At 63.2% G+C, this 56,219-nt stretch carries 54 protein-coding genes, 3 tRNA genes and 1 riboswitch (1 of these 58 running past the window's edge); of the genes, 43 read left to right on the top strand and 14 right to left on the bottom strand.

Annotated features, from left to right (window positions below):
• The 13 genes from rsmG to glmU all read left to right on the top strand — a co-directional run.
• Positions 1-104, top strand: the 3' portion of a protein-coding gene (gene rsmG, locus NOM55_RS16130; protein WP_047968214.1) for a 16S rRNA (guanine(527)-N(7))-methyltransferase RsmG. Its footprint begins 523 nt before the window's first position; the window shows 104 of its 627 coding nt (coding positions 524-627); the start codon falls outside the window, past its left edge; its stop codon occupies positions 102-104.
• A complete protein-coding gene (locus NOM55_RS16125) occupies positions 101-892 on the top strand; it encodes a ParA family protein (RefSeq protein ID WP_255909656.1) in 792 nt (263 codons plus the stop codon). Before rsmG ends, NOM55_RS16125 begins: the two co-directional genes overlap by 4 nt.
• 2 nt (positions 893-894) lie before the next feature.
• The gene (locus NOM55_RS16120) at positions 895-1,752 is read left to right on the top strand and encodes a ParB/RepB/Spo0J family partition protein (protein ID WP_255909655.1); all 858 of its coding nucleotides are present in this window, start codon (positions 895-897) and stop codon (positions 1,750-1,752) included.
• Positions 1,703-2,206, top strand: a complete 504-nt coding sequence (locus tag NOM55_RS16115) for an ATP synthase subunit I (RefSeq protein WP_245961180.1) — start codon at positions 1,703-1,705, stop codon at positions 2,204-2,206. Before NOM55_RS16120 ends, NOM55_RS16115 begins: the two co-directional genes overlap by 50 nt.
• Positions 2,207-2,216: 10 nt before the next feature.
• On the top strand, positions 2,217-3,029 hold the full coding sequence (atpB, locus tag NOM55_RS16110) for a F0F1 ATP synthase subunit A (protein ID WP_047968195.1): 813 nt from the start codon (positions 2,217-2,219) through the stop codon (positions 3,027-3,029).
• A 63-nt stretch (positions 3,030-3,092) separates the two neighbouring features.
• Positions 3,093-3,380, top strand: a complete 288-nt coding sequence (gene atpE / locus NOM55_RS16105) for a F0F1 ATP synthase subunit C (protein WP_047968194.1) — start codon at positions 3,093-3,095, stop codon at positions 3,378-3,380.
• A 49-nt stretch (positions 3,381-3,429) separates the two neighbouring features.
• Entirely contained in the window at positions 3,430-3,900 is a 471-nt protein-coding gene (locus NOM55_RS16100) for a F0F1 ATP synthase subunit B (protein WP_047968193.1), read from the top strand.
• 7 nt (positions 3,901-3,907) lie between these two features.
• Entirely contained in the window at positions 3,908-4,444 is a 537-nt protein-coding gene (locus NOM55_RS16095) for a F0F1 ATP synthase subunit delta (protein WP_047968192.1), read from the top strand.
• An 8-nt stretch (positions 4,445-4,452) separates the two neighbouring features.
• On the top strand, positions 4,453-5,994 hold the full coding sequence (atpA, locus tag NOM55_RS16090) for a F0F1 ATP synthase subunit alpha (RefSeq protein WP_255909654.1): 1,542 nt from the start codon (positions 4,453-4,455) through the stop codon (positions 5,992-5,994).
• A gap of 44 nt (positions 5,995-6,038) precedes the next feature.
• Positions 6,039-6,905, top strand: a complete 867-nt coding sequence (atpG, locus tag NOM55_RS16085) for a F0F1 ATP synthase subunit gamma (RefSeq protein ID WP_047968190.1) — start codon at positions 6,039-6,041, stop codon at positions 6,903-6,905.
• Between the two features lie 42 nt (positions 6,906-6,947).
• Positions 6,948-8,342 (top strand): F0F1 ATP synthase subunit beta, encoded by a 1,395-nt coding sequence (gene atpD, locus NOM55_RS16080; RefSeq protein WP_047968189.1) that lies wholly within the window; start codon positions 6,948-6,950, stop codon positions 8,340-8,342.
• 15 nt (positions 8,343-8,357) lie between these two features.
• Positions 8,358-8,780: a F0F1 ATP synthase subunit epsilon gene (locus tag NOM55_RS16075; RefSeq protein ID WP_047968188.1), complete on the top strand. Its 423-nt coding sequence runs from the start codon at positions 8,358-8,360 to the stop codon at positions 8,778-8,780.
• Positions 8,781-8,893: 113 nt separating this feature from the next.
• On the top strand, positions 8,894-10,258 hold the full coding sequence (gene glmU / locus NOM55_RS16070) for a bifunctional UDP-N-acetylglucosamine diphosphorylase/glucosamine-1-phosphate N-acetyltransferase GlmU (RefSeq protein ID WP_255909653.1): 1,365 nt from the start codon (positions 8,894-8,896) through the stop codon (positions 10,256-10,258).
• A 113-nt stretch (positions 10,259-10,371) separates the two neighbouring features.
• Here the strand turns inward: glmU and NOM55_RS16065 are convergent, their stop codons facing one another.
• Positions 10,372-10,713: a hypothetical protein gene (locus NOM55_RS16065; RefSeq protein WP_255909652.1), complete on the bottom strand. Its 342-nt coding sequence runs from the start codon at positions 10,711-10,713 to the stop codon at positions 10,372-10,374.
• 222 nt (positions 10,714-10,935) lie between these two features.
• Between NOM55_RS16065 and NOM55_RS16060 the strand changes: the two genes are divergently transcribed.
• The 9 genes from NOM55_RS16060 to NOM55_RS16020 all read left to right on the top strand — a co-directional run bounded on the left by NOM55_RS16060 (position 10,936) and on the right by NOM55_RS16020 (position 21,391).
• A complete protein-coding gene (locus tag NOM55_RS16060; protein ID WP_255909651.1) occupies positions 10,936-11,718 on the top strand; it encodes a DeoR family transcriptional regulator in 783 nt (260 codons plus the stop codon).
• On the top strand, positions 11,719-13,548 hold the full coding sequence (gene glmS / locus NOM55_RS16055; RefSeq protein WP_255909650.1) for a glutamine--fructose-6-phosphate transaminase (isomerizing): 1,830 nt from the start codon (positions 11,719-11,721) through the stop codon (positions 13,546-13,548).
• A 412-nt stretch (positions 13,549-13,960) separates the two neighbouring features.
• On the top strand, positions 13,961-15,076 hold the full coding sequence (locus NOM55_RS16050) for a type IV toxin-antitoxin system AbiEi family antitoxin (RefSeq protein WP_255909648.1): 1,116 nt from the start codon (positions 13,961-13,963) through the stop codon (positions 15,074-15,076).
• Positions 15,073-15,990 carry a hypothetical protein gene (locus tag NOM55_RS16045; protein ID WP_255909645.1) on the top strand — a complete coding sequence of 306 codons (918 nt, stop codon included), beginning with the start codon at positions 15,073-15,075 and terminating at the stop codon, positions 15,988-15,990. The genes NOM55_RS16050 and NOM55_RS16045 overlap by 4 nt, the downstream gene beginning before the upstream one ends.
• A 763-nt stretch (positions 15,991-16,753) precedes the next feature.
• Positions 16,754-16,978 carry a helix-turn-helix domain-containing protein gene (locus NOM55_RS16040; protein ID WP_255909642.1) on the top strand — a complete coding sequence of 75 codons (225 nt, stop codon included), beginning with the start codon at positions 16,754-16,756 and terminating at the stop codon, positions 16,976-16,978.
• 9 nt (positions 16,979-16,987) lie between these two features.
• Complete coding sequence (locus tag NOM55_RS17470) at positions 16,988-17,509, top strand: Clp protease N-terminal domain-containing protein (RefSeq protein WP_255909639.1); 522 nt, start codon at positions 16,988-16,990, stop codon at positions 17,507-17,509.
• A gap of 329 nt (positions 17,510-17,838) precedes the next feature.
• Positions 17,839-19,584, top strand: coding sequence for a sensor domain-containing diguanylate cyclase (locus NOM55_RS16030; protein WP_255909638.1), 1,746 nt, complete (start codon positions 17,839-17,841; stop codon positions 19,582-19,584).
• Between the two features lie 54 nt (positions 19,585-19,638).
• Positions 19,639-21,024, top strand: a complete 1,386-nt coding sequence (locus tag NOM55_RS16025; RefSeq protein ID WP_255909637.1) for a nicotinate phosphoribosyltransferase — start codon at positions 19,639-19,641, stop codon at positions 21,022-21,024.
• A gap of 1 nt (position 21,025) precedes the next feature.
• Entirely contained in the window at positions 21,026-21,391 is a 366-nt protein-coding gene (locus tag NOM55_RS16020; protein WP_255909636.1) for a nuclear transport factor 2 family protein, read from the top strand.
• 68 nt (positions 21,392-21,459) lie between these two features.
• On the opposite strand, the gene NOM55_RS16015 is transcribed toward NOM55_RS16020, so the two are convergent.
• Entirely contained in the window at positions 21,460-21,996 is a 537-nt protein-coding gene (locus tag NOM55_RS16015) for a cysteine hydrolase family protein (protein ID WP_255909635.1), read from the bottom strand.
• 162 nt (positions 21,997-22,158) lie between these two features.
• Between NOM55_RS16015 and NOM55_RS16010 the strand changes: the two genes are divergently transcribed.
• Complete coding sequence (locus NOM55_RS16010) at positions 22,159-22,944, top strand: EAL domain-containing protein (RefSeq protein WP_255909634.1); 786 nt, start codon at positions 22,159-22,161, stop codon at positions 22,942-22,944.
• A gap of 71 nt (positions 22,945-23,015) precedes the next feature.
• Here the strand turns inward: NOM55_RS16010 and NOM55_RS16005 are convergent, their stop codons facing one another.
• From NOM55_RS16005 to NOM55_RS15990, 4 genes are all read right to left on the bottom strand, one after another.
• Positions 23,016-26,861 carry a DUF3683 domain-containing protein gene (locus tag NOM55_RS16005; RefSeq protein ID WP_255909633.1) on the bottom strand — a complete coding sequence of 1,282 codons (3,846 nt, stop codon included), beginning with the start codon at positions 26,859-26,861 and terminating at the stop codon, positions 23,016-23,018.
• A 212-nt stretch (positions 26,862-27,073) separates the two neighbouring features.
• Complete coding sequence (gene pdxA, locus NOM55_RS16000; RefSeq protein ID WP_255909632.1) at positions 27,074-28,048, bottom strand: 4-hydroxythreonine-4-phosphate dehydrogenase PdxA; 975 nt, start codon at positions 28,046-28,048, stop codon at positions 27,074-27,076.
• 78 nt (positions 28,049-28,126) lie between these two features.
• Positions 28,127-29,407 carry a peptidylprolyl isomerase gene (locus NOM55_RS15995; protein ID WP_255909631.1) on the bottom strand — a complete coding sequence of 427 codons (1,281 nt, stop codon included), beginning with the start codon at positions 29,405-29,407 and terminating at the stop codon, positions 28,127-28,129.
• A complete protein-coding gene (locus NOM55_RS15990) occupies positions 29,407-31,569 on the bottom strand; it encodes an LPS-assembly protein LptD (RefSeq protein ID WP_370687881.1) in 2,163 nt (720 codons plus the stop codon). The genes NOM55_RS15995 and NOM55_RS15990 overlap by 1 nt, the downstream gene beginning before the upstream one ends.
• A gap of 116 nt (positions 31,570-31,685) precedes the next feature.
• On the opposite strand from NOM55_RS15990, the gene amgK reads away from it, so the two are divergent.
• The 3 genes from amgK (at position 31,686) to ruvC (ending at position 34,027) form a co-directional block, all read left to right on the top strand.
• On the top strand, positions 31,686-32,732 hold the full coding sequence (gene amgK / locus NOM55_RS15985) for an N-acetylmuramate/N-acetylglucosamine kinase AmgK (RefSeq protein WP_120812527.1): 1,047 nt from the start codon (positions 31,686-31,688) through the stop codon (positions 32,730-32,732).
• 66 nt (positions 32,733-32,798) lie between these two features.
• Entirely contained in the window at positions 32,799-33,500 is a 702-nt protein-coding gene (gene murU / locus NOM55_RS15980; protein WP_255909627.1) for an N-acetylmuramate alpha-1-phosphate uridylyltransferase MurU, read from the top strand.
• Complete coding sequence (ruvC, locus tag NOM55_RS15975) at positions 33,497-34,027, top strand: crossover junction endodeoxyribonuclease RuvC (RefSeq protein WP_047968036.1); 531 nt, start codon at positions 33,497-33,499, stop codon at positions 34,025-34,027. The genes murU and ruvC overlap by 4 nt, the downstream gene beginning before the upstream one ends.
• Before the next feature lie 145 nt (positions 34,028-34,172).
• Here the strand turns inward: ruvC and NOM55_RS15970 are convergent, their stop codons facing one another.
• Entirely contained in the window at positions 34,173-35,216 is a 1,044-nt protein-coding gene (locus NOM55_RS15970) for a sensor domain-containing diguanylate cyclase (protein WP_255909625.1), read from the bottom strand.
• A gap of 217 nt (positions 35,217-35,433) precedes the next feature.
• On the opposite strand from NOM55_RS15970, the gene NOM55_RS15965 reads away from it, so the two are divergent.
• The 5 genes from NOM55_RS15965 to NOM55_RS15945 all read left to right on the top strand — a co-directional run bounded on the left by NOM55_RS15965 (position 35,434) and on the right by NOM55_RS15945 (position 39,125).
• The gene (locus NOM55_RS15965; protein ID WP_255909623.1) at positions 35,434-35,907 is read left to right on the top strand and encodes a hypothetical protein; all 474 of its coding nucleotides are present in this window, start codon (positions 35,434-35,436) and stop codon (positions 35,905-35,907) included.
• Between the two features lie 78 nt (positions 35,908-35,985).
• On the top strand, positions 35,986-36,930 hold the full coding sequence (locus tag NOM55_RS15960; RefSeq protein ID WP_255909621.1) for a prenyltransferase: 945 nt from the start codon (positions 35,986-35,988) through the stop codon (positions 36,928-36,930).
• Positions 36,931-36,966: 36 nt separating this feature from the next.
• Positions 36,967-37,560 (top strand): Holliday junction branch migration protein RuvA, encoded by a 594-nt coding sequence (ruvA, locus tag NOM55_RS15955; protein ID WP_189353869.1) that lies wholly within the window; start codon positions 36,967-36,969, stop codon positions 37,558-37,560.
• Between the two features lie 2 nt (positions 37,561-37,562).
• Entirely contained in the window at positions 37,563-38,309 is a 747-nt protein-coding gene (locus NOM55_RS15950) for an SDR family oxidoreductase (protein ID WP_255909618.1), read from the top strand.
• 33 nt (positions 38,310-38,342) lie between these two features.
• Complete coding sequence (locus tag NOM55_RS15945; RefSeq protein ID WP_047968031.1) at positions 38,343-39,125, top strand: NYN domain-containing protein; 783 nt, start codon at positions 38,343-38,345, stop codon at positions 39,123-39,125.
• A 297-nt stretch (positions 39,126-39,422) separates the two neighbouring features.
• Here NOM55_RS15945 and ribB read toward each other — a convergent pair whose 3' ends face one another.
• On the bottom strand, positions 39,423-40,055 hold the full coding sequence (gene ribB / locus NOM55_RS15940; protein WP_255909616.1) for a 3,4-dihydroxy-2-butanone-4-phosphate synthase: 633 nt from the start codon (positions 40,053-40,055) through the stop codon (positions 39,423-39,425).
• A gap of 131 nt (positions 40,056-40,186) precedes the next feature.
• Positions 40,187-40,337, bottom strand: a riboswitch (FMN riboswitch).
• Between the two features lie 79 nt (positions 40,338-40,416).
• Between ribB and ruvB the strand changes: the two genes are divergently transcribed.
• The 3 genes from ruvB to NOM55_RS15925 all read left to right on the top strand — a co-directional run bounded on the left by ruvB (position 40,417) and on the right by NOM55_RS15925 (position 42,673).
• Entirely contained in the window at positions 40,417-41,451 is a 1,035-nt protein-coding gene (gene ruvB, locus NOM55_RS15935; RefSeq protein WP_047968029.1) for a Holliday junction branch migration DNA helicase RuvB, read from the top strand.
• A gap of 29 nt (positions 41,452-41,480) precedes the next feature.
• Positions 41,481-42,203 (top strand): glutamine amidotransferase, encoded by a 723-nt coding sequence (locus tag NOM55_RS15930; RefSeq protein WP_255909614.1) that lies wholly within the window; start codon positions 41,481-41,483, stop codon positions 42,201-42,203.
• Between the two features lie 65 nt (positions 42,204-42,268).
• Positions 42,269-42,673: a hypothetical protein gene (locus tag NOM55_RS15925; RefSeq protein WP_047968027.1), complete on the top strand. Its 405-nt coding sequence runs from the start codon at positions 42,269-42,271 to the stop codon at positions 42,671-42,673.
• 206 nt (positions 42,674-42,879) lie between these two features.
• On the opposite strand, the gene proB is transcribed toward NOM55_RS15925, so the two are convergent.
• Both proB and NOM55_RS15915 read right to left on the bottom strand, forming a co-directional pair.
• Positions 42,880-43,998 carry a glutamate 5-kinase gene (proB, locus tag NOM55_RS15920; RefSeq protein ID WP_120812552.1) on the bottom strand — a complete coding sequence of 373 codons (1,119 nt, stop codon included), beginning with the start codon at positions 43,996-43,998 and terminating at the stop codon, positions 42,880-42,882.
• A 218-nt stretch (positions 43,999-44,216) separates the two neighbouring features.
• Positions 44,217-45,575 (bottom strand): adenosylmethionine--8-amino-7-oxononanoate transaminase, encoded by a 1,359-nt coding sequence (locus NOM55_RS15915; RefSeq protein WP_255909612.1) that lies wholly within the window; start codon positions 45,573-45,575, stop codon positions 44,217-44,219.
• Positions 45,576-46,007: 432 nt separating this feature from the next.
• Here NOM55_RS15915 and NOM55_RS15905 point away from each other — a divergent pair, with 432 nt between their 5' ends.
• From NOM55_RS15905 to NOM55_RS15895, 3 genes are all read left to right on the top strand, one after another.
• Positions 46,008-46,439 (top strand): pilin, encoded by a 432-nt coding sequence (locus NOM55_RS15905; RefSeq protein WP_305118952.1) that lies wholly within the window; start codon positions 46,008-46,010, stop codon positions 46,437-46,439.
• 65 nt (positions 46,440-46,504) lie between these two features.
• Positions 46,505-48,328 (top strand): PglL family O-oligosaccharyltransferase, encoded by a 1,824-nt coding sequence (locus NOM55_RS15900; RefSeq protein ID WP_255909611.1) that lies wholly within the window; start codon positions 46,505-46,507, stop codon positions 48,326-48,328.
• 58 nt (positions 48,329-48,386) lie between these two features.
• Entirely contained in the window at positions 48,387-50,123 is a 1,737-nt protein-coding gene (locus NOM55_RS15895; protein ID WP_255909610.1) for a PglL family O-oligosaccharyltransferase, read from the top strand.
• Positions 50,124-50,194: 71 nt separating this feature from the next.
• On the opposite strand, the gene rpoH is transcribed toward NOM55_RS15895, so the two are convergent.
• From rpoH to ftsY, 4 genes are all read right to left on the bottom strand, one after another.
• A complete protein-coding gene (rpoH, locus tag NOM55_RS15890; protein WP_047968022.1) occupies positions 50,195-51,055 on the bottom strand; it encodes an RNA polymerase sigma factor RpoH in 861 nt (286 codons plus the stop codon).
• Between the two features lie 118 nt (positions 51,056-51,173).
• Positions 51,174-52,082 (bottom strand): permease-like cell division protein FtsX, encoded by a 909-nt coding sequence (gene ftsX, locus NOM55_RS15885; protein WP_255909609.1) that lies wholly within the window; start codon positions 52,080-52,082, stop codon positions 51,174-51,176.
• A complete protein-coding gene (gene ftsE / locus NOM55_RS15880; protein WP_047968020.1) occupies positions 52,079-52,732 on the bottom strand; it encodes a cell division ATP-binding protein FtsE in 654 nt (217 codons plus the stop codon). The genes ftsX and ftsE overlap by 4 nt, the downstream gene beginning before the upstream one ends.
• A 62-nt stretch (positions 52,733-52,794) precedes the next feature.
• A complete protein-coding gene (gene ftsY / locus NOM55_RS15875) occupies positions 52,795-53,895 on the bottom strand; it encodes a signal recognition particle-docking protein FtsY (RefSeq protein ID WP_370687880.1) in 1,101 nt (366 codons plus the stop codon).
• 177 nt (positions 53,896-54,072) lie between these two features.
• Between ftsY and rsmD the strand changes: the two genes are divergently transcribed.
• The 6 genes from rsmD to NOM55_RS15845 form a co-directional block, all read left to right on the top strand.
• The gene (gene rsmD, locus NOM55_RS15870; RefSeq protein WP_255909608.1) at positions 54,073-54,624 is read left to right on the top strand and encodes a 16S rRNA (guanine(966)-N(2))-methyltransferase RsmD; all 552 of its coding nucleotides are present in this window, start codon (positions 54,073-54,075) and stop codon (positions 54,622-54,624) included.
• A gap of 76 nt (positions 54,625-54,700) precedes the next feature.
• The gene (locus NOM55_RS15865; protein ID WP_047968017.1) at positions 54,701-54,952 is read left to right on the top strand and encodes a YfhL family 4Fe-4S dicluster ferredoxin; all 252 of its coding nucleotides are present in this window, start codon (positions 54,701-54,703) and stop codon (positions 54,950-54,952) included.
• 138 nt (positions 54,953-55,090) lie between these two features.
• A tRNA-Tyr gene (locus tag NOM55_RS15860) sits at positions 55,091-55,175 on the top strand.
• Between the two features lie 53 nt (positions 55,176-55,228).
• Positions 55,229-55,302 (top strand) — tRNA-Gly (locus tag NOM55_RS15855).
• Positions 55,303-55,328: 26 nt separating this feature from the next.
• Positions 55,329-55,403: transfer RNA gene (locus tag NOM55_RS15850), tRNA-Thr, on the top strand.
• 31 nt (positions 55,404-55,434) lie between these two features.
• Positions 55,435-56,219, top strand: a 785-nt coding sequence (locus NOM55_RS15845; protein ID WP_255909607.1) for an elongation factor Tu, incomplete at its 3' end; no start/stop codon positions are given.

Raw genomic sequence — 56,219 nt, 5'->3', positions numbered from 1 at the left:
AAATCGCGCAGCTGCCGGAAGACTTCGCGGTGTCCGAAGTGCTGCCGCTCTCCGTGCCCGGCCTGGATGCCGAGCGTCACCTCGTGCGCGTCGTCGCCAAATGACGGCACGCATCATCGCGGTCGCCAACCAGAAGGGCGGCGTCGGCAAAACCACCACCGTGGTCAACCTGGCGGCCAGCCTGGCCGAGCAGGGGCGACGGGTGCTGATCGTCGATCTCGACCCGCAGGGCAATGCCACCATGGGTAGCGGCATCGACAAGAGCGCGCTGTCGCGCTCGGTCTATCACGTGCTGCTGGCCGAGCACGAGGTGGCTGAGGTGGTGCAGCCGGCGAAGCAGGGCGGCTACGATGTGCTGCCGGCCAATCGCGACCTGTCGGCGGCCGAGGTCGAGCTGATGCAGGAGCTGGCGCGCGAGGCGCGGTTGAAGAACGCGCTGGAGCAGGTGGCGGCCAACTACGACTACATCCTGATCGACAGCCCGCCGTCGCTGAACCTGCTGACGCTGAACGGGCTGGTGGCGGCGCAGGGCGTGCTGATCCCGATGGTGTGCGAATACTACGCACTGGAAGGGCTGACCGACCTGGTCAATACCCTGCGCAAGGTGCGATTGGCGGTCAATCCGAAAATCGAGATTATGGGCCTGCTGCGCACCATGTTTGATGCCCGCAGCAACCTGTCGCAACAGGTGTCGGAACAGCTGGCGCGCCACTTCGGCGACAAGGTGTTCGATACCGTCATCCCGCGCAACATCCGCCTGGCGGAGGCGCCCAGTCACGGCCTGCCGGCACTGATCTACGATCGCAACGCCCGCGGTGCCCAGGCTTACATCGCCCTCGCGTCGGAGCTGACTGCCCGTCTCGAACCGCAAACAACCACAGCAGAACAATAAAGATGGCCAAACTCAAAGGACTGGGCCGCGGTCTTGACGCGCTGCTCTCCACTGTCGAATCCGTTGACGACCGCCTGACCGCACTGGCGATCGAGCGCATCCGTCCCGGCAAATACCAGCCGCGCAGCCAGATCGACGACGCCGCACTGGAAGAGCTGGCGGCCTCGATCCGCGCCCAGGGCGTGATCCAGCCGGTGGTGGTGCGCGAGGTCGGCCTTGGTGACTACGAGCTGATCGCCGGCGAACGCCGCTGGCGTGCCAGCCGCAAGGCCGGTCTGGCCGAGATTCCGGCGGTGATCCGCAGTGTTTCCGACGAAGCGGCGCTGGCGATGGGGCTGATCGAGAACATCCAGCGTCAGGAGCTGGACCCGATCGAGGAAGCGCGCGGTCTGAAGCGGCTGATCGACGAGTTCGCCCTCACCCACGAGGCCGCCGCCGAGGCGGTCGGCCGCTCGCGCAGCGCGGTCAGCAACCTGCTGCGGCTGCTGGCGTTGCCGGAGCCGGTGCAGCAGATGCTGCACGATGGTCGCCTGGAAATGGGCCATGCCCGGGCACTGTTGCCGCTGCCGGTGCTGGAACAGATCAGCCTGGCGCAGCAGATTGCCGCCGACGGCCTCACCGTGCGCGAGGTGGAACAAAAAGCGCAACAGCAGGACGGCAAGGTTGGCCGCAAACCGGCCGCGCCGGCACGGCAGGATGCCGACGTGCGCCGGCTGGCGGAAACGCTGTCCGAACAGCTGGGCATGAGCGTCAGTTTGCGCAATGCTGCGCGTGGTAACGGCAAGCTGATCATCGAATATGCAAATCTGGATGAACTTGACCGGCTGCTGGAAAAACTGCAAGCAAAATCAAAGTTGTGAGCCGGCTTTTGGCCATAAACAGCGGAACGAAGCAAAGTTGACGCTTTCGTCACGTCAAGCCTATAATCGTCCGATTTTTTACGATTCAGACATGATTAATCCAGACGCCAAACGCGTAGTCCGCATTCAGCTCAGACTGACGCTGCTTGCCATGCTGGTTGGCTTGGTGGTTGCCGAAGCGCCGCTGAATGCCGCCATGTCTGTGTTGTTGGGTGGCCTGTGCGCCATCATTCCGGCGCTGGTGTACATCCGCATCACCGGTGCCGTGCAGCGTGGCGATCCGGCGGCCATCATGCGCAGCCATTACCGCGCGGCCGCGGCAAAATTTATACTGACACTGCTCCTATTTGGTGGTGTGCTTTTGTTTTTCAAGGATTTATTGGTGCCGGGATTGTTTGGTGGCTTCATCGCTGCCACTTCCGCGTACTGGTTCGGGCTTCTGATCAAAAATTGAGACCAAAGCAATGGCAAGCAACGCAACTGAATATATCCAGCATCACCTGACGTTCTGGAAGTCATCGCACGAAGGCGGCTTCTGGACCCTGCACCTCGATACCTTCTCGGTATCGCTGATCCTCGGCTTCATTTTCCTGGCCGTGTTTGCCTCCGTGGCACGCAACGCCAAGATGGAAAACCCGGGTCGCTTGCAGATGTTCGTCGAAACCATCGTCGAGATGGTCGACACCCAGGTAAAAGAGATTTTCCATGCCAAGAGCAAAGTCATCGCCCCGCTGGCGCTGACCATCTTCTGCTGGATTTTCCTGATGAACACCATGGACTTGCTGCCGGTTGACCTGCTGCCGATGGTGGCACAGTGGATCGGTCACACCTTCTTCGGTGCCGACCCGGCTCACGTTTACCTGCGCGTGGTACCGTCCGCCGACGTGAACGCCACTTTCGCGATGTCGCTGTCGGTGATGCTGTGCATCATCGGTTTCTCCATCGCCGCCAAGGGTCTGGGTGGCTGGACCAAGGAACTGTTCACCGCGCCGTTCCATGCCGAAGGTCTGGTGATGACCATCATCCTGGCTCCGGTCAACTTCGCGTTCCAGCTGGTTGAGCTGGCCGCCAAGCCGATCTCTCTCGCACTTCGTTTGTTCGGTAACATGTACTCCGGCGAACTGATCTTCATCCTGATTGCACTGCTGCCAGTGGCGTTCCAGTGGATTCTGGGCGCGCCATGGGCGATCTTCCACATCCTGGTGATCACCCTGCAGGCCTTCGTGTTCATGATGCTGACCATCGTGTATCTCAGCCTCGCGGTCGAGAAGCACTGATTTAACGATTTTCTTAGTACCTTTTTTCAAACCATCCTTGCACTTAGTCTTTAGGAGATTTAAATGGAAGCTCTCGTTTCTCAGATCCAGTCGATGACCGCTCTGGCCGCAGCCCTGATCATTGGTCTTGGCGCGATTGGTACTGCCCTGGGTTTTGCCATCCTCGGCGGTAAGTTTCTGGAATCGTCCGCTCGTCAACCTGAGCTGATCCCTGTTCTGCAAACCAAACTGTTCATTATCGCCGGTCTGCTTGACGCGATCTCCATGATCGGTGTGGGTGTTGCCATGCTGTACACCTTCAACAACCCGTTCCTGACTGCGGCTATCGCTGCTGTTAAAGCTGGCGCTTAATTTTTAACGCAAGCGGTTGTTGTCGTAACCCCACTGGAGGAAAACAAGCGTGGAATTCAATGCAACACTACTAGGCCAGGCGATCACGTTCGCTATCCTGGTATGGTTCACCATGAAGTTTGTTTGGCCTCCGCTTACCAACATGATGGACGAGCGTGCCAAGCGTATTGCTGATGGCTTGGCCGCTGCAGAGCGTGGCAAACAGGATCTGGAAGCAGCCGAAAAGCGCGTTGCTGACGAACTTCGTCAGGCAAAACAACAAGCTACCGAGCTGATCCTGGCCGCTGAAAAGCGTGCCAACCAGATCGTGGATGAAGCCAAGGACGCAGCTCGCACCGAAGGTGCAAAGCTGGTGGCGGACGCGAAGGCCCAAATCGATCAGGAAGTTTTGCGTGCCAAGGAGTCGCTGCGTGAGCAGGTTGCCTCCCTGGCCGTGAGCGGCGCGGAAAAGATCCTGCGCAAAGAGATCGATGCAGCCAAGCACGCTGATCTGTTAGCTTCCATCAAAGCGGAGTTTTAAACAACTCATGGCAGAACTTATTACCGTAGCAAGGCCCTATGCCGAAGCGGTATACAGCCTGGCCGCCGAGCAGCAGTCGCAGGCCAAATGGTCTGAAGCGCTCGCGTGGCTGGCTGCCATGGTGACAAACCCGGACGTGGCCCAGGTGGTCACCAACCCGAAACATACCGCGCAAGAGGTTGAGGCGCTGTTGTTGGACGTGTTGGGTGAACGTGGCAGTGATGACATCAAGCAGTTTGTTGTCACCCTCATCGAAAACCGCCGTCTGACATTGTTACCGGAAATTGCTGGCCAGTTTGAACAGCTCCGAGCCAAGTCCGAGGGAGTCGTCGACGCAGTTGTCGAATCGGCTTTCCCGCTGACCGAAGCTCAGCAAACCGATCTGATCGCCGCGCTTACCAAGAAGTATGGCAAGACCGTACGAATTGAAGTGCGCGAAGCTGCCGAGCTTATCGGCGGCGTACGCATTTTGATCGGTGATGACGTGATTGACGCGTCTGTGAGCGGCAAACTGCACGCAATGGCGGCAAGCCTCAAGAATTAGGAGAGATCATGCAGTTGAACCCCTCTGAAATCAGTGACCTGATCAAGGCGAAGATTCAGAACCTGTCCGAAGGTGTAGAGACGCGTACCAAAGGTACCGTGATCTCCGTAACCGACGGTATCGTTCGTATCCATGGCCTGGCAGACGTGATGCAGGGTGAAATGCTCGAGTTCTCGGGCAACACCTTTGGCCTGGCCATGAACCTGGAGCGTGACTCCGTTGGTGCCGTGATCCTGGGCGAGTACGAGCACATCTCCGAAGGTCAGGAAGTTAAATGTACCGGTCGCATTCTGGAAGTGCCGGTAGGTCCTGAGCTGGTTGGCCGCGTGGTAAACGCGCTGGGTCAGCCGATCGACGGTAAAGGTCCGATCAACGCGACCAAATCCTCCCCGATCGAAAAGATTGCTCCGGGCGTGATTGCCCGTCAGTCCGTTTCGCAGCCTATGCAAACCGGCCTGAAGTCGATCGACTCCATGGTGCCGGTTGGCCGTGGTCAGCGTGAGCTGATCATTGGCGACCGTCAGACAGGCAAGACCGCTGTCGCACTGGACGCGATCGTTAACCAGAAAGGCACCGGCGTTGTCTGCATCTACGTAGCCGTAGGTCAGAAAGCATCGTCGATCGCCAACGTGGTTCGCAAACTGGAAGAACACGGCGCGCTGGCCCACACCATCGTGGTTGCCGCGACCGCTTCCGAAGCTGCTGCGCTGCAGTTCATTGCCCCGTACTCCGGTTGCGCAATGGGCGAATACTTCCGCGACATCGGTGAAGATGCGCTGATCGTATACGATGACCTGTCGAAACAGGCCGTTGCCTACCGTCAGATCTCGCTGCTGCTGCGTCGTCCACCGGGCCGTGAAGCCTATCCTGGCGACGTATTCTACCTGCACTCCCGTCTGCTGGAACGCGCTTCCCGCATCAACGAGGACGAGGTAGAGAAGCTGACTGGTGGCGCCGTCAAAGGCAAAACCGGCTCGCTGACCGCGCTGCCGATCATCGAAACCCAGGCTGGCGACGTTTCCGCCTTCGTTCCGACCAACGTGATTTCGATTACCGACGGTCAGATCTTCCTGGAAACCGACCTGTTCAACGCCGGTATCCGTCCTGCGATCAACGCCGGTATCTCGGTGTCGCGCGTGGGTGGTGCAGCTCAGACCAAAGTCATCAAGAAGCTGGGCGGTGGTATTCGTCTGGCACTGGCCCAGTATCGCGAACTGGCTGCATTCTCGCAGTTTGCTTCCGACCTGGACGAAGCAACCCGCAAGCAGCTGCAGCACGGTGAAGTGGTTACCGAACTGATGAAGCAGAAGCAGTTCTCGACCCTGTCGACCGCCGAAATGGCGCTGACACTGTGGTCGGTGAACAAGGGTTACTACGAAGATGTGCCGGTGAAGAGCGCGTTGGCTTTCGAAGCCGCCTTCCTGGCCTATGTTCGCGCCAACCATGCTGACGTACTGGCTGCAACGGATGCGAGTGGTGACCTGTCTGCCGACAATGAAAAAGTACTGGCCTCGGCGATCGCGTCGTTCAAGGCTGGCTACAGTTTCTAAACTGAGTCTTTCGGACAACCTCGAGTTAAAGAAAGGTTCGGGATATGGCAGTCGGTAAAGAGATTCTCACCAAGATCCGAAGCGTGCAGAACACGCAGAAGATCACCCGCGCTATGCAAATGGTGTCAACCTCCAAGATGCGCAAAACGCAAGAGCGTATGCGCGCTGCCCGTCCTTACGCCGAGAAGGTGCGTTCTGTTATGGCGCACCTGGCTTCGGCCAACACGGATCTGGAGCACCCACTGCTTGCACGTCGTGACGTTATCAAGCGTGCTGGTATTCTGTTGATCACTTCGGACAAAGGCCTTTGCGGTGGCTTGAACGCCAATACCCTGAAGCGCTTTTATGCCAAAGTCAGCGAACTGCAAGCGCAAGATGTCGCAGTTGACGTCTGCGCCATCGGCCAGAAAGGCCTTGCAGCATGCCAGCGTGCCAAACTGAACGTTGTGGCAAGTGCGGTTCAGCTGGGCGATGTGCCCAAGCTGGAAAAATTGATCGGCCCGCTTACAGTACTGCTGAAACAGTATGCTGAAGGCGAACTGGATGCGGTTTATATCGTGTATTCCCGTTTCATCAACACGATGAAGCAGGAGCCAGCCCTGGAACAACTGTTGCCGTTGACCGACGAGCATATGGTATCGGAGCACACCCATTCGTGGGACTACCTCTACGAGCCGAATGCCACTGACGTGATGGAGTTCCTGGTGAAGCGTTATCTGGAGTCCGTGGTGTACCAGTCGGTGGCGGAAAACATTGCTTCCGAGCAAGCCGCCCGTATGGTCGCCATGAAGGCTGCAACCGATAACGCGGGTAATGCGATCAAGCAACTGCGTCTTGTGTATAACAAGTCGCGTCAGGCAGCAATTACCAAAGAGCTGTCCGAGATCGTGTCTGGTGCCGCTGCGGTATAACCGTCGCAGGACTGTAAAAGTTTATTGAGTTAGGAACCGATAATGAGCCAAGGCAAAATCGTACAAATCATTGGCCCGGTGGTTGACGTGGAATTCCCACGCGACGCCATGCCAAAGATTTATGATGCCCTGAAGCTGGTTGACGCAGATCTGACGCTTGAAGTCCAGCAGCAGCTGGGCGACGGCGTCGTGCGTACCATCGCGATGGGTAGCTCTGACGGCCTGAAGCGTGGCATGGCGATCACCAATACCGGCGCACCGATTTCGGTACCGGTTGGCGCTGCCACCCTCGGTCGTATCATGGATGTACTGGGCAATCCGGTTGACGAAGCAGGTCCGGTGGCTAGCGAATCCGTTCGCGCCATTCACCAGACTGCGCCGAAGTTCGACGAACTGTCCTCCGCTACTGAACTGCTGGAAACTGGCATCAAGGTTATTGACCTGCTGTGCCCGTTTGCCAAAGGCGGTAAGGTGGGTCTGTTCGGTGGTGCCGGTGTCGGCAAGACCGTTAACATGATGGAACTGATCAACAACATTGCCAAGGCACACTCGGGTCTGTCCGTGTTTGCCGGCGTTGGTGAGCGCACTCGTGAAGGTAACGACTTCTACCACGAGATGAAAGACTCCAACGTTCTGGACAAAGTGGCAATGGTGTACGGCCAGATGAACGAGCCGCCAGGCAACCGTCTGCGCGTAGCGCTGACCGGTCTGACCATGGCCGAGCATTTCCGCGACGAGAAGGACGAAAACGGCAAGGGCCGTGACGTGCTGTTCTTCGTGGACAACATCTACCGTTACACACTGGCCGGTACCGAAGTATCCGCACTGCTGGGCCGTATGCCTTCCGCAGTGGGTTACCAGCCGACGCTGGCCGAAGAAATGGGCCGTCTGCAAGAACGTATTACCTCGACCAAGGATGGTTCGATTACCTCCATCCAGGCCGTTTACGTTCCAGCCGATGACTTGACCGACCCGTCTCCTGCCACAACGTTTGCCCACCTGGACGCAACCGTGGTGCTGTCGCGTGACATCGCTTCCCTTGGTATCTACCCTGCGGTAGACCCACTGGATTCGACTTCCCGCCAGCTGGATCCGCTGGTTGTTGGCGACGAGCACTACAGCGTTGCCCGCGGCGTGCAGACTACCCTGCAGAAGTACAAGGAACTGCGTGACATTATCGCGATTCTGGGTATGGACGAACTGTCTGAAGAAGACAAGCTCACCGTATACCGTGCGCGTAAGATCCAGCGTTTCCTGTCCCAGCCGTTCCACGTGGCAGAAGTGTTTACCGGCTCGCCGGGCAAATACGTTCCGCTGAAGGAAACGATCAAGGGCTTCAAGGCAATTATCAGCGGCGAGTACGACCATCTGCCGGAACAAGCGTTCTACATGGTCGGCTCCATCGACGAAGCTGTCGAGAAAGCCAAGACCCTTTAATCAAGGAGAGGGCTAATGGCCAAGATGCATGTGGAAGTGGTCAGTACCGAACAGCAGATCTACTCCGGTGAAGCCGAATTTCTGGTGGCACCGGCTCAGGAAGGCGAGATCGGTATCTATCCACGTCACGTGCCGCTGTTGACCCGTATCAAGCCAGGCCTGTTGCGTTTGACAGTGCCTGGTTCCAAGGAAGAAGTACTGGTGGCGGTATCGGGTGGCATGATGGAAGTGCAACCTAACCACATCACGGTTCTTGCGGATACGGCGATTCGCGGTGAGGATCTCGACGAAGCGCGTGCGGCAGAAGCCAAGCGTACTGCTGAGGATGCCCTCAAGCATGCGGCCAGTGATCAAGACACGGCGAAAGCACAAGCTGCTCTGGCTTCTGCGATTGCCCAGCTCAAGGCACTGGAGTATCTGCGCAAGCGCGTGCACTAAGCGCGTCAGCGTTTGCTGTATAGTTCAGGCTGTCACTCCGGTGACAGCCTTTTTCATTTCTGGATAGACAGGCAGACTCGCCGCCTGGCTATTGTCATTATCTGGACTGTTGCATGGACTCTCTCAGCGTTGTCATTCTGGCTGCCGGCAAAGGCAAGCGTATGTATTCGGCCTTGCCCAAGGTGTTGCACCCGATCGGCGGACAGCCGATGCTGGCGCGCGTGATCGCCACCGCCCGCCAGTTGCAGCCGGCCAAGATCGTGGTGGTCTACGGTCACGGCGGCGAACAGGTACGCGAGCAGATCCAGGACCCGGACATCGCCTGGGCGCTGCAGGCCGAGCAGCTGGGCACCGGCCACGCGCTGAAGATGGCGCTGCCGCACCTACCCAAGGTTGGCCGCACGCTGGTGCTGTACGGCGACGTGCCGCTGACCACGCTGGCGACCCTGCAGCAGTTGCTGGCGGCGGCGGAGCAGGGCATGGCGCTGCTGGTCGATGTGCTGCCGGATGCCAGCGGTTACGGCCGCATCGTGCGCAACGAGGTGGGCGAGATCGTCGCCATCGTGGAAGACAAGGATTGCAGCGCGGCGCAGAAGGCGATCCGCGAAATCAATACCGGCATGCTGGTGCTGCCCAACGAGCGCCTCGACGGCTGGCTCGGCGCGCTGAAGAACGGCAATGCACAGGGTGAATACTACCTGACCGATGTCATCGGTCTGGCGGTGGCCGATGGTCTGGCGGTGCCCGGTGTCACCGTGGCCGCCTCATGGGAGGCCGCCGGCGTCAACAACAAGTGGCAGCTGGCCGAGCTGGAGCGTCAGTTGCAGCTGAACCAGGCGCGGGCACTGCTCACCGCCGGCGTTACCCTTGCCGATCCGGCGCGCATCGACGTGCGCGGCGAACTGCAGCATGGCCAGGACGTCAGCATTGACGTCGGCTGCGTGTTCGAAGGCCAGGTAAGCCTGGGTGATAATGTGCAGATCGGCGCCTACTGCGTGCTGAAAAACGTCACCGTCGCCGCCGGCAGCCGCATCGCGCCGTACTCGCACCTGGAAGACGCGGTGGTGGGCGAGGGCTGCCGCATCGGGCCGTATGCGCGGCTGCGTCCCGGCGCAAGGTTGGCCGCACATGTGCACGTCGGCAACTTTGTCGAGATCAAGAAGAGCAATATCGGCATCGGTTCCAAGGTCAATCACCTGAGCTATATCGGCGATGCTGAGGTCGGCAGCAAGGTCAATATCGGTGCCGGCTCGGTGACCTGCAACTACGACGGCGTCAACAAGTACCGCACCGTGATCGGCGACGGCGTGTTCGTCGGCTCCGGCACGCTGATGGTCGCACCGGTAACGCTGGAAGAGGGCGCCACCATCGGCGCCGGCTCGGTGCTCACCAAGACCGCCCCCGCCGGCCAGCTCACCGTGGCGCGCGCCAAGCAGCTGACGGTGCCGGGCTGGCAGCGTCCGCAGAAGAAGAACTGATGGCCGGCTGAAACCCTGACAGCCCTGCAGCCTGCTTGCTGCAGGGCTGTTTGTTCTGGTGTATTTCACCGCCCGCCATGGTTGGCCGCAGGCCTGTCCGCGATCAGGGTGTCTCAGTCAAACAAGGCATCAAGATGACAGCTGCCCTGTTTCCGCCCCTGCACACTGGCAATGTGCAGACGGTGCTGACCATTTTGTGCATGGTAGCTGGCGAGCAGCGAGACCGTGATCACCTCTTCCGGCTTTGTGTTCTGCAGAGCCAGCAATGCTTCGACACCGCTAGCCTTGCCATTGCTATCACGCAGCAGATAGCGGCTTTGGGCTATGTCACAGCGCTTTAACACCCACTCACTGCCGTTTTTTTCCAGCGTGCCGGTAAACAGATCGACCGCTTGGGTTTCGGCATGGGCTGATAGGCTCAGCAACAGACTGGTCATGACCAACCAGGTTTTCATCACGCTATTCCTTTCTTCACGGTGGCGGCCAACTTTCCACCTTTCATCATGTGGCGATGCGAACTATGCCAAACGATAGGCTGCGCGGCAAACCGCTTGCCTGCATTTCCGGTTCATATAGCTTGCTGGGCATGAGGCTGACGGTGCAGATACGCTTACAGACTTGCGGCACAGATTTTGCACTGCTATCATCAGAAAACTTTTGAAACGAAACTTAATCTGATGAAGCGAAACACCCAGCAGCGTCGTCACGCGATTGTGGCCCTGGTGCAGGAATACGGTGAAGTCAGCGTCGATGACCTGACCCGCCGTTTTAACACCTCCGAAGTCACCATCCGCAAGGATCTTGCGCTGCTGGAAACCAGCGGGCTGTTGCTGCGCCGCTATGGTGGTGCGGTGGCCTTGCCAGCCGAGATCGTGAGCGCCGATGCCGAAAAAGTTTCGCAACGAAAGATGGCGATTGCCCGCGCCGCAGCCGAACGCATCCGTGACCACAATCGCATCATCATTGACAGCGGTAGCACCACCTGCGCCGTCATCCCGCTACTGGCGCCGAAGCAGGGCCTCGTCGTGATGACCAACTCGCTGAATGTGGCCGCCGCACTACGCGAACTCGAAAACGAGCCGACCCTGCTGATGACCGGTGGCACCTGGGACCCGCATTCCGAATCGTTCCAGGGCCAGGTGGCCGAGCAGGTGCTGCGCTCCTACGACTTTGACCAGCTGTTTGTCGGTGCCGACGGCATCGATCTCGAACGCGGCACCACCACCTTTCACGAGCTGGTCGGCCTGTCGCGCGTGATGGCCGAAGCGGCACGCGAAGTGATCGTCATGGCCGAGTCTGACAAGGTTGGCCGCAAGATTCCGAATCTCGAGCTGCCGTGGCAGCAGATTCACACCCTGATTACCGATGACGGCCTCAGCGATGCGGCCCGTACCCAGATTGCCGCGCGCGGCGTGCAGGTGATCTGCGCCCCAGTCGGCGAAACGCCAAGGAGAAAATGAATGTGTGGCATTGTTGGCGCGATTGCTTCGCGCGATATCGTTCCGGTACTGGTCGAGGGCCTGAAGCGCCTCGAGTATCGCGGCTATGACTCTTCCGGCATCGCCGTGCACGCCGGCAGCGACATCACGCGCGTGCGCCGCGTTGGCCGCGTGGCGGAAATGGAAGCCGCGGCCGTGGCGGACAATGTGCATGGCGAGCTGGGCATCGGCCACACCCGCTGGGCTACCCACGGCGGTGTCACCGAATACAACGCCCACCCGCACGTGTCGCACGGCCTGATTGCGGTGGTGCACAACGGCATCATCGAGAATCACGAACAGAAGCGCGCCGAGCTGAAAGCCGCCGGCTACCAGTTCGAATCGCAGACCGACACCGAGGTGATCGCCCACCTGGTGCACCAGTACTACCTGGTAGAAAAAGACCTGTTCCGTGCCGTGCACAAGGCCACCCGCGAGCTGACCGGCGCCTACGCCATCGGCGTCATCGCGCTGGACCGTCCGGACGAACTGGTGTGCGCGCGCATGGGCTGCCCGCTGCTGGTCGGCCTCGGCGACGGTGAAAACTTCATCGCCTCTGACGTCTCCGCCATCCTGTCCGCCACCCGCCGCGTGATCTTCCTGGAAGAGGGCGACATCGGCCGCCTGACCCGTGACGGCGTGACGCTGATCGACAAGGACGACCAGCCGGTGGAGCGCAAGGTGCACGTCTCCGACGTGTCGCTGGCCTCGCTGGAGCTGGGCCCGTACAGCCACTTCATGCAGAAGGAAATCCACGAGCAGCCGAAGGCGCTGTCCGACACCATCGAGGCGATTCTTGACGACGGTTTCAGCGCCGAACTGTTCGGTGCCGCTGCGGCCAACGTGCTGCCGACGCTGACCGGGGTGAAGATCCTCGCCTGCGGCACCAGCTACTACGCCGGCCTGACCGCCAAGTACTGGATCGAGAGCATCGCCGGCGTGGTGTGCGACGTGGAAATCGCCAGCGAATACCGCTACCGCGACGCCTTCGCCGATCCGCAGCACCTGGTGGTGACCATCTCGCAGTCCGGCGAGACGCTGGACACCATGGAAGCGCTGAAATACGCCAAGTCGCTGGGACACCGCCATGCGCTGTCGATCTGCAACGTGCGCGAATCCGCGATTCCACGCGCCTCCGAGCTGGTGTTCTACACCCGCGCCGGCGCAGAGATCGGCGTCGCCTCCACCAAGGCGTTCACCACCCAGCTGGTCAGCCTGTTCGCGCTGGCGGTGACGCTGGGCAAGGTGCGCGGCCGCGTAACGGCCGAGCAGGAAGCGCAGTATCTGGCCGAATTGCGCCACCTGCCGGGCAGCGTGCAGCACGCGCTGAACCTGGAGCCGCAGATCACCGCCTGGTCGGCGCAGTTCGCCGCCAAGAACGACGCACTGTTCCTCGGCCGCGGCCTGCATTACCCGATCGCGCTGGAAGGCGCGCTGAAGCTGAAGGAAATCTCCTACATCCACGCCGAAGCCTATCCGGCCGGCGAGCTGAAGCACGGCCCGCTGGCACTGGTGGACGAGAACATGCCGGTGGTGGTGATCGCCCCCAACGACGCGCTGCTGGAGAAGGTGAAGTCCAACATGCAGGAAGTGCGCGCCCGCGGTGGCGAGCTGTTCGTGTTCGCCGATGCCGACAGCCACTTTAGCGACTCCGACGGCGTACACGTGATCCGCACCCCGCGCCACGTCGGCGTGCTCAGCCCGATCGTGCACTCCATCCCGGTGCAGCTGCTGGCCTACCATGTGGCGCTGGCACGCGGTACCGATGTGGATAAGCCACGCAATCTCGCAAAATCGGTCACCGTGGAATAAAGGTTGGCCGCAGGGTTGTGACTTGATCAGAAAGAATAAAGTCTGTCACGACAATGACATGATCAGCTAGTACTAAGCAAAGAGGCCCAGTAGGGCCTCTTTGCTTTTGAGCTTGGTTTGAGGATGCGGAAGGGCAAGGGTCGAAGGGGCTACTCGTCGGCCAAAATGGTCATTGGACCTGAGAGCTGAATCTGGCAGCAATCTACTACTTAGTAGCCGTTTGAACTCGTGAGCTCGAAAACAGCCGCCGCCTTCCTCTGTCGTGACCGTCCACATCGAGAGAATCCCAATTTTTGAACCCCAAGCTGCAGGTCCTTTCCAGATACCGAAAGATTAGCTGTACAGCTAATGTTGGACTTTAAGCTAAGTTATGCGGTTGCGCCATATTAGCTGTGCAGCTAATATGGCGCGTATGGATAATGCCGATGTTTCTTTATTACACGATTTCACTGGTTCGCTCCAGCGTACTACCGGCTTCTTCACAGAACATGAAGAGGTAGAGGTGCAATTTGGCGATCATCGTCGAAATGCACGGCTAGACGCATTGCTGGAAACAAAGACTCCGGACGGTGGCTCCTGCGTATTGGCAATCGAGATGAAACGCATAGCCTATCCACGAGATGTCCGGATGGCGATCAGCCACCTGCTGGAGTATCGAGCGACGGTCCCTGACGACACTCGAGTTGAACTGTGCGTGGTCGCGGAGACGATCAGTCCAGGTTCGCGAGATGAGCTGCGGAAAGCCGGCATCAACTACTACGACCAGAGCGGAACGCTATATTTCCGACATCGCACCTGGTTAGTTGATATTGAGCGCGCACCAATACGCCCAGCCCGTAAAAAGGATATCGCGTTGTTTAGCGGGGCACGCGAACAGGTCGTGCATGCCTTGCTCCACCATTGGTATGAAAATGTTGATGATGGGTACGTCACTGGAGGGGCGCTCTCTTTCCTCTCGCATACATCAACCTATACCGTGTCTAGCACGATGCAGGCTCTTGAGCAGCTTGACTTCGTCGAATCGAAGGGAAGCGGCCCTAGTCAGCGCCGCCGCTTGCGCGATCCTGCAGCACTTCTCGATGCATGGGCTGAGGAGTGGACCAGACGGCGGGAAGTGAAGACCCGCTGGTACACGTATGCTCCCAGCGGGCTACTCACCGACCGGGTCATTGAAGGATTCGTCAGACATGCGCGCCAGGAATGGGCGCTCACAGGGGCCGCAGCGGCCAATGCCATCGTTCCGCGATTGACCAACGTTGATCGTGTGGAGGTCATCGTTCAGCCAGGCGAGGCGGAGCATCTAGCATATGCAATAGGTCTGTCTCAAGCGGACAAAGGCGCCAACGTAGTCATGATCGAACGGACTGGCGCGTCCTTACTGTTCCTGGACGAGCACCCTGAACGCCCACATTCCCGCTTCGCCAGCCGATTCATACAGTACCTAGATCTTCTCAACGGCTACGGTCGCAATAAAGAGCTCGCGGAAGAGTTCCGCAAACATGCTCTCAAAATAGGAAGCCGCAAGTGAACACGAAACATAAGACTGCCGCGGAGTACAACACCGATCACACCAAGGCGTGTGAGATCGCACTCGTCGCGCTGCTGCGCGCATTTGGCTCATTTAAGAACAATTTGCGGCTGGTGGGTGGGCTGGTTCCGCGCTATTTGACGCCGTCACAGCCACCGGAAGTTCCGGAGCATGCCGGTACGACCGATGTCGACGTTGTTCTCAACATCACGGTACTCGCCGCGAAAGGCACCTACGATAAGTTGAAGCGGCAGTTGAAAGACGGAGGCTTCGACCGCTATCAACCCAAACCCGAGGGTCCGGTGAGTTCTTGGCAATGGGCATACAACGCCGGTGGCACACCGATTGTCGTCGAATTTCTGCAGCACACTGACGACCCGGAACAGAGTGCCGTTCTCGTGGAAGTTGATGGCGAGGAAGTTTCAGCGTGCCAAATCCTTTATGCCGGCATTGCACATGACTGGTTTGAGGAGAAGGACATCGTTGTCGAACTCCCCAATAACGACGGGATCGTCAAGGAGACTATTCGCTACGCAGATGCGGTTGCCTTCATCGTTCTAAAGGCGCTCGCCTTCAATACCCGCCACGAACGCAAGGATGCTTCTGACCTTGTCCATGTGATGCGTTACTGGGGTAGCGTCGAATCACTCGCCAAATCATTCAGCATGCGTTTAGCCACTGGAGCCCACAGCGGCGCAATCGATCGTGCGCTAGCAGCACTGGAGGACAACTTCTGCGACGAGCCAGGGATTCCTGGTTATCGCAAGGATGGGCCGTCTGCCGTGGCTAACTTCCATGGGCTTCAGGATGCCGATGAGGACTTACGGATCGGCGAGCAGCGCGACGTGAGCGGCATGGTGGGCTACTTCCTTCAGCAAGTTAGACAACTTCGTGGAGATGGCGCTGCTCAATGATTATGAGCCTCGCTTCGTTACACCGGCGCTGTCGTGCTGTACGCGATGGCGAAGGTTACTTCGCGGATGGGCGTGTCTGAGATTCAGTGTAAACTGGCCATTACCATCGCATCATTGACCGCTGGGTTTGGCCGACCGGTCTCCTCACCCCCGTCCTGAAACCCTTGCTATTGCTAGCTTTGACAGACTATGGCAACAAGCATGCACATGACCCCTTGAAATCGTCACTGAGTGACAGACTTAAAATTTTGGCGGTTACGTGGTTTTAATATAAAAAAATCATAGCCTTACGATTTGTTGTCATGACAGACTTTATTCTCTCCGATCAGACTGTTTACAGACAATAAATATTTCTCTTGAACAATAAAGATGTAGCCTAGACAACAAAGATGTAAAAAAAACCGGCAAGCTGTCTTGCCGGGTTTTTTTTATGTGTTGTTGCCAAAGTAGTTCTGATGCACCTGACGCGGCTTGATCTGACTCCCGTCCTTCCCGTCTCTGAACTGGTAGTTCCGCCCTTTCCATACAATTCGTCATACTGGGCCCAATAGACGTGTAGATGCGGCTTGTTCACCTCCATGGTGACTTGCCTATCGTGGGCTTGATACCCCGTGGTCAGCTTCCATCGAGAAGACGTCACCCGGCAAGCCGGGCGCCGCCTCTCATGTCAAACGTTGGGGGGCTTATTTCGCCTACTCGGGCATAGAGAGATAGGCGTCAATAAGAGTTGACGGAATGGTCGATCGTCAACCATCATTGACACATGACCATTCTGAAAAATCTTCCGTCGCCTACCGACCCTGAAAAGGCGCTTGCTGCTGTCGTTTCTCTTCGCGTAACGGCTGACAAATTGGAATTAAGCGCAGTTGCTGCCGCGCTCGAACAGGGATGGTCTTGGTCCCAAATTGCTGAGGCTCTTGGTGTTTCAAAGCAAGCGGCTCACAAGCGCCTCGCAAGTTTAATTCCCAAGTCCGCTGTGCGACGTTAGGAGAAATTCGTGCTAAGCAAACTTCGACAGAAATTCCGCGACATCAAGACTATCAAGTCCCTCTTTGAGAAAGCCGAACAGCACGCCAACGCTAGCGGTCAACGAGAGCCAGGATCAGAACACTTCGTGATGGCGGCATTTGGCCTTCCTGATGGCACCGCCCAGAACGCATTTCGCCACCTAAATGCAGACCCTAATCAGTTTGCTACCGCAGTCGCCCAGCAATACATCAGTGCCTTGCACGATATCGGAATAAGTCTTTCACAAGGCAATTCACTTGTGAGCGATACTGCTCCCGTCCCGGCCAACAATGGGGTGTTCAAGGCAAAGCCTTCTGTCAAAGCACTGATAGCGGCACTATGGGAACTTAAGAAGGCCGATTCTGCCCCTCTATTGGGTGCTCACGTGGTCTTGGCGGCGATATCAGCTCAATTCGGCGTGACGCCTCGTACCCTTCAGAGCATGGGCGTTGATCCCGCAAGTCTAGCCGCTGCAGCGAAAGCAGAAATTGCCGCTTTCCACTCAGCGTAATCGCCTGCCCCTCAACCCGGCAGTTGAGCGGACCTGTGAATCGCCCCTGCTTCTCTAGATACTTTAACGGCTGCAATCAATACAGAAGCGGACGTCGAGAGTCTGACTGTGACTGACTGCTTTGGCCGACAACTCTCCGTAGTATTCCGAGGTGTCATCCGTGCCACTAATACGTAGTCCCCAAGGTTGGCCGCAAGCCGTCACCTGTTTGCGGCCAACCTTGTCTTGGTGGGTAGCTGCGCGCGGCAGCCATCGCCGGATGACCTTGCAATATTGTTGCGTCATGATGTGTTCTAATAAGCCTTTTCGGCAGTAAAGAGGGCTTCAGCATGCAGATACTGGCCGTGGTGACGGCGCTGGCGGTGGCGGCCTGGGCGCTATGGTGCGCCCGGCAGCTGCGGCGTCACCGGCGCTGGCTGGACGGTGCCGCCGATCCGGTGCTGCTGGTCGAGCGCAACGGCCGCATCCGCTTTGCCAACCGCCAGCTGTGCCAGCTGCTGGACTTGCCGGCGGCCGAGGTGCGGTGCCTGCGGCTGGAGCAGATCGTGTTGCCGGACAGCGACGGCTACGGCCCGGTGTGGGCGACGCTGTTTTCCCGCCACTCGCGCTTTGTCGGCAGCCTGGGCCTGCGCCAGGTGCGCTACCGCGCCGGGCTGGAGCGCATGGTGATCGATGCCGCCGCCTTGCCGGAGGACGCGCTGGTGCTGCTGACGCTGCGACCGCCGTCGCGGCAGAATACCGACCAGCCGCATCACTATCTGGCGCAGAAGCTGCTGCAAACGGCGGAAGCCGACGCCGGCATCGGCTCGTGGGTGCTGCAGATGGCTTCTGGCCGGCTGGACTGGAGCCGCGAGGTGCACCGCATTTTCGGCACCGATCCGGCAACCTTCCGTGCTACCGAGAGCGCCTATTTCGAGCGCGTACATCCTGCCGACCGGGCGCGGGTGCGCGCGGAGCTGGACGCCAAGATGGCGCTGCAGCAGCCGTTCGACATCGAATACCGCATCATCCGCCCGGATGGCGACATCCGCGACCTGCTGGAACGCAACCATATCCACTGCCTGCCGGACGGCACCATCGACCACCTGTGGGGCACCGTGATCGACATGACCCAGCACAAGCAGCTGCAGCGCCAGCTGCAACTGGCGCAGCTGGCGGTCGAGCACAGCTCCGAGGCGGTGGCGATTGCCGATGGCGACATGCGCTGGCTGTATGTCAATCCGGCGCTGTGCCGCATCGCCGGTCGCGACGAGGCGGCACTGCTGGCGGCGCCACCGTCGTTCCTGCTGCCGGGGGCGGATACCGCCTTGCGCGGCCGGGACTTGCTGAGCCTGCTCGGCGAGCGCCACCACTGGCAGGGCGAATTGCGCATCGCCCGCGGCGGCGCGATGCCCTTGCCGGTGCTGGCGTCGGTATCGCGCGTGCAGGACACTGGCGGCGGCGCGGAAACGGTGTGGGTGTTTACCGACATCAGCCGCATCAAGGAATCGGAGCGCCAGTTGCAGAGCCTGGCCTTTTTCGACGGCCTGACCGGTCTGGCCAATCGCACGCTGTTCAACGAGCAGCTGGAGCGGGCGCTGCAGGCCAGCCGTGCGGCCGGCACGCCGCTGGCGCTGGTGTTTGCCGACCTGAACGGTTTCAAGCAGGTCAACGACCGGCTGGGGCATCAGGCCGGCGACGAAGTGTTGTGCCGCATCGCCACGCGGCTGAGCCGTGCGGTGCGCAGCGGCGACCTGGTCGGGCGCTGGGGCGGCGACGAATTCGCCATCCTGCTGCCGGCCTGCGGTGATACGGCGGTACTGGCCGCCCTGCTGCAGCGCCTGCAGCAGGCGGTGGCCATCACCTGTCCGCAGCCGGCGGCAGCGCTGCTGGCGGTCGGCGCCAGCTTCGGCGTCGCCTGTTTCCACGGCGATGCGCTGACGGCCACGGCGTTGCTGGCGCAGGCCGATCAGGCGATGTACCGCGCCAAGTCGCAGGGCGGCGGCGCGGTGTGGCTGCATGACGGGCAGGGGCTGCAGCCGTTTGCCGCCACCGCCGGCAGCGAGGCGGCGTCCGGCCAGCCGGCCGCGTTATGACAGATGCGGGCGGCGCGGGTATGCTGTTGTCTCCTGTCCCGTGTGTGCGCCGCCATGACCGTCAATCCCATTCTCAATAGCGATTCCTACAAGCTCAGTCACTGGGTGCAGTATCCGCCCGGCACCGACGGCATGTATTCCTACGTTGCCGCTCGTGGCGGCACCGCCTCGCACGTGCTGTTTTTCGGCCTGCAGGCGCTGCTGAAGGACTACCTCAGCCAGCGCATCACCCTGGCGCATATTGATGAGGCCGAGGCGCTGGCCGCGCTGCACGGCCTGCCGTTCAACCGCGCCGGCTTCGAACGCATCGTCAAGCGGCATCACGGCTACTGGCCGGTACGTATCCGCGCGGTGGCCGAGGGCGAGCTGATCCCGACCGGGGTGCCGATGGTCACCATCGAATCCACTGACCCCGAGCTGTTCTGGGTGGTGTCCTTCCTGGAGACCGCGCTGCTGCGGGTGTGGTATCCGATCAGCGTCGCCACGCGCAGCTTCCGCGCCAAGGAAATCATCCGCCGCTATCTGTTGCAGACCGCCGACGACCTGTCCGGCCTGCCGTTCAAGCTGCACGATTTCGGCGCGCGTGGCGTGTCCAGCTACGAAAGCTCGGAAATCGGCGGCATGGCGCACCTGGTCAACTTCATGGGCAGCGACACGCTGGCGGCGCTGGTCGCCGCGCGCCGCCACTACCACGAGCCGTGCGCGGCGTTCTCGATTCCGGCGGCGGAGCACGCCACCATCACCGCCTGGGGCCGGCCGCAGGAGGGCGAGGCCTTCAGCAACATGCTGCAGCACTTCGCCAGGCCCGGCGCGTTGCTGGCGGTGGTCAGCGACAGCTACGATGTGTTCCACGCCGTCAGCGAGCTATGGGGCGAGCGCCTGCGCCAGCAGGTGATAGACAGCGGCGCCACGGTGGTGATCCGCCCCGACTCCGGCGAGCCGGTGCAGGTGGTGGCCGAGGTCATCGACCGGCTGGCCGCCGCCTTCGGCACCACCCTGAACAGCAAGGGCTACCGCGTGCTGAACCATGTGCGCGTGATCCAGGGCGACGGCGTCAATCTGGCTAGCATCGACGCGATCCTGTCGCGGTTGGCCAAGCTCGGTTACAGCGCGGACAACGTTGCCTTCGGCATGGGCGCCGAGCTGCTGCAGAAGCTGGACCGCGACACCCACAAGATGGCACTGAAGTGCTCGGCGATCAGTGTCGGCGGCCAGTGGCGCGACGTGTTCAAGGACCCGGTCACCGACCCCGGCAAACGCTCGCTCGGCGGCCGCGTGGTGGCGGCGCGCGACAGCCGCGGCGCCTGGGGCGTCAACACCCTGGAGCGGGTGAGCGACGCCGACCTGCAGATGCGCGTGGTGTGGGAAAACGGCAAGCTGCTGCTGGACGAGGATTTCGCCACCATCCGCGCCCGCGCCGCCGCGCATCTGGCGCACTGACATGCCGAGCCCCGAACAAGTGGTACAGGCGCAGCTGGAGGCCTATAACGCGCGCGATCTCGACGCGCTGCTGGCCACCTACGCCGCCGACGCCTGCAGCTATCTGTATCCGGCGACGCTGGTGGCGCAAGGCCATGCCGCCATTGGCGCGCGCATGGCGCAGCGCTTCGCCGAGCCGGACCTGCACGCGCGGCTGCTGCGGCGCGTGGTGCTGGGCGAGGTGGTGATCGACGACGAGATCGTGACCCGCAATTTTCCCGAGGGCCGCGGCACGCAGGCGATGACCATGATCTACCGCGTCAGCGACGGCCGCATCAGGGATGCGTCCGCCATCATGGGGGAGATGCGACTCGACGCCAGCGTCTGAGCACCCGTCGGTAAAGGTTGGCCGCACCGCCATCTGGCGTGCGGCCAACCTTTTTTCGGCCTGCCGTTTCAGCGCTCGCTTTGCAAGGCCGCCAGCGGCAGCACGCGGATGGCGTTGCCGGGCACCGCCAGATTGGCCCACAGCCAGTTCAGGTGCGCGACCAGCGTCTCGCCGCTGGCGTGCGGGCGGTCCTTGCTGGTGTGGGCGTCGGCGACCACGGTGACGGCGTAACCGAGCGAGGCGGCGCGACGCACGGTGGTGTCGACGCAGAAATCGCTGGCGTAGCCGCCGACCCACAGGTTCTCGATCTCCTCGCTGTCCAGGTACTGACGCAGGCTGGTGTCGAGGAAGCTGTCGGCGGCGGTCTTCTCGATCACCGGGTCGTCCGGCAGGCGCTGCAGGCCCGGATGCAGCTGCCATGCCTCGCTGTCGCGTGGCAGCTCGGCTTCATGGTGCTGGATGAACAGCACGCGGTGGCCGCAGGCGCGGGCGTGGGCGATCAGGCGGTTGATACTGGCCAGGGTCTCGGCGCCGCGCGTGGCACGCGGCGCCAGCTCGATCAGGCCATACTGGAAATCGATGACCAGCAGTGCGGTAGCAGACATCAGGCAAGACTCCTTCGGCAACGGGGTGGCAAGGTTGGCCGCATGCCGCGCGGCCATGGCGCACAGTGTAGCGTCTGCTGCTGCGGCCCGGAATGTCATCGTGCTGTCGGCGGCGGCAGCGCCTTGCTATGCTGAGTTGATGGCCAACCCCGCGGCGGAGGCATGATGGCACGACTCGATAGTCAGCAGGCATTCGAACAGCACCTGCAGCGCGACACCGCGCAGCGCTATGTCGCCCGCTTTGCCGGTTGCTGGCTGCAGAGCTGTTTCCAGCCGATCTTCTACCGTAGCGGCGGCGTGTTCGGCCACGAGGCGCTGTTGCGGGTGCACGACGCCGCCGGCGACAGCGTGCGCCCGGACCGTTTCTTCGCCAGCCTGCCGCTGTTGCAGCAGATCGACGCCGACCGCCTGGCGCGGGTGATCCACATCCGCAATTTCGCCGCCAGCGCCGAGCCAGGCTGCCTGACGCTGAACCTGCTGCCGCTGACGGTGGTGCACGAGGCCGGTTATGGCGGCAACTACGCGCTGATGCTGCAACGGCTGCAGCAGCTGGGCATCGACAACGGCCGCGTGATCCTGGAAGTGGTGGAGTACGAGGTGGAAGAGGGCGACGGCGCGCTGTCGGCGGCGCTGGGTGCGGCCGCGGCGGCCGGTTTCGGCATCGCGGTGGACGATTTCGGCGCCATGGCCTCCGGTCACGGCCGGGTGCGCGCGCTGCGACCGGACATCATCAAGATCGACCGCAGCCTGCTGCTGGACTACATGCAGGGCGACAACGGCCAGCTGGCGGCGGTGCTGCAGCTGGGCTGGGAGGTCGGTAGCCGCATGCTGGTGGAAGGCATCGAGACCGAGGCGCAGTACCGTGCGATGTGCGGCCTCGGCGTCGAGCTGTACCAGGGTTTTTACCTCGGGCGGCCGAGCTTCCTGCCGGTGCGGCGCGAGCTGTGAGCCATGAATGAAAAAAGGTTGGCCGCAAGCCGGTAACGGGCTTGCGGCCAACCTTTTGCCGGGCTGCCGCCTTACAGCAGCACGCGTTCGATGCCGCCGTTGCGGGCGTTGTCGACGTAGTCCTTCATCCAGTTGTCACCCAGCAGGTGCTTGGCCATTTCCACCACGATGTAGTCGGCCTGGGTGCCGGTGTCGTCGCTGTAGCGGCTCAAACCCTGCAGGCAGGACGGGCAGGAGGTCAGGATCTTCACCGGCTTGTCGCTGTCGCCGAGCTTGGCCAGATCCTTGTTGATCTCCTCTTCCTTGCGGAAGCGCACCTGGGTGGCGATGTCCGGACGGCTGGCGGCAAAGGTGCCGGATTCGCCGCAGCAGCGGTCGTTCTGTACCACGCCGCCGCCGAGCAGCTCGTTGACCACCTTGATCGGCTGGTAGGCCTTCATCGGGGTGTGGCACGGGTCGTGGTACATGTACTTCTGGCCGCCGACGCCGTCCAGCTTCAGCCCTTTTTCCATCAGGTATTCGTGGATGTCGATGATGCGACAGCCGGGGAAGATCTCCTCGAAGCGGTAGTTGGCCAGCTGGTCGTAACAGGTGCCACAGCTGACCACCACGGTCTTGATGTCGAGGTAGTTCAGCGTGTTGGCCATGCGGTGGAACAGCACGCGGTTCTCGGTGGTGATCTCGTCGCCCTTGTCCTTGAAGCCGGCGCTGGTCTGCGGGTAGCCGCAGCACAGGTAGCCCGGCGGCAGCACGGTCTGGGTGCCGACGTGCCACAGCATCGCCTGGGTGGCGAGGCCGACCTGGCTGAACAGGCGCTCCGAGCCGCAGCCGGGGAAGTAGAACACCGCTTCCGCGTCTTCGCTGTCCTTCGGATTGCGGATCACCGGGATCACGTTGCCGTCTTCCACATCCAGCAGTGCGCGCGCGGTTTTTTTCGGCAGCCCGCCCGGCATCGGCTTGTTGATGAAGTGGATCACCTGCGCCTTGATCGGCGCCTTGCCCAGCGTTGCCGGCGGCTGCGCCGTCTGGCTACCGGTCAGTCCCAGCTTCTTGCCGATGCGGTTGCCGAGGCGCTGCAGCTTGTAGGCACCGCCGACCAGGCCGCTGCGGATGGTCTTGATGGTGGCCGGGTCCTTGGCGGTGAGGAAAGCCATGCCCAGCGCGGTGCCGGGGTTGAACTTCTTGTTGCCGGTCTTGCGCAGGAAGTTGCGCATCGCCACCGACACGTCGCCGAAGTCGATCTTCACCGGGCACGGCTTCACGCAGCGGTGGCACACGGTGCAGTGGTCGGCGACGTCGGACAGCTCCTCGAAGTGTTTCAGGCTTACGCCGCGGCGGGTCTGTTCTTCGTACAGGAAGGCTTCGGTCAGCAGGCCGACGCCGAGGATCTTGTTGCGCGGCGAGTACAGCAGGTTGGCGCGCGGCACGTGGGTGGAGCACACCGGCTTGCACTTGCCGCAGCGCAGGCAGTCCTTCACCGAGTCGGAAATCTGGCCGATGTCGGACTGTTCCAGGATCAGCGATTCGGCGCCCAGCAGCGAGAACGACGGCGTGTAGGCCATCGCGAGGTCCGCGCCCGGCAGCAGCTTGCCCTTGTTGAAGTGGCCGTTCGGGTCGACGCGCGCCTTGTAGTCGCGGAAGGGCTGGATTTCCTCTTCGGTGAGGAATTCCAGCTTGGTGATGCCGATGCCGTGCTCGCCGGAGATCACGCCGTTGAGCGAGCGCGCCAGCTTCATGATGCGTTCCACCGCGCGGTGTGCGGTCTGCAGCATCTCGTAGTCGTCGGAGTTGACCGGGATGTTGGTGTGCACGTTGCCGTCGCCGGCGTGCATGTGCAGCGCGACGAAGGCGCGGCCGCGCAGCACTTTCTGCTGGATCAGGCGGATGGCTTCGATGATGGGGCTGTCGGCCTTGCCGGCGAACAGCGCTTCCAGATCGGCCTGCAGCTCGCGCTTCCAGCTGACGCGCAACTTGAAGTCGCGCATGGCGATGAACACGCTGGCCTCAAGGTTGGCCGCAGCATCTTCCAGCGGTGCCTGCGACCAACCTTGTACATATTGCGCCAGCGGCGTGTCCAGGTTGTCCAGCAGCCACTGCCAGCGTTGCTGTACGGCGGTGATCAGCTCCAGCGCGGTCTCGCGGCGGTCGCCGATCAGCTCGTCGGCGGACAGGGTGCCGCCTTCGGTATCCACCGGCAGGCGGCCGTGGAAGAACTCGGCCAGCTGGTCCAGCAGCTTGATCTTGCTGGCAATGGACAGCTCGATGTTGATGCGCTCGATGCCGTCGCTGTAATCGCCCAGGCGATCCAGCGGGATCACCACGTCTTCGTTGATCTTGAAGGCGTTGGTGTGGCGGGCGATGGCGGCGGTGCGCGAACGGTCCAGCCAGAAGGTCTTGCGCGCCTCGGGGGTGACGGCGATGAAGCCTTCGCCGTGGCGGGCGTTGGCGTAGCGCACCACCTGGCTGGCGGCCTCGGCCACCGCGTTTTCGTTGTCGGACACGATGTCGGCGATCAGCACCATCTTCGGCCGGCCCTTGGACTTGGCCTTGGTGGCGTAGCCGACAGCGCGCACATAGCGCCAGTCGAGGTGCTCGAGGCCGGCCAGCTGCACGCCGGCCAGCACGCCGGCGCCGTTCGGCTTGAAGTAGTCGGTGATCTCGACGATGGCCGGTGTGGCTTCGGCGACGGTGCCGAAGAATTCCAGGCACACGGTGCGGGTATGTGCCGGCATCTTGTGCAGCACGAAGCGCGCGCTGGTGATGATGCCGTCGGTGCCTTCCTTCTGCACGCCGGGCAGGCCGGCGAGGAACTTGTCGGTAACGTCCTTGCCGAGGCCGACCTTGCGGAAGCTGCGGCCGGGAATGTCCAGCTGTTCGCTGGAGATCACCGTCTGGCCGTCGTCCTGCAGGCGGCTGACGCGGAAGCTGGCGACATCGACGTCGTGGATCTTGCCGTAGTTGTGATTGATACGCTCGATGAACAGCCAGTTGCCGTCCGGATCGACCATCTTCCAGCTGGCGAGGTTGTCCAGTGCGGTGCCCCACAGTACCGCCTTCTTGCCGCCGGCATTCATCGCCACGTTGCCGCCGATACAGGATGCTTCGGCCGAGGTCGGATCCACCGCGAACACGAGGCCGGCAGCGCTGGCTGCTTCCGAGACGCGGGCGGTGACCACGCCGGCGCCGCACTGGATGGTGGCACGCTTGCCGTCAAGGCCGGGCAGGGCGATGTATTCGACGCCGACGTGGCGATCCAGCTTCTCGGTGTTGATCACCGCCGAGCGCTTGTCCAGCGGCACCGCGCCGCCGGTGTAGCCGGTGCCGCCGCCGCGCGGGATGATGGTCAGCTCCAGCTCGATACAGGCTTTCACCAGCGGCGCGATCTCGGCCTCGGTATCCGGGCACAGCACCACGAACGGGTATTCCACGCGCCAGTCGGTGGCGTCGGTCACGTGCGACACCCGCGCCAGACCGTCGAACAGGATGTTGTCGCGGCGGGTGATCTTGCCGAAGCGCTTGAGGATGGCGGCGCGCAGCTCGCGCGTCTCGCCGAACTGCTGCTCGAAGCTGTCCACCGCCTGGTAGGCGGCGGCGATCATGCGGCCAACCTTGTCGTTGCCGTCGCGGCGCTTGTCCACTTCGCCGAGACGGTGGCGCAGCGCGCCGACCAGCGCGGTCAGGCGTTGCGGATTGTCCAGCAGGTCATCGACCAGATAGGGGTTGCGGTCCACCACCCAGATGTCGCCCAGCACCTCGAAAAGCATACGGGCAGAACGGCCTGTTTTCCGTTCTGCCCGTAGCTCTTCGAGTAATTGCCACATCGGTTCGCCCAACAGGCGAATGATGATCTCGCGATCCGAATATGAGGTGTAGTTGTACGGGATTTCCCGTACGCGTGTGTGAGTGGTGGTGCTCATTATGTCCCTGAACTTCGGCGATGATGTGTGGAGAGTTGCCGCGATTTTACCGCAAATGCTGCGCCGCGAAAAATGCCGCTAACGTCAGGCTGATATAACCGTTAGTGATTGGATATTGTCGGCATTATGCAAATAACGGGGGCCGTTTTTTAGCGGGTGCAGCACGGCAACTGGCGGCCAGGGGTGGCCGCCAGCGGGCGACAATGGGGGGCTCAGGTCGCGAGCTGCGCGGCCAGCCGTACTGCCTCGAACAGGCTGCCGGGATCGGCGCGACCGGTGGCGGCAAGATCGAGCGCGGTGCCGTGGTCGACCGAGGTGCGGATGATGGGCAGGCCCAGCGTGATGTTGATGCCGGCGCCGAAGCTCGCGTGCTTGAGCACCGGCAGGCCCTGGTCGTGGTACATCGCCAGCACCGCGTCGCCCTGCGCCAGCTTGTCCGGGTTGAACAGGGTGTCGGCCGGCAGCGGCCCGATCAGGTTCATGCCCTCGCCACGCAGTGCGGCCAACGTTGGCTCGATGACGTCGATTTCCTCGCGGCCCATGTGGCCACCCTCGCCGGCGTGCGGGTTGAGGCCGGCGACCAGGATGCGCGGCGCGGCGATGCCGAACTTGCTGACCAGATCGGCGTGCAGGATGCGGATGACGGCGCTGAGGCTGCCGCGGGTGATGGCATCGGCTACCTGCCGCAGCGGCAGGTGGGTGGTGGCCAGCGCCACGCGCATGCCGGCCCCGGCCAGCATCATCACCACCAGCGGCGTGTGGGTGTGCTCGGCGAGGTACTCGGTGTGGCCGGAGAACGCCACGCCGGCGTCATTGATCACGCCCTTGTGCACCGGCGCGGTGACCATGGCGGCGAATTCGCCGCTCAGGCAGCCGGCGATGGCGACGTCCAGCGTGGCCAGCACGTAGCGGCCGTTGGCCGCATCCAGTACTCCCGGCTGGCAGGGCGCCGCCAGCGGCACGTGCCACACCTCCAGCGCCCCGGCCGGCGCGGGCTGCGCGCGCTGGTAGTCGACCATCGGCACGTCCAGCCCCAGCGCGGCGGCGCGCTGTTGCAGCAGGGTCTTGTCGGCGATGACGACGCAACGCGCCGGCAGCGCCAGCTGTGGCAGGCGCAGCACCAGGTCGGGGCCGATGCCGGCCGGTTCACCGGCGGTGACGGCGAGGAGGGGGAGCGGGGTGGACATGGCGTCTTCCAGCAATAAAAGGGCAGCAATAAAAGGGGCAGCAATAAAAAAGGCCGGTGCGAGCACCGGCCTTGGGGGTTATTTTTCGATCAGCCGGTCATCGATGAAGGCCGCGGCGCGCAGTTGCTGCAACCAGTCGTTGTAGTTCTGCTCTGCCTTGCGCTGGCGGATCTGCTGCTTGATCGCCAGCTTGGCGCGTTCGCCGGACACGTCCTGGCTGCGCACTTCTTCCAGCCGGATCAGGTGCCAGCCGAACGGGCTGCGCACCGGCTCGCTGTTTTGGCCGGCTTGCAGCGCGTTGAAGGCGCGCTCGAATTCCGGCACTGTGTCGCCGGGGTTGAGCCAGCCCAGATCGCCGCCGAGCGAGGCGCTGCCGTCCTCCGAGAACTGGCGTGCCACCGCTTCGAAGCTGGCGCCGCGCTGCAGGCGGTCCTGCACCTGCAGGATGCGCGCGCGGGCTTCCGCTTCCGAGGTGGCCTCGTTGGTCTTGATCAGGATGTGGCGCACCTTGTGCTGCTGCACCAGCTGCTCGCCGACGCTGTTGCGCTTGTCGGACAGCTTGAACAGGAACAGGCTGCCGTTGGCGCGTACGATGTCGGTGACGTCGCCGACCTTCATGCTGTCCAGCAGCTGGATGAAGTCCGGCGGCAGCGCGCTGGCGCCTTTCCAGCCCATGTCGCCGCCGCTGAGCGCGGTGGCGGCTTCGGAGTAGCGGGCGGCCACTTCGGCGAACGGCTGGCCGTTACGGATCGCCTGCTGTGCTTCCTGCAGCCGCAGGCGCAGTTTCTCGATCTGCGCGGCATCGGCGCGTTCCGGTATGTTGAGCTGGATCATCGCCAGCCGGTACTCGGCGTTGGACAGCCCCTGGGTGCTCTTCAGCACCTGCTCCACCTCGCTGTCGGTGACATTGACGCGGCCGACGATCTCGCGTTCCTTGATGCGGTCCAGCAGCAGGTCCTTGCGCAGGCTCTTGCGGAACTGCTCCAGCGACAGCCCGTCCTGCTGCAGGCGGGCGTACAGCCCCTGCAGGTCGGTCTTGTTCTGTGCCGCCAGCCGTTGCAGGGTCTGGTCGATTTCGCTTTCGCTGACGCGCAGGCCGTTGCTGGCGGCGTACTGCAGCTGCAGCTGCTCGTTGACCATCAGGTCCAGCACCTGCCGCGACAGCACGCTGGCCGGCGGCAGTGCCACGTTCTGCCGTTTCAGGCTGGCGGTGATTTCGGCTTCGCGCTGTTGCAGTTCGCTCAGCGTGATCACGCCGTTGTTGATCACGGCGACGATGCGGTCGGCGGTCTGCACGGCAGCGCTGGCCGGGGTGGCCAGGCTGAGGGCGAGGGTCGCGGCAAGAAGGAGCTGTTTCATCAGTTACCTGTTGTCTCGTTGATTGGGCTGTAGCCCGGAATGGCTAGTCGCAGGGCATTGAGCGGATTGCTGCCGACGCTGCTGAAGTCTTTTAGCTCCAGCTGCAGGAACACGGCATTCTTGGTCTTGTCGAGGTCGGTGACGTAGCGCTGGCCGACCACACGCATGCTCCAGCAGCCATCGTTGTACTCCACCCCGGCCAGTTGCTCCAACGCTTTTTTGTCGCGCAGCGAGTAGTTCTGCCGCGCCACCGCGTACCAGCGCGGTGCGATCGGCCACTGGCCGGCGACATCGATCTGGCGCAGGGTATCGCGCTCGCTGCCGCTGCCGATCAGCTCGTCACGACCGTAACGGTAGCGCACGCTGACGGTCTTGCCCGGTGCCGGGTTGTAGCGCAGCTGCGCATTGTAGCGTTCGGTCTTGGACAGCGCCTGGTTGTACTGGTAGGTGCCATCCAGGCGCAGGCTGTGGCTGAGGTCGCCGCCGACGGTCACGAGCAGGTCGGAACCGGCCTCGCTGCGTTCGCTGCTGCTGCCGTCTAGGCTGATGTCGTCGCGGCTGAGGTAGAAGCGCTGGCCGATGGCGACACGCAGCCGTTCCAGCCCGTTTTCCTTGTCCAGGTAGCGGCTGGTCAGCGCCGCGGTGACCTGGTTGGCGGCGTTGATGCGGTCGTGGCCGGAGAAGCGGTTCTCGGTGAACAGCTGCGCGAAGTTGAAGTCGTTCTCCGAGGTGTCGAAGTTGGGCAGGCTGGACTGATCGACCTTAGGGATCTTGACGTAGAACAGGCGCGGCTCCAGCGTCTGGTTCATGTCGCGGCCGAACAGCGTGCTGTCGCGCTCGAAGTACAGGCCGCTGTCGAGGCTGACGATAGGCAGCGTGCGTTCGTCGCTGCGCACCGTCTGGCTGCTGTCGCTGTTGGCCAGTTCGTAGCGGGTAAAGTGGACGCCGACTTTCGGGCGCAGGAAGCCCCACGGCCGTTCGATGGCATAGCTCAGGCTGGGGTAGGCCACCAGCCGCGTGCCTTCCTGCTTGCTGCTGTGACTGAAGCGGGTCAGTTCGCTTTCGAGCTTGCTGCTGAAACCGGCGAACTGCTGGCGGGCGTTGATGCTCAGCTGCGGCACGCGCGCGTACGGCTCTTCCACTGTGCCGTTTTCGTCCTGCAGCGTCTGGTAGCGCTGCGCCTTCAGCGTTACCGAGCCCCATTCCGGTCGGTAGCTGAGCCAGGCCTCGCGCTTGAGGTTGACGTTGGCCGCACTGCTGACGCGGTCGCCAAAGTCGTCGAAATAGTCGTCATCGGACACATACACGCCGTTGGCACCCGCACTCAGCGCCGGTGCCAGCTGTTGCACGTGTTCGCCTTTCCACAGGAAGCGGCTCTGCTCGCTTTTCTTGTCGTCGGGCAACTGCTCTGTATACAGCTGGCCCAGGGCGTCCGGCAGCAGGTAGCGGCCTTCCAGCCCCAGCATCATGCCGCGCTGTTCGATGTAGCGCGGGGTGATGGTGGCGTCGTAGTTCGGCGCGATGTTCCAGTAGTAGGGCAGCGATACCTGCAGCCCGTCGCTGCCGGTGCTGATGGTCGGGAACAGCAGGCCGCTCTTGCGGCCGCCGTCCAGCGGGAAATCGATCCACGGCGTGTACAGGATCGGCACGCCCTGGAATTCCACCCGCGCATTGCGCGCCACGCCGACATTGCGGCCGTAGTCAAGGTCGATGGTGCTGGCCTTCAGGTACCAGGAGTCGTCGTTGGGGTCGCAGGTGTTGGCGCGTGCGCTGCGCAGGCGGTAGTTGTCCTTGCCCTGGAATTCCAGCTTGCCGGCATTGCCGCGCAGCGTCTTGCCGTCGCGGCCGAAGCTGAAGCTCGCGTTGCTGGCACTGCCGCTGCGCTCGCCCAGCAGGTAGTCGAGCTGTTCCGCCTCGATCTGGCCGTCCGCCTGCGTCAGCCGCACCCGCTCGCCGGCGCGCAACTGCTGGCGCTGGACGAAGTATTCCAGCCAGTCGGCCTCGACGGTCTGGTCGTCGCGGGTGGCCTTCACCTGGCCGCTGGCCTTCAGCTCGACGTCCATCTGGCCGCTCAGGGTGTCGGATTCAACACGCAGCGTGCCCGCCGGCAGGGAGTCTGCCTGCGCCAGCGGCAGCAGGAACAGGGGGAGCAAGGCCGCCATCACGGGCGTCAAACGGAAGCGTGTCTGCATCGGAAGAAGTCGAGCCGGCCATGTTGGGGCGCGGTCAAAGCGGTTACAATCGCGTCATTGTACCCAATTTGCCGATATACGCGACTATGCAGCGACTCGAAGCCCTGAAAGCGTGGCTGGCCACGCAGTTTCCCGATCAGACCATCACGGTGGAATTCGCCGCCGCCGATGCTGATTTCCGCCGTTACTTCCGTGCCACCTTCCCCGATGGCAGCACCCGCATCGTGATGGACGCGCCGCCGGAAAAGATGAACACCGATGCCTACGTCAGCGTGCGCGAGCTGTTTGCGCCGGCGGCCAACGTGCCGGCGATCCTGCTGCGCGACCGCGAGCAGGGCTTCATGCTGCTGGAAGACCTCGGCACCATCACCCTGCTGGCGGCGCTGCAGCACGATGAATGGGAAATGGTGCGCAAGCACCTGCTGCTGGAAGCGGTGGATACCCTGATCGAGATCCAGAAGATCAGCCAGCCCGGCGTACTGCCGGACTACGACCACGCGTTGCTGACCCGCGAGCTGAACCTGTTCCCGGAGTGGTACGTGGCCAAGGAATTGGGCAAGCCGCTGACCTACGCCCAGCGCCAGCTGTGGGACGCGGCGCTGCAGGTGCTGCTGCCGCGTATCGAGGCGCAGGGCAAGGTGTACGTGCATCGCGACTACATCGTGCGCAACCTGATGCTGACCCCGGGCAAGCCGGGCGTGCTCGACTTCCAGGACGCGGTATACGGCCCGGTCAGCTACGACATCGTGTCGCTGCTGCGTGACGCCTTCATCGGCTGGGACGAGGAATTCGTGCTCGACATCGCCGTCCGCTACTGGGAAAAGGCGCGTGCCGCCGGGCTGCCGGTGGCGGCCACCATCGACGACTTCTACCGCGATTTCGAGTGGATGGGCGTGCAGCGCCACCTGAAAGTGGCCGGCATCTTTGCCCGTCTGTACCACCGCGACGGCAAGGACAAGTACCGCGCCGAAATCCCGCGCTTCATCAAGTACCTGAAGAAGACCAGCCGCCGCTATCACGAGCTGCAGCCGCTGTTCCAGCTGCTGGTGGAGCTGGTCGGCCTCGACGAGGACGACAACGACGACAGCATCGGCTCGGTGTTCAGCCATACCCGCATCTCGTCCGACCAGTAAACCCGGCCTGGCGCCGGTCACGCCGCAGGCGTGGCCGCTGCCAGCCGGTGCCAGAAAGCCGACCCCATGAAAGCCATGATCCTCGCCGCCGGCCGCGGCCAACGCATGCGGCCGCTGACCGACCACACCCCCAAGCCGCTGCTGCCGGTAGGCGGGCAGCCGCTGATTGCCTGGCATATCCAGCACCTGGCCGCCGCCGGTTTTAGCGACATCGTCATCAACCACGCCTGGCTGGGCGACAAGATCGAAGCCACGCTGGGCGACGGCAGCCGTTACGGCGTGCGCCTGGCCTACTCGCGCGAGAAGAGCGCGCTGGAAACCGCCGGCGGCATCGCCACCGCGCTGCCGCTGCTGGGCGACGCCCCGTTCGTGGTGGTGAACGGCGACGTGCTCACCGACGTCGACTTCGCCGCCCTGCGGCCAACGTTGGCCGCACTGGATGGCGAGCATCACCTGGCGCACCTGCTGCTGGTGGCCAACCCGCCGCACCACCCGGGCGGCGACTTTGGCCTGCTGCCGGATGGTCAGCTGTCCGGCAATGCCTCCGACGGCATCGGGCTGACCTTCTCCGGCATCGGCCTGTATCACCCGGCGCTGTTCGCCGCCATTCCGGCCCACCAGCCGGCCAAGCTGGCGCCGCTGCTGCGCGCGGCCATGGCACACGGGCAGGTGACTGGCGCCCGCCATGACGGGTTGTGGCTGGATGTCGGCACGCCGGAGCGGCTGGCGGAGGCCGACGCCATCGCCCAGGGCTGGCTGTCCGCGTGAAACGCCGCATCCTCGGCATCGACCCCGGCAGCCGCATCACCGGTTTCGGCGTCATCGACATCGTCGGCAACCAGCGGCTGTACGTCGCCTCCGGCGCCATCCGCACGCCGCAGGGTGCCAGCCTCGCCGAGCGCATCAAGGTGCTGGTGCACGGCATCCACGACGTGATCGCCACCTACCAGCCGACCGAGTCGGCACTGGAGCAGGTGTTCGTCAACGTCAACCCGGCAGCGACGCTGATGCTGGGCCAGGCGCGCGGCGCCTGCATGACGGCACTGGTGATGAAGGAGCTGCCGGTGGCGGAGTACACCGCCTTGCAGGTGAAACAGTCGGTGGTGGGGCAGGGCAAGGCGCCGAAGGAGCAGGTGCAGTTCATGGTGGTGACCATGCTCAACCTGTCCGGCACGCCGCAGGCCGACGCCGCCGACGCGCTGGCGGTGGCGCTGACCCACGCCAACCACAGCGGCGGTGCCATCGGCCAGCTGGCCAAGCTCGGCTACAAGGTGAAGGGCGGGCGGCTGGTGTGAGCGGCGGCCTGCGGCCAACCCCGGCCGCGGGCGGGGCGTCGTTGCATTGCCACCGCCGCGTTGCTCACCCGTGTCGCGGCCGATCGCGCCGGGCCGGCTCGCCCCTGATCACGCGCTGAAATCATGCGCCGTGATGGGCGCCGTTTCAGGTGCGCTGTTTTCTGGCCTGCTTCACCACATACATTTCGCTGTCGGCCAGGTGTACGGCGTCGGCGCTGTGCAGCCCGAACGGGGCCAGCGGCACGACACCGACACTGGCTCCGCCGTAGACGACGCGGTGGCTGGCCAGCTGGTAGTCGCCGGCCGTCAGCGCCGACAGCCGCTGCTGCAGCGCGCGTGCCGCGCTGGCCGGCTCGCCCTCCGTGATCAGTGCCCCCGGCGCGCCACCACCCGGCCATGCCGGCCCCGGGCCGATGAACAAAAACTCGTCCCCGCCCATCCGCCCCAGCATTTCCGTCGCGCGCAGGCCGGATTGCAGGCGCTGTGCGATCGCCTGCAGAAAATCGTCGCCGGCCTGGTGGCCATGGCGGTCGTTGATCTGCTTGAAGCCGTCAAGATCGATCACCCCCACCAGGATACTGCTGCCGGTGCGCACCGCCTGCGCCAGCAGCCGTTCCAGTTCGTCGAACAGCGCGCGGCGGTTGGGCAGCGCGGTCAGCGGGTCGGTCAGCGCATAAGTGGCCAGCTTGGCGTTGGCGCGCTGCAGGTTTTCCAGCAGCATTTCCCGCTCGATGAAGTTGGCCGCGATGTTGGCAAACAGCTGCAGCAGCGTTTCGGTTTCGGCGCTGATCGTCACCGCGCGGACGCTGGCCGCGCACAGGGTGCCCAGCAGCCCGCCGTCGCCACTGCGTACCGGTGCGCTGATATAACTCTTGATGCCGAGTTGGCGCGCCGCGGCGGAATCGCCCCACAGTGTGCTCACCTGGTTGGTCGACAGGGTGCCACTATCCAGCGAGCGCTTGCACAAGGTGTCTTCCCACGGCACGCTCAGCCCTTCCGGGATCTGCATCTCGCCGTTGTTGCGCGCGTAGCGCACATGCTGCAGCCCTTGTCCCAGCTCGATATTGGTGAGGTAGGTGGACTCCATGCCGGTGATGTTGCCCAGCATCTCGAGCACCGGGCGAATCAGCTGATCGATGGTCCGGGCCGTATTCAGGGACAGCGAGAGTTGCGAGAGGATCGGGTCCATGCCGAACGGCTTCCACGAAGTTGTGATGGCTGCGCACTGTAGCGGAACAGGCGGCCGAAAGACAGCGCTCAGGCAAGAGCGGTTTGCCGCGCGCCGGGTCAGGCCGCGCCCCGGCGCCGCGCTGACATTGGCGGCTCCGCGTTTTATTGCGCCAGCCCAAGGCCGGTCGCCGCGCCGCGTGGCACACTGCGGCCAACCTTACTGTCTGGAGCCTGCGATGTGGAATGACTATGCCATCGCCCGCGCGCTGCACGTGCTGGCGATCGTGATGTGGGTCGGCGGTGTCGGTTTCGTCACCACGGTGCTGATTCCGGCGATCGGGCGCCGTTTTCCGCCGGAGCAGCGGTACGCGATGTTCGAGGACGTCGAGCACCGCTTCGGCGCACAGGCGCGGCTGTGGGTGCTGCTGGCGCTGGCCAGTGGCGCGTGGATGCTGCACGCCACCGACGGCTGGGCGCGGCTGTGGGATACCGGCTGGCTGCAGCTGATGCTGGCGGCGTGGCTGCCGTTTCTGCTGATGCTGTTCGTGCTGGAGCCGTTCTTCATCCACCGCTGGCTGAAGCGGCGCGCGCAGCACGACCCGGCCGGCACCATGCGCCTGCTGCAGCGGCTGCATGTCGGGTTGCTGGCGCTGACGCTGAGCGCGCTGCTGGCCGGCGTGGTCGGCGCCCACGGCGGCTGGCGCTTCTGACGCGTTATCGCTTGCCGGCAGCGGCCGCGTGCCGGCTTTGCGTTATGCTTGCTGGATCTGCCTTCCGCCTCCGACACCATGCCGACAGCGACTTGCCCGCCGCCACCCGACCGCTCCCGCCTTGATGGCCGTGCCGCGCGCTGGCTGCTGGCCACCCGCCCGGCCTTTTTGACCCTGACCCTCGGCGGCGTGCTGCTCGGTATCGCCGGCAGTGGCGGCGCCGCGCTGTGGCAACGTTGGCCGCAAGCGGCGCTGGCCCTGCTGCTGGCCTTGCTGTGTCACGCCGCGGTCAACGTGATCAACGATGTGGCCGACCACGACAACGGCAGTGATGCGGCCAACGTGGCGCGGCAGTTTCCGTTTACCGGCGGCAGCCGCATGATCCAGGACGCGCTGCTCAGCCGCCGCGACATGGCGTGGCTGGCGCAGTGGCTGTTCGCGCTGGTGATCGCCGGCGGCCTGCTGCTGGTGTGGCTGAGCGGGCCGTGGCTGCTGGCCATCGGCGTGATCGGCGTGCTGTTGGGCTGGGGCTACTCGGCGCCACCGCTGCGGCTGAACAGCCGCGGCCTCGGCGAAGCCTGCGTGCTGCTGTGCTTCACCCTGCTGCCGCTGGGCGCGCAGGTGCTGCTCACCGGCACGCCGTCGCTGTCCATGTTGGCCGCGGCCTTGCCCTACGGCCTGCTGGCCGCCGCGCTGCTGTACATCAACCAGTTTCCGGATCGCGACGCCGATGCACTCGCCGGCAAGCGCCACTGGGTGGTGCGGCTGGCGCCGCAGCGGGCGCGCTACGGCTACCTATTGTTGGTGACGCTGGCTCTGCTGAGTCTGTTGGCGGCAATTGCCGCCGGTCTGCTGCCGCTGCGCGCCATGCTGCTGTTGCCGCTGTGGCTGCTGCCGGCACGGGCAGCCGTCACGCTGTGGCACAATGCGGCGCAACCGGCGCGGCTGCGGCCCGCCCTGATCCAGACCATTGCCGCGGCCAATCTTTATCCGCTGGCGCTGGCCGCCATCCTGTCCTGTTAAGCGCCGCACTGCGGCCAACCTTTTGAAAGCCCCGAAATGATCGGACGACTCACCGGCACCCTGCTCGAAAAACTGCCCCCGCAAATCACCGTCGACGTCAACGGCGTCGGCTACGACGTGGACGTGACCATGACTACCTTCTACCAGCTGCCGGCGCTGGGGCAGAAGACCACGCTGTTCACCCACCTGGTGGTGCGCGAAGACGCGCATCTGCTGTACGGCTTCGGCAGCCGCGACGAGCGCGAGACCTTCCGCCAGCTGATCAAGATCACCGGCGTCGGCGCCAAGATCGCGCTGGCCATCCTGTCCGGCATGACCGCCGACGAGCTGGCGATCGCGGTGGCCAGCGAAGACATCAAGCGCCTGTCCAGCGTACCCGGCATCGGCAAGAAGACCGCCGAGCGGCTGGTGCTGGAGCTGCGCGGCAAGCTCGCCACCGGCGGCAACCTCACCGTGCCCGGCGGCCTGCCGTTTGCCGCGACCCCGGACGAAAAGAGCGACATCATGGGCGCACTGCTGGCGCTGGGCTACAACGAAAAAGAGGCCGCCGCGGCCACCAAGGGCCTGCCGGCGGACGTTACCGTCAGCGACGGCGTGCGTCTGGCGCTGAAGAACCTGATGAAAGGCTGAACATGGACAAGGTGCTGCTGGTCACCGGCGCCAGCCGTGGCATCGGCGCCGCCACCGCGCTGCTGGCCGCGCAGCGCGGCTACGCGGTGGCGGTGAACTACCACCGCAACCAGGCGGCCGCCGAGGCGGTGGTGGCCGCCATTCACGCCAGCGGCGGCCGTGCGGTGGCGATTGCGGCCAACGTGGCTGACGAAATCGACGTGCAGCGCCTGTTCGTGGAGACCGAGCTGGCGCTGGGGCCGCTGTCGGCGCTGGTCAACAACGCCGGCGTGCTGGAGCCGCAGATGCGGCTCGATGAAATGAGCGTGGCGCGCTGGCAGCGCATCCTGGCCACCAATGTCATCGGCCCGCTGCTGTGCTGCCGCGAGGCGGTGAAGCGGCTGTCCACCCGTCACGGCGGGCAGGGCGGCGCCATCGTCAACGTGTCCTCGGCCGCCGCGCGGCTGGGCTCGGGTGGTGAATACGTCGACTACGCTGCCAGCAAGGGGGCGCTGGACACGCTGACCATCGGTCTGGCCAAGGAAGTGGCCGCCGAAGGCATCCGCGTCAACGCGGTACGCCCCGGCTTCATCTACACCGACATGCACGCCGATGGCGGCGAGCCGGGCCGCGTCGACCGCGTGAAGAGCGCGGTGCCGCTGCAGCGCGGCGGTCAGCCGCAGGAAGTGGCGGAGGCGATCCTGTGGCTGCTGTCCGACGCCGCCTCGTTCACCACCGGCAGTTTCATCGATGTCGCCGGCGGCCGCTGAGCGCGCCGCGGCATCGTCAACAAGGGGAAAATAATGGCCAACGTAGCGGTACTGATCGACGCGGACAACGTGTCGCCGGGCTGGATCGAGGACGTACTGGAAGAGGCCGGCAAGCTGGGCGTGCTGGCACTGAAACGGGTGTACGGCGACTTCAGCCGTCACGACAAGGCGTGGCGCGATCTGTGCGCCCGCTTCGCCATCCACCCGATCCAGCAGTTTCCCAACACCAAGGGCAAGAACGCGTCCGACATCACGCTGGTGATCGACGCGATGGACATGCTGCATTCCGGCCGCTACCACAGCTTCTGCCTGATCTCCAGCGACAGTGATTTTTCGCGGCTGGCGACGCGGCTGCGCGAGGACGGGCTGGAAGTGTGGGGCTTCGGCGAGGAGAAGACGCCGTCGGCCTTCGTCAACGCCTGCAGCAAGTTCGTGTACGTGGAAGTGCTGGCGCTGAGCGACGAGGCCAAGGCGGAGGAGAGCGCGGCCAAGGAGGGCGACGGTGCGCGTGGCGGCGGCAAGCCGGCGCCGGCGGCACGGGTGCTGCGACCGCTGGACAAGAAGCTGCGCGTGCAATTCCAGAAGGGCATCGAGAGCATGGACGACGACGAGGGCTGGGCCGACCTCGGCGGCGTCGGCAGCCTGCTGGGGCAGTGGATGCCGGACTTCGACCCGCGCAATTACGGCTTTGCCAAGCTGTCCGAGCTGGTGCTGAAGTCGGGCTGGTTCGAGGTGCGCAAGGCCAGCAGCGGCCGCGGCGGGGTGTCGATCCGCCTCAAGCCGGGCAACGGCGGCGGGCGCAAGCCGGCCAAGTAGCGCGCTTGCCGCGCCACGCCGGCGTCAGCCGGAAAAAAACCGCAGCGTGAGGCACGCTGCGGTTTTTGTTTGCGGCCGGCTTCCCCGGATGCGCTGCGCTTATCCGGGCTACGGTTTTTTTTGCGGCCAACGTTGGCCGCAAGCGTTCACGGCTGCTCGCGCGCCAGCCATTGCACAGTCCGGGCAAGCCGCAGGCGCATCCGGGAAAGGAGGGCTGTGGGGCGTGGCCGGCTTCCCCGGATGCGCTGCGCTTATCCGGGCTACGGTTTTTTTGCGGCCAACGTTGGCCGCAAGCCTTTACGGTTGCTCGCGCGCCAGCCATTGCACCAGCTCGGCCACCGTCAGCTGCGGCAGCTGGTGTTGCGCGGCGTAGGCATCCAGCTCGGCGCCGCGCATCATGCTGCCGTCCGGATTCATCAGCTCGCACAGCACGCCGGCCGGGCTGAAACCGGCCAGCCGCGCCAGCTCCACCGCCGATTCGGTGTGGCCGCGGCGTTCGCGCACACCGCCGGCACGGGCGATCAGCGGGTAGACGTGGCCGGGGCGGGCGAGGTCCTCGGGCCTGGCGCCGGGGGCGATGGCGGCGCGGATGGTGGTGACGCGGTCGGCGGCGGAGACGCCGGTGCTGACGCCTTCGGCGGCCTCGATGCTGACGGTGAAGGCGGTGCCGTAGCGGCTGCCGTTGTCGGCCACCATCGGCGGCAGCGCAAGCCGTGCCGCGTGCTCGGGTGTCAGGCACAGGCAGACGATGCCGCTGCAGTCGCGGATCAGGCGCGCCATTTCCGGCACCGTCAGCGCGTCGGCGGCCAGGATCAGGTCGGCCTCGTTTTCGCGGTCGTGGTCGTCGGCGACGATCACCGGCTTGCCGGCGCGCAGTGCGGCGAGGGCAGCGTGGATGCGCAGGGAAAGGCTATCGGTGTTGGCATTCATGGATAACGGTCCTCAAATTGGCTAGTGAGAAACACGTCACGGGGCGTGAAGCGGCCGGCCTGACGGCCAACCTGGTGCGCACGGCGTGCGCGGACAGCCGCCCCCGTCGCCGGCTGGCGTGCGGGGGATGGCGTCATCTTCTTTCATCCGGACTGTGACCGTCGGCTCTGGCATCGCACCAGATCTGCTGACCTTTTGCCGGGCGGCAAAAGCGCTCGCGGGCTCGGCTGCGCAGGCAGCCATACCGCCGGTGGGGAATTGCACCCCGCCCTGAAGACGTCGCTTGCGGCCAACGTTGGCCGCAAGCGGGGCACAGTATAGCAGTGGTAACATCGGGCGATTGATCCCGAGTGATAGCGACATGATCCAGACCGACAACCTGATAGGCGGCGCGCCGGAGCGCCGCATCGTCACCCAGCAAAGCCTGTCGCAGCAGGAAGAGGCGCTGGAGCGCGCGCTGCGGCCGAAGCAGCTGGACGAGTACGTCGGCCAGAAAAAGGCGCGCGAACAGCTGGAGATTTTCATCGAGGCGGCGAAAAAGCGCGGCGAGGCGCTCGACCACGTGCTGCTGTTCGGCCCGCCGGGCCTTGGCAAGACCACGCTGGCGCACATCGTGGCGCGCGAGATGGGCGTCAACCTGCGCCAGACCTCCGGCCCGGTGCTGGAGCGCGCCGGTGACCTGGCCGCGCTCTTGACCAACCTCGAGCCGCACGACGTGCTGTTCATCGACGAGATCCACCGCCTGTCGCCGGTGGTGGAGGAGATCCTGTATCCGGCGCTGGAGGACTACCAGATCGACATCATGATCGGCGAGGGTCCGGCGGCGCGCTCGGTGAAGATCGACCTGCCGCCGTTCACGCTGGTCGGCGCCACCACCCGCGCCGGGATGCTGACCAACCCGCTGCGGGATAGATTTGGGATTGTCGCGCGGCTGGAGTTCTACACCCCGGAGGAGTTGCAGCGCATCGTGGTGCGCTCCGCCGGGCTGCTCAACGTGCCGCTGGCCGACGACGGCGCGTTCGAGGTCGCGCGCCGTTCGCGCGGCACGCCGCGCATCGCCAACCGCCTGCTGCGCCGCGTGCGCGACTACGCCGAGGTGCGCGCCGACGGCACGGTGACCGCGGCGGTGGCCGACGCCGCGCTGGCGATGCTGGACGTCGATCCGGCCGGCCTGGACGTGATGGACCGCAAATTGCTTCAGGCGATCCTGGACAAGTTCGGTGGCGGCCCGGTGGGGCTGGACAACGTCGGCGCCGCCATCGGCGAGTCGACCGACACCATCGAGGACGTGATCGAACCGTTCCTGATCCAGCAGGGCTATCTGCAGCGCACGCCGCGCGGGCGGATGGCGACGGCGCTGGCGTATACCCACTTCGGGCTGCCGACCCGGGAGTAAGCGGCGGCACCGATTCACGAGCGAACACGATGCAGAAAAAGCTGATTATCCGCACCGGCCGCGTCTATGCCGGCTTGCGCGCCGAGCTGGGCGATTTTGACGACTGGATCCGCCGCGAGCTGGGCGCCGATGGCGACAGCTGGCAGGTGATCGACGTGCAGGGCGGCGAGGCGCTGCCGGCGGTGACGGAAGTGGCGGGGGCGGTGATTACCGGCTCGGCGGCGATGGTCAGCGAGCGCGCGCCGTGGAGCGAGGCTACCGCCGCCTGGCTGCGCAGCGCGCATGCGGCCAACGTGCCGTTGCTGGGCATCTGTTTCGGGCACCAGCTGCTGGCGTCGGCGCTGGGCGGCGAGGTCGGTTATCACCCGCAGGGGCCGGAGGCCGGCACGGTGACGGTGCACACCACCGCCGCAGCCGCCGCCGACCCGTTGCTGTCGGCATTGCCTGAGCGTTTTGCTGCCAACGTGATCCACTGGCAGAGCGTGCAGCGGCTGCCGGCCGGCGCGGTGTGCCTGGCGCACAATGCCTTCGAACCGCACCACGCCTTCCGCCACGGTTCGGCGTGGGGTGTGCAGTTTCACCCGGAATTCAATGCCGAGGCGATGACGCGCTATCTGGCACAACTGGCGCCGTTGCTGGACAAGGCGCAGCTGTCGCTGCCGGCGTTGCAGCAGAATGTTGCAGCGACACCACATGCGGCGGCTTTATTGCAGCGTTTCGCCACCTTGCTGCCCGGGGCTGCGCAAGGTTGAGCACGCGGCGTACAATGCGCGCCAGATGTTTTATTCGCTCATGATTGCTCAGGGAGTATGCAGGCATGTTTTACGCCATTTTGCTGGTGACACTGGCGGTCGCCTTGGTGACGTCGATACTGGTGGTCCGTTTTTTCAACGAGGCAGTGAAGAAAATCCTGTCGCGCATCGTCGGCGATGATCTGGCCGAGGCGTGGCGCAAGTACATGAGCTTCGCCATCGTGGTGGTCGGCGTCTCCGGTGGCGTGCGCATCTGGGATCTGGAAAAGTTCGTGCCCAACGGCCGCGAATCGGCGTTGGAGCTGAACGGCGTGCGCTGGACCATCCAGATCTACCGCACCGTGATCGACACCCTGTCGCAGATCGCGTGGGTGATGCTGCTGTTCTTCCTGTGCACCATGGTCGCCTACGTGATCATGCGCGCGGTGGAAGCACGTGCCAGCGAGCGCGGCGGCAAGGCGCCGGAGTAAGCGCCACGCCGGGCCGGTCTGGCCATCATGCAAACAGGGCTGCCGTGGCAGCCCTGTTGCTTTGTGTGCGGTCGCCTTGGAACGTGTTCACGATCCCGCCCGCTCAGGCGAGACAAGGCGAAAACGGCTGAGGAGGCGGCGTTGAGCTGGATAGAAACCAGCATGCCGAAGCCGTTTATCAGCCGCCGCAGATCGTGAACAACTTCTTACAGCGCGACCATGTTGTCGCGGTGGATCAGCTCCGGCTCGATCAGGTAGCCGAGCACACCCTCGATGTCGCGGGTGGCCTTGCGCATGATCAGCCGCGCTTCTTCCGAGCTGTAGTTGACCAGCCCGCGCGCCACCTCGGCGCCCTGTTCGTCGACGCAGACCACCGCGTCGCCGCGCAGGAAGCTGCCTTCCACCGCGATGACGCCGATCGGCAACAGGCTGGTGCCTTTTTCGCGCACTGCCAGCGCGGCGCCGGCGTCCAGCACCACCTTGCCGGACAGCTGCAGGTGATCGGCCAGCCACTGCTTGCGTGCGGCCAACCTGGTGGTCGGCGCATTGAGCTGGGTGCCGATCGCCTCGCCATCGGCCAGCCGCGACAGCACGTTGGCCTCGCGGCCGCAGGCGATCACGGTGGCGGCGCCACTGCGTGCGGCGCGCTTGGCGGCGATGATCTTGGTGTACATGCCGCCGGTGCCGACGCTGGAGCCGGCACCGCCGGCCATGTCTTCCAGCTTGCTGTCACCGGCCTCGGCCTCGTGCACGAAGACGGCATCGGGATGCTTGCGCGGGTCGGCGGTGTACAGGCCCTGCTGGTCGGTGAGGATCACCAGGCTGTCGGCTTCGATCAGGTTGGTGACCAGCGCGCCGAGGGTGTCGTTGTCGCCGAAACGGATCTCGTCGGTGACCACGGTGTCGTTTTCGTTGATGATGGGCACCACGTTCAGCGCCAGCAGCGTCGACAGCGTGGTACGGGCGTTGAGGTAGCGCAGGCGGTCGGACAGGTCTTCGTGGGTGAGCAGCACCTGTGCGGTTTTCAGGCCGTGTTCGCGGAAGGCGCTTTCATACGCCTGGCACAGCCCCATCTGGCCGACGGCGGCGGCGGCCTGCAGCTCGTGCACCGCCTTCGGCCGCTTGGCCCAGCCCAGCCGCTGGCAGCCTTCGGCGATGGCGCCGCTGGAGACCAGCACCACTTCCTTGCCGCGGCGTTTCAGGTCGGCGATTTCGGCGGCCCAGCGCGCCAGCGCGCTCATGTCCAGGCCCTTGCCGTCATTGGTCACCAGGCTGGAGCCTACTTTCACCACGATGCGCGTGGCGCTGTGAATCACCGATTGCATGTCGCCGAATCCCGTCAGAAGCAAAGCCGTCAGTTTACCCGATTCCGCCGCCATGCCGCAGTGCGTCAGGCGGCGGGTAGAGAGTATTCACGATCTCGCGAGCTCACGCGAGACAAGGCGAAAACGGCTGAGGAAGCGGCGTATATCCAGATTCAAACAAGCATGCCGAAGGCGTTTTCAACGCGGTATCGCCGAAGCGTAGCAGATCGTGAACAGGCTTACGGCAGCGCGGTTTCCGGCCGCGCCGACGGCCGGTCGCCGGCCAGCAGCTGCGTCAGCGCCGACAGCGTGGCGTCGACCAGCTGCCGCATGTGGCTTTCCTCGATGATGTAGGGGGGCATGAAGTAGACCGTCTTGCCGATCGGGCGCACCAGGCAGCCCTGCTGCAGCATCAGGCTGAAGAAGGCGGGGCCGAAGTCGGCGCGCTGGCAGTCGACGTCGAACGCCCAGATCATGCCGCGCTGGCGGAAGTGGCGCACCGCCGGGTGGGCGGCGATCACCGCCAGGTGGTGACTGAACAGTGCGGCGGTGGCAAGGTTGGCCGCAATCACCTGTTCGTCCTCGAAGATGTCGAGCACGGTCAGCGCCGCGCGGCAGGCCAGCGCATTGCCGGTGTAGCTGTGCGAGTGCAAGAAGCCGCGGCTGACCTCGTCGTCGTAGAACGCGGCGTAGATGTCGTCGGTGGTCAGCACGCAGGACAGCGGCAGGTAGCCGCCGGTGATGCCTTTCGACAGGCACAGGAAATCGGCGCGGATCGCCGCCTGCTCGCAGGCGAACAGCGTGCCGGTGCGGCCGAAGCCGACCGCGATCTCGTCGGCGATCAGGTGCACCCGGTACTGGTCGCACAGCCGGCGCGCTTCGGCCAGATACAGCGGGTCGTACATCACCATGCCGGCGGCGCCCTGTACCAGCGGCTCGATGATGAAGGCGGCGAGCTCGTGGCCGTGCTGTTGCAGCAGGGTCTCCAGCGCGCTGGCGGCGCGGCGCGCGACGTCGGCGGCCGTCTCCCCCGGTGCGGCAAGGCGGGCATCGGGGCTGGGTGCGCGCAGGTTGTGTTGCAGCAGCGGCGCGTAGGTGTCGGAGAATAGCGGCACGTCGGTCACCGCCAGCGCGCCGACGGTTTCGCCGTGGTAGCTGTGTTCCAGGCTGAGGAAGCGGGTCTTCTGCGTCTGGCCGTGGTTGCGCCAGTAGTGGAAGCTCATCTTCAGCGCGATCTCGGTGGCGCTGGCGCCGTCGGAGCCATAGAAGGCATGGCCGAGGCCGGTGAGTGCGGCCAACCTTTCCGACAGTTCCACCACCGGCTGGTGGGTGAAGCCGGCGAGGATCACGTGCTCCAGGGTGTCGAGCTGATCCTTCAGCGCCTGCTTGATGCGCGGCTGGTTGTGGCCGAACAGGTTGACCCACCACGAGCTGACGCCGTCGATGTAGCGCTTGCCGTCGAAATCCTCTAGCCAGATGCCGTCGGCGCGGGCAATCGGGATGATGGGCAGGGTTTCGTGGCGCTTCATCTGGGTGCAGGGGTGCCACACCGCGGCGCGGCTGCGTGCCAGCCAGTGTTGTGCTTGCGAGTCATGCATGGTGGGGCCTCCGGAAGACAAGGCGGGCATCGTAACATGGCGCCGCACCGCGCAAGAGTGACGAAAATTGTCAGCCGCGTGCCGATTTTGCGCCCGCCGGCCGCCGCTGTACTGGCGGTGCTGGGCGCAAAAAGCCTGCTACAGCGGTCTTTTGCGATGGCCGCGGCCAACCTGGCACGGCCTGGCGCCAATCTTGCTGTGCTTTGTCAGGAATCAAGCTGCGCTGGCTCATTGCCGTGTATCCTCGCCGCGACGGTCTTTATAAGGCAGCTAGCAACGAGGGCGCAGTTCCGGGAGTGTTGCTGGCAGCCGGTCCCGGTTCCGTGATTTACCGGGGCGGCTTGTGTGCCAATTGGCAATTGCAGCGCTGGCTTGGATTTGTTTTTTCGCTGGTAGTTTGCCGTTTTCCATTTTCAAACAGGAGCGATACACATGAAACGTGTACAACAAGGTTTTACCCTGATCGAACTGATGATCGTGGTTGCGATCATCGGCATTCTGGCCGCGATCGCGATCCCGGCGTATCAGGACTACACCAAGCGTGCCCATGTTGGTGAAGGGCTGCAACTGGCCGCCGGTTCGAAAACGGCGATTGCCGAGTACTACGCCAGTAATGGTGTATGGCCATCCTCTAATGCTTCGGCTGGTATTGCCTCTGCAACTGATATCAATGGTAATGCAGTGGAGTCGGTAACAATTGGGGCCAGTGGTGTTTTGACCGTGGCGTACAATGAAAAAGTTGCCTCCGGCGCTGAGCTGACCATTACCCCTACTGCGGCGTCTGGCTCCATTACTTGGGCATGCGCAATCGCTTCCGGTAATGCCGAAATGAGCTCAAAATGGCTGCCTTCCAATTGCCGCTAATAATTTGAGCTGCAAGCATAACAAGGGTGCTGCGGCACCCTTTTTTCATTTTGCCGGATTTCCCGATGCGCCTCTCTTCGTACGCGGCCGATCGTTTATTGTTGCTGTTGCTGTCGCTGACGCTGGCGTTGCCGTTCTTCAACTTTGCCCGTTACTCTCCGGCACCCGACTGGTGGACCAATAGCGTCGTGGTGATGTTGCTGGTACCGGTGCTGCTGTTGGCGCTGTGGCGTGGTGCGGCGTTGGATGAGTCATCCTCGATTGCCGTGCCCCGGTTATTGCCATTAGCCGGATTGTGGTGGTGTCTGGTGTTCCTGCCGCTGGCCTTGCTCCGCGATGGTGGTATCTACAGTTTGGCGTTATCGGAATCGCTGGCGGTGTTGCTGGCGCTAGTTGCGGCCAGCCTGTTGTTCCAGCTGCAAAACAGGCTGGGGCGACCACAGTTACTGATCACCTTGGCCGCAGTAATGTTGGGGGGAAGCTTGCTGCAGGCGCTGATCGGTATTGCGCAGTTGCTGCAAGTGGCTCCGTTGGCCGATGGCTGGCTGGTGTATCACCAGCCAGTTCCATTCATCATGGGTAATGTCGCGCAGCGTAACCAGTTTGCACATGTGCTGACTTGGGGGGTGTTGGCGGCGGTGTATTTGTGGCTGGTGCAGCACTTGCGTAGCTGGCTGGCGTGGCCAGCGATTGGCTTGTTGGCGTTGGTAATGGCATGGTCTGGTGGACGCTTGCCGCTGGCTTATGCCGGAACGATGCTGCTTGTGGCTGCTATCTGGTTCTGGCGCGGTCAAGATCGCCGTTTGTTATGGGGATTGCTGTCGGCTGCCTTGTTGATTTTATTGATGCAATGGGTGGGGGGCTGGCTTGCCCAGGTACTTACGGGGCAGAGTATTGGCAGTGGTTGGGATCGGCTGGGCGATGCCGGTTTTGGTGCCCGGCGCCGTATCGAATGGCAAAAAGCATGGTTGATGATTTCGGCTTACCCTTGGTTCGGAGTGGGTTTGGGCGATTACGCTTACCACTCTACCTGGCTAGAAGCTTTTGGCGGTCTGCCCAAGCTACCGGAAAGCGCGCTATTTACACATAGTCATAATCTGATCATGCAGTTGCTGGCTGAAACGGGAATACCTGCGACCCTGCTGGCGGCTGGGACGGTATCGCTATGCCTATTGCCATTTTTGCAAAAGCAACATGCCAATCGTGAGAATGCTTTTCTGCTATTGTTGGCGGCTACCATTCTGGGACACTCCATGTTTGAGTACCCGTTGTGGTATTTACCTTTCCTGCTTGCTTTTCTGTTTGTCCTGGCACTATCGCCGCTTCCACCAGTGACAGTGGCAGTGCGTGCCTCATTGCGCCGTCTGGGTCTCAGCGTGCTGCTGCTAGGGTGTTTGCTTTATTTGATCTTCGGTATTCCTGGATTTTTCACTGTAATCAAGGTGCAGCAGCCATCGCGTAATCCTGCCGAAAATCAGCAGCGTATCGAGGACTTGTTGCGGTTATCGCGCAATCCATTTTGGGCGTACGAGGCCGAGTTGACGCTGGCCAATTATCTGCGGCCATCACCGCAAGATCTTGAAATCAAGTTGCAACATTATGAGCAATTGGCTCGTTACCGGCCTTATCCAATGTTGTTGTGCCATCTGGCAATGCTTCGGGCGTGGCACCAGCAACCTCAGGCTGCACGTGAGGCCATGATTATGGCCATTGCTGCGTATCCAGAGGCTTTGCCGGTGATGTTGCAGACGCTGACAGTACGGTCGGAGTCGGAGATTGCACCACTGAAGCAGCTGGTACTGCAGGCTCAGCAGGCCTATCGGCAGGGAGGTGGCCTGGCCGCGGTTCAAAGTGTGGCCAGTCGCTCGCTGGGCCGGCCCTTGCCGTGAGATCTGACAGCAAAAGCGGCGGTGCGGTATGCTTCCGCCTTTGCCGAAACGCGGATTGATGATGTTTGCTTCTCTTGCGCGGCCAAGGTTGGCCGCATTGCTGCTGGCGGCGGTGACCGTGCTGCCCTTCCTGTCGCCGTTCCACTACCTGCCGCTGCCGCAGTGGTGGGGGGAGATCGCGGTGGTGGTACTCGGCGCGCTGGCCTGCCTGTGTCTGCCGCACGGCACGTTGCGCCTGCCGCGGGTGGTGCCGTGGCTGGCGCTGTTGGCGCTGCTGTGGCTGAGCCAGCCATTATTTGTCGAGTTGCTGTTTCCCGGCCTCAATGCGGCAACCGCGCTGGCCTTTCTCGCGCTAGCGCTGCTGGCGCTGGCGGTGGCCCGCTGGCAGGCGCTGAGCGACGCCGAAACGGTGATGACGGTGCTGGCCAAGGGCTTGCTGGTCGGTACCCTGCTGCAGTCGCTGATCGGGCTGGCGCAGCTCACCGGGCTGGCGCCGCTGCTGGGCGGCGTGCTGTTCTACGATGGTGCGCATCCGACCTCCAATATTTTCGGCCACATCGGGCAGCGTAACCAGTATGCGCACTACCTGAGCTGGGGGCTGGTGGCCGTCAGCTGGTTGGCCGTGGCGCGCGTGCTGTCGCGCGGCGTGGCCGTCGCGGTGCTGCTGTGGCTGGCGCTGTCGATCGCCTTTGCCGGCTCCCGCACCGTGCTGCTGTACGCGGCTGCCTTGCTGCTGCTGGCGCCGGCCTGGTACTGGCACGTGCGCGACGAGGCCAGCAAGCGCCTGATGCAGTGGTTGCTGCTGGCGGCGGGCTTGCTGCTGCTGATGCAGTTCGCGTTGCCGCTGGGCGAGTGGCTGTTGCGACCGCTGTTGCATGGCGAGCTGGTGGCCAGCGGGGTCGAGCGGCTGGCGGCCAACTCTGATGGCATGGGCGCGCGTCGGCTGGCGGAGTGGGGCAAGGCGTGGCTGGTGTTCCGCGAGGCGCCGTGGTTCGGCGCCGGCTGGTCGCAGTACGCGTACCACAGCGTGCGGCTGCAGCTACTGCCGCAGTTTGTCGATAGCGGCGTCAACAGCGGCCTGTTCAGCAATGCCCACAATCTGGTGTTCCAGCTGCTGGCCGAGGTCGGCTTGATCGGCACCCTGGCGGTGTTGCTGGGCTTGGGCTGGGTGTTGCTGCCGTGGTGTGGCCGTCAGGCGCGGGCGGTGCATCTGCTGCCGCTGGCCATGCTGGTCATCTCGCTATTGCACAGCATGCTGGAGTACCCGCTGTGGTATCTGTATTTCCCGGCGGTACTGGTGATGCTGCTGGCGCTGGCGCCGGTGGCGGAGGGGGGCAAACGCCGCCCGTTCCGACCGGTACAGTACGGCGCGCTGCTGATGCTGCTGCTGGCGGGGTATGGCAGCTATCGTTACGTCGAGATGCAGGGCCTGTACAACCCGCGCAGCGCGCAGCAACAGCAGCGGTTGCAGCAGATCATGCGCAACGAGCCGCTGTTTGCCTTCCACGCGCTGGGGCTGCTGGATGATGTGGTGAGGCCGGGACGCGACAGTCCGTCAGCGCAGCGGCAGTGGATTGCGCTGCTGGCGCAGATGCGGCCGTATCCGGATGTGCTGCGCAAGGAGGCGCAATTCCTGGCGCTGGAAGGGCGCCCGCAGGAGGCCGCCTACACCATGCGGTTGGCGCTGGCCTCGTTCCCGACCTACGCGCCGTTTTTCCTGCGCGCGCTGTCGCCGGAAGAGCCGGCGTGGCAGCCGCTGCGGCAACAGGTGGAAGCGGCGATGCTTAAGCCGTGAACGGCGGCTGGCCAGCAATGAAAAATCCCTGCACATGGCAGGGATTTTTTGTGTCTGGCGAGGTGGGCAGATCAGCCGTCGATGACCACGCCGCTGTGCAGCGCCGTCTTCATCTTGCCCAGTGCCTTGGCCTCGATCTGGCGGATGCGCTCGGCGGACACGCCGAATTCGGCGGCGAGGTCATGCAGCGTGGCGCCGCTGTCGTCAGCCAGCCAGCGCGCTTCGATGATGCGGCGGCTGCGCGGGTCCAGTGTCGACAACGCTTCCAGCAGGCCTTCGCTCTGCAGACGATCTACCGCACGGCGCTCCAGTGTCACGGTCGGCTCGTTGTGGGCATCGGCCAGCCAGTCGATCGGGGCGTAGGCGTCGTCGTCGTTGTCGTCGGCCAGCAGCGACACGTCCTGGCCGCTCATGCGCGTTTCCATTTCGCGCACTTCTTCCGGCTTGACACCGAGATCTTCGGCAATGGCACGGGCTTCGCTGTCGCTGAGTGCGGCAAAGCTCTTCTTCATGCTGCGCAGGTTGAAGAACAGCTTGCGCTGTGGCTTGGTGGTGGCAATGCGCACCAGCCGCCAGTTGCGCAGGATGAATTCATGCATCTCGGCCTTGATCCAGTGCACCGCGAACGAGAACAGGCGCACGCCGCGGTTCGGTTCGAAGCGCTTGACCGCCTTCATCAGGCCGATGTTGCCTTCCTGGATCAGGTCGGCCTGTGGCAGGCCGTAACCGGCGTAGCCGCGGGCAATGGATACCACCACGCGCAGGTGAGACATCACCAGGCGTTTTGCCGCTTCCAGGTCTTCGTGTTGCTGATGACGCGTGGCAAGCTCGATCTCCTCTTCCTGGGTCAGCATCGGGATGCTGTTAACGGTCTGGATGTATTGCTCCAGGCTGCCGTTGGAAGAAAGTACGGGCAGGGCAAAAGTGGACATGTATTCGCAATCCTCCTAAATGGACCGACTTATCTTAGCACTCGGATTATGAGAGTGCCAGACGACAGGAGTTCCTGCCAATGGCAAATTTCAATCAGACCGATTGTCTCGCCCGATGTCACGCCGGCTGGTTTTTGCGCAGATGATGGTCTGCGGCCAACCTGGCGCCGAGCATGCTCAGCAGCACGGCGCCCAGCAGCACGCCCAGCACTTCCAGCGGCTGCAGGCTGCGTAACTGGGCATCGATGCCGTACAGGCTGGCGAATTCGGCCAGCGCCGGATTAGCCTGGTAGGCCAGCCAGCTGCTCAGGCCCCAGCATAGCAGCGCCGACAGTCCGCCCTGCCACGCCGCGTGATAGAGGAAGGGGCGACGAATGAAACTGTCGGTGGCGCCGATCAGTTTCGAGACCGCGATTTCTTCCTGCCGCGCCAGGATCTGCATGCGGATGGTGTTGTGGTTGATCAGCACCATCGCCAGCGCAAACACCACCGCCAGCAGCCAGGCAAGCTGGCCGGCGAGGGTGATCATCGCGTGCAGCTTGCGCGCCCAGGCCGCATCGAACTGCGCCAGTTCCACCATCGGCAGCCCGGACAGCTCCTTCTGCAGCAGGTCGAGCATCGCCGGCTCCAGCGCTTGCGGAGTGACGATGAAGGCGTGCGGCAGCGGATTGCTGCCGAGGCCCTCGCTGATCGCGTTCAGGCCGCTGCGCTGTTCCAGTTCTTTCAGCGCGGCATCCTTGTGCACAAAGCGGAAGGATGCAACCCGTGGATGGTGCTTGAGGCTGCTTTCCACCGCGGCCAGATCGGCCTGTTCGCTGGACAGTTCCATGAACAGCGTGATCTGCGGCGTGGTGTTCAGCTTGGCGGTCCACTGCTGCAGGCTGCTGATACCGAGATACAACGACACCGGCAGCGCCAGCGCGATGGCCAGCATCAGCAGGTTGAGCAGGTTGCCGAACGGCTGGCGCAGGATCTTCAGCAGTGCGCTGCGGGCGCTCTGTGCGTGCAGGTACAGGTAGTGTTTCATGCGGCGAATTGTCCTTCACGAAGCCGGATGATGCGGCGGCCGTAGTCTTCCATCAGCGTTTCGTCGTGGGCCGAGATCAGCACCGTGACACCAACCTGGTGGAAGGACTTGAACAGCTCCATGATGTCCAGCGCGTAGGCGCGGTCGAGGTTAGCCGACGGCTCGTCCGCCAGCAGGATGCTGGGGCGGTGCACCACGGCACGGGCAATGCACAGCCGTTGCTGTTCGCCGCCGGACAGGCGGATCGGCATCACCTTTTCCTTGCCGGCGAGGCCGACCTTGTCCAGTGCCGCCCGCACGCGGCGCTGCGCATCGCGGCGGTCGAAACCGATGATGTCCAGCGGCAGCATCACGTTGTCGAATACCGAGCGGTCGAACAGGATCTTGTGATCCTGGAACACCACGCCGATGTGCTGGCGCACATAGGGCAACTGGCTGGCGCGCAGCTTGCTCAGGTTCTGGTTGTTGACCAGCACATTGCCGCTAGTGGCGCGCTCGATACCGGAAACCAGCTTCAGCAGCGTGCTTTTGCCGGCGCCGGAATGACCGGCGAGGAACACCATCTCGCCGCTTTCCACCGCGAAGGACAGGTTGCGCAGCGCCTCGTGTCCACCGGGGTAGCGCTTGGTGACTTGGTCAAATCGGATCATCGGCAATCATCCCGCACAAAGGTTGGCCGCAACGGTGGCGGCCGGCAAGTGGATCAAGGCGCTCAGTCGAACAGCGCGTCGACAAAGTCGCGGGTCGAGAACGGGCGCAGGTCGTCGATGCCTTCGCCGACGCCGATGAAGCGCAGCGGTACCGGGTGCTGCTTGGCGATGCCGGCGATGACACCGCCCTTGGCGGTGCCGTCCAGCTTGGTGAGGATCAGGCCGGTGAGACCCAGCGCCTCGTCGAAGGCCACCACCTGGTTGATCGCGTTCTGGCCGATATTGGCGTCCAGCACCAGCACCACTTCGTGCGGAGCATCCGGGATCGCCTTCTGGATCACGCGCTTCACCTTCTTGATTTCTTCCATCAGGTGCAATTGCGTCGGCAGGCGGCCGGCGGTGTCGGCAATGACGATGTCGATGCCGCGGGCCATGGCGGCCTGCATCGCATCGTAGCAGACGGCGGCGGCGTCGCCGCTTTGCTGTGCGATCACGGTGACGTTGTTGCGCTCGCCCCAGGCAATCAGCTGTTCGCGGGCGGCGGCACGGAAGGTGTCACCGGCGGCGAGCAGCACCGACTTGCCCTGGCTCTGGAAGTACTTGGCCAGCTTGCCGATCGAGGTGGTCTTGCCGGCGCCGTTGACGCCGGCGAGCATGATCACGTAAGGCTTCTTGCCGTGCGTCTGCAGCGGCTGCTCCAGCGGCTTGATCAGCTCGACCAGCGCCTCCTTCAGCGCACCTTTCAGCTCGCTGGCGTCCTTGAGTCCCTTCAGCGACACCCGCTCGCGCACGTCGCGCAGCAGGTGGCTGGTGGCGTCCATGCCCATGTCCGACGTCAGCAGTACCGCTTCCAGCTCTTCGTACAGCTCGTCGTCGATCTTGCCGCCGCCGAACAGGCCGGCCAGTTGCTTGCCCAGCTTGTCGCGGGTCTTGGCGAGGCCGGACTTCAGCCGCTCGGTCCAGCTCGGCTTCACCTGCGTCACGCTGCTGACCGGAGCGGGAGCGGGGGACTCGACAACTGGCGCTGCTGTTTCCGCGGCGACTGGTGCCGGCTCAACGTTTGCCACTGGTGCGATTACGGTGTCGGCTGTCGGCGCGACCGGGGCTGCCGGCGGGGTCGGGGTGGTGTCGGGAACGGGTTTTTTCTTGAAAAAGCTGAACATGCGAAATGGCTGAGTCGAAGTAAGAGATTAGCGCTGGATTGTACCGGCAAAAGCCGGGGCGAGGGCAAACCTGAGTATAAAGCGCGACATGGCGTTAACAGATTGATTCACGACAGAAGTTCTGCGGCGGTAAATGGAGTAAAATCTCGCCCTTCTTTGAACAAGGCAGGGTATGGCATGGCGCAGCAACGCAACAAGGTGCGGATCATTGCCGGCAAGTATCGTCGGCGCCTGCTGCCTTTCCCGGATGTTGACGGCTTGCGGCCAACCCCGGACCGGGTGCGCGAAACGGTGTTCAACTGGCTGGCCGATCGTGTCGAGAACGCCGATTGTCTCGACCTGTTCGCCGGTAGCGGGGCGATGGGCTTCGAGGCCGCGTCGCGCGGTGCGCGCAAGGTGGTGCTGGTCGAGAAAAGCCGCACGGCGCTGCAGTGCCTGCGCGACAGCAAACAGTTGCTGGCAGCAGCCGAAGTACAGCTGCATTCCGGTGCCGCGGAGGACTACCTGGCGCGCAGTGCGGAGCGTTTCGACCTGATCTTCCTCGACCCGCCGTATGCGCTGACCCTGCTGCCGGCATTGCTGCCCAAGGTTGGCCGCATGTTGAAGGCGGGCGGATGCATATATATAGAATCGGATCGGCCGGAGCAGTTTACCGGTTGGCGGGTGCTGAAAGAGGGCAAGGCGGGGGCGGTGCGCTTTGCGCTGCTGGCCGCTGAGTCCAGCGAATAAACATATAACGGCATGGGCTTGCGATGGTGTGCCGGCGGTGCCAGAATTCACTAGTGAAATACCTGAGGAAATTACTATGTCTTTGATCATTACTGACGAATGCATCAATTGCGATGTCTGTGAGCCGGAGTGCCCGAACAACGCCATTTCGCAAGGTGAAGAGATCTACGAAATCGATCCTAACCTGTGTACCCAGTGTGTTGGCCACTACGACGAGCCGCAGTGCCAGCAAGTCTGTCCGGTGGACTGCATTCCGCTGGATGCCTCCAATCCGGAGACGCATGACCAGCTGTATCAGAAATACCTGGTGATCACCGCCAAGGCCTGATTGCGCTAAGCCGTTGATTTGTGAAGCAGCCGTCACCGAGTGTGGCGGCTGTTTGCATTTTGGCTGCAAAAAATCCGAAAAATCACGGAAAAGCTGTTGACGATCGCCGGAGCTGTCTATAATATTCGGGCTTCTTCAGGGGGGATTCCCGAGCGGTCAAAGGGATCAGACTGTAAATCTGACGGCTCAGCCTTCGAAGGTTCGAATCCTTCTCCCCCCACCAAGGTTACCAGCATCTTGGCGGCGAAAGCAGTTAGAGTTGGCCGGGATCGTAAGGCGGGTGTAGCTCAATGGTAGAGCAGAAGCCTTCCAAGCTTACGACGAGGGTTCGATTCCCTTCACCCGCTCCAAGTTGCGATAGTTGTAAAGTTTTTTGGCCCATGTAGCTCAGGGGTAGAGCACTCCCTTGGTAAGGGAGAGGTCGGCAGTTCAATTCTGCCCATGGGCACCAAACTCATTTTATTGTATTCAGGGAATTTGCCATGGCTAAGGAAAAGTTTGCGCGGACCAAGCCGCACGTAAACGTTGGTACCATCGGTCACGTGGACCATGGTAAAACCACTCTGACTGCAGCGATCACCACTATTCTGTCGAAGAAATTTGGTGGCGAAGCGAAAGATTACTCGCAGATCGACAGCGCGCCAGAAGAAAAAGCACGTGGTATCACCATCAACACCGCTCACGTAGAGTACGAGACCGAGTCCCGTCACTACGCTCACGTTGACTGCCCAGGTCACGCCGACTACGTGAAGAACATGATTACCGGTGCTGCGCAGATGGACGGCGCGATCCTGGTTTGCTCCGCAGCTGACGGCCCAATGCCACAGACTCGCGAACACATCCTGCTGTCCCGTCAGGTTGGTGTGCCTTACATCATCGTCTTCCTGAACAAGGCTGACCTGGTGGATGACGCTGAGCTGCTGGAACTGGTTGAAATGGAAGTGCGTGACCTGCTGTCGTCCTACGACTTCCCAGGCGATGACACTCCGATCGTTACTGGCTCCGCTCGTCTGGCGCTGGAAGGCGACCAGTCCGAATACGGCGAACCAGCGATCTTCCGTCTGGCCGACGCACTGGATACCTACATCCCGACTCCAGAGCGCGCTGTTGACAAGCCGTTCCTGCTGCCGATCGAAGACGTATTCTCCATCTCCGGCCGCGGTACTGTGGTGACCGGTCGTGTAGAGCGCGGTATCGTTAAAGTTGGTGAAGAACTGGAAATCGTTGGTCTGAAGAACACCGTCAAGACCACTTGCACCGGCGTGGA

This window comes from Vogesella sp. AC12 (assembly GCF_024437575.1).
GTDB classification, from domain to species: Bacteria; Pseudomonadota; Gammaproteobacteria; order Burkholderiales; family Chromobacteriaceae; genus Vogesella; species Vogesella indigofera.
This window is presented reverse-complemented; position numbering and strand designations above follow the sequence as displayed.

Coding starts and splice junctions, on each gene's coding strand:
- NOM55_RS15925 (WP_047968027.1), top strand. CDS start 42,269: ATGTTTTACGCCATTTTGCTGGTGACACTGGCGGTCGCCTTGGTGACG.
- NOM55_RS16060 (WP_255909651.1), top strand. CDS start 10,936: ATGAAGCGAAACACCCAGCAGCGTCGTCACGCGATTGTGGCCCTGGTG.
- NOM55_RS16095 (WP_047968192.1), top strand. CDS start 3,908: ATGGCAGAACTTATTACCGTAGCAAGGCCCTATGCCGAAGCGGTATAC.
- NOM55_RS15930 (WP_255909614.1), top strand. CDS start 41,481: ATGCAGAAAAAGCTGATTATCCGCACCGGCCGCGTCTATGCCGGCTTG.
- ftsX (WP_255909609.1), bottom strand. CDS start 52,082: ATGAAACACTACCTGTACCTGCACGCACAGAGCGCCCGCAGCGCACTG.
- NOM55_RS15950 (WP_255909618.1), top strand. CDS start 37,563: ATGGACAAGGTGCTGCTGGTCACCGGCGCCAGCCGTGGCATCGGCGCC.
- NOM55_RS15960 (WP_255909621.1), top strand. CDS start 35,986: ATGCCGACAGCGACTTGCCCGCCGCCACCCGACCGCTCCCGCCTTGAT.
- NOM55_RS16075 (WP_047968188.1), top strand. CDS start 8,358: ATGGCCAAGATGCATGTGGAAGTGGTCAGTACCGAACAGCAGATCTAC.
- ftsE (WP_047968020.1), bottom strand. CDS start 52,732: ATGATCCGATTTGACCAAGTCACCAAGCGCTACCCCGGTGGACACGAG.
- NOM55_RS15865 (WP_047968017.1), top strand. CDS start 54,701: ATGTCTTTGATCATTACTGACGAATGCATCAATTGCGATGTCTGTGAG.
- glmS (WP_255909650.1), top strand. CDS start 11,719: ATGTGTGGCATTGTTGGCGCGATTGCTTCGCGCGATATCGTTCCGGTA.
- NOM55_RS16115 (WP_245961180.1), top strand. CDS start 1,703: ATGAACTTGACCGGCTGCTGGAAAAACTGCAAGCAAAATCAAAGTTGT.
- amgK (WP_120812527.1), top strand. CDS start 31,686: ATGCAGCGACTCGAAGCCCTGAAAGCGTGGCTGGCCACGCAGTTTCCC.
- NOM55_RS16065 (WP_255909652.1), bottom strand. CDS start 10,713: ATGAAAACCTGGTTGGTCATGACCAGTCTGTTGCTGAGCCTATCAGCC.
- NOM55_RS15900 (WP_255909611.1), top strand. CDS start 46,505: ATGCGCCTCTCTTCGTACGCGGCCGATCGTTTATTGTTGCTGTTGCTG.
- NOM55_RS16020 (WP_255909636.1), top strand. CDS start 21,026: ATGCCGAGCCCCGAACAAGTGGTACAGGCGCAGCTGGAGGCCTATAAC.
- NOM55_RS16025 (WP_255909637.1), top strand. CDS start 19,639: ATGACCGTCAATCCCATTCTCAATAGCGATTCCTACAAGCTCAGTCAC.
- NOM55_RS15965 (WP_255909623.1), top strand. CDS start 35,434: ATGTGGAATGACTATGCCATCGCCCGCGCGCTGCACGTGCTGGCGATC.
- rsmD (WP_255909608.1), top strand. CDS start 54,073: ATGGCGCAGCAACGCAACAAGGTGCGGATCATTGCCGGCAAGTATCGT.
- proB (WP_120812552.1), bottom strand. CDS start 43,998: ATGCAATCGGTGATTCACAGCGCCACGCGCATCGTGGTGAAAGTAGGC.
- atpE (WP_047968194.1), top strand. CDS start 3,093: ATGGAAGCTCTCGTTTCTCAGATCCAGTCGATGACCGCTCTGGCCGCA.
- glmU (WP_255909653.1), top strand. CDS start 8,894: ATGGACTCTCTCAGCGTTGTCATTCTGGCTGCCGGCAAAGGCAAGCGT.
- NOM55_RS15945 (WP_047968031.1), top strand. CDS start 38,343: ATGGCCAACGTAGCGGTACTGATCGACGCGGACAACGTGTCGCCGGGC.
- ftsY (WP_370687880.1), bottom strand. CDS start 53,895: ATGTTCAGCTTTTTCAAGAAAAAACCCGTTCCCGACACCACCCCGACC.
- murU (WP_255909627.1), top strand. CDS start 32,799: ATGAAAGCCATGATCCTCGCCGCCGGCCGCGGCCAACGCATGCGGCCG.
- NOM55_RS15915 (WP_255909612.1), bottom strand. CDS start 45,575: ATGCATGACTCGCAAGCACAACACTGGCTGGCACGCAGCCGCGCCGCG.
- ruvB (WP_047968029.1), top strand. CDS start 40,417: ATGATCCAGACCGACAACCTGATAGGCGGCGCGCCGGAGCGCCGCATC.
- ruvA (WP_189353869.1), top strand. CDS start 36,967: ATGATCGGACGACTCACCGGCACCCTGCTCGAAAAACTGCCCCCGCAA.
- NOM55_RS15990 (WP_370687881.1), bottom strand. CDS start 31,569: ATGGCGGCCTTGCTCCCCCTGTTCCTGCTGCCGCTGGCGCAGGCAGAC.
- ribB (WP_255909616.1), bottom strand. CDS start 40,055: ATGAATGCCAACACCGATAGCCTTTCCCTGCGCATCCACGCTGCCCTC.
- NOM55_RS16050 (WP_255909648.1), top strand. CDS start 13,961: ATGGATAATGCCGATGTTTCTTTATTACACGATTTCACTGGTTCGCTC.
- NOM55_RS15970 (WP_255909625.1), bottom strand. CDS start 35,216: ATGGACCCGATCCTCTCGCAACTCTCGCTGTCCCTGAATACGGCCCGG.
- atpA (WP_255909654.1), top strand. CDS start 4,453: ATGCAGTTGAACCCCTCTGAAATCAGTGACCTGATCAAGGCGAAGATT.
- NOM55_RS15995 (WP_255909631.1), bottom strand. CDS start 29,407: ATGAAACAGCTCCTTCTTGCCGCGACCCTCGCCCTCAGCCTGGCCACC.
- NOM55_RS16040 (WP_255909642.1), top strand. CDS start 16,754: ATGACCATTCTGAAAAATCTTCCGTCGCCTACCGACCCTGAAAAGGCG.
- NOM55_RS16125 (WP_255909656.1), top strand. CDS start 101: ATGACGGCACGCATCATCGCGGTCGCCAACCAGAAGGGCGGCGTCGGC.
- NOM55_RS15905 (WP_305118952.1), top strand. CDS start 46,008: ATGAAACGTGTACAACAAGGTTTTACCCTGATCGAACTGATGATCGTG.
- NOM55_RS16015 (WP_255909635.1), bottom strand. CDS start 21,996: ATGTCTGCTACCGCACTGCTGGTCATCGATTTCCAGTATGGCCTGATC.
- atpD (WP_047968189.1), top strand. CDS start 6,948: ATGAGCCAAGGCAAAATCGTACAAATCATTGGCCCGGTGGTTGACGTG.
- NOM55_RS16030 (WP_255909638.1), top strand. CDS start 17,839: ATGCAGATACTGGCCGTGGTGACGGCGCTGGCGGTGGCGGCCTGGGCG.
- NOM55_RS15895 (WP_255909610.1), top strand. CDS start 48,387: ATGATGTTTGCTTCTCTTGCGCGGCCAAGGTTGGCCGCATTGCTGCTG.
- rpoH (WP_047968022.1), bottom strand. CDS start 51,055: ATGTCCACTTTTGCCCTGCCCGTACTTTCTTCCAACGGCAGCCTGGAG.
- atpB (WP_047968195.1), top strand. CDS start 2,217: ATGGCAAGCAACGCAACTGAATATATCCAGCATCACCTGACGTTCTGG.
- NOM55_RS16010 (WP_255909634.1), top strand. CDS start 22,159: ATGATGGCACGACTCGATAGTCAGCAGGCATTCGAACAGCACCTGCAG.
- NOM55_RS16005 (WP_255909633.1), bottom strand. CDS start 26,861: ATGAGCACCACCACTCACACACGCGTACGGGAAATCCCGTACAACTAC.
- pdxA (WP_255909632.1), bottom strand. CDS start 28,048: ATGTCCACCCCGCTCCCCCTCCTCGCCGTCACCGCCGGTGAACCGGCC.
- atpG (WP_047968190.1), top strand. CDS start 6,039: ATGGCAGTCGGTAAAGAGATTCTCACCAAGATCCGAAGCGTGCAGAAC.
- NOM55_RS16120 (WP_255909655.1), top strand. CDS start 895: ATGGCCAAACTCAAAGGACTGGGCCGCGGTCTTGACGCGCTGCTCTCC.